The following is a 57,311-nucleotide window of genomic DNA, read 5'->3' as shown; positions in this document are numbered from 1 at the left end:
TGACTTCCGTTATTCAATTATCTTCACTCTCCTTGGCCTATTTCACATGTAAAACAACAAACCATATTATGTTACTTTTTTGTAAAGAAGCCTGTTTACTAACTATTTTAGCTGATTATAGCCTGTACACTCGGATATTCTTAGTTAAAAATAAATATTTATTGAGGGACTTTCATATTTTTGTAATTAGGAGTCAAAAAAGTACCCGAATGCCATTTTTTTATGGTAATCTAAGTATTTAACATTTGATTTATCTATATTAATCGCGCCTTATTCAAAAGTTCAATCCATATTTCCTTTCGGAGTCATTTGTGCACTTTTTCAAAAAAATAAACTGCTTTGATGTTCTTTTATTTCTCTAACAAACTCTTTCCGAAATTCTTCTCTTAGTAAAAGCGAATGCTCTTCAGAAAAATTCTGTGGGGTAGCTTATAACCAACGAAGTATGGGGAAACGATAAAACGTGGGAATAGCTTAACGATATACTTTCCTTCTTTCTCAAAGAAAAATAGATTATAACTTTCGCAGCCTTCCATCTGAAAAAAGCACGTCTATTACACACACAGTACCCACTAAAGACTGTTAAAACAGACTTGCTTCTTAGTTTTCAACCGATTAATTCAATTATAGCATGATTTGAGATAAGAAATGACAACAAATTCTTTAATCGAATAGGTCCGCAACTCAGATGAACTGCTGAAAAAAGGTGCCCAAAAGATCCTTACAGATCCCTTGAACACCTATAAATTATTTTTTCTTTTTAGATTATTCGTCGATTTGTTCGATGATTTTTTCCGCAGTCAAGCCAAATTCTTTCTGTAGAAAGGCTGGCGTTCCCACCTGTCCAAAACGTTCATCGACACCGATACGTTTCAGCGGAATAGCAAGGCCGTTATCTGCTAAAACTTCTGCTACCGCACTGCCTAGACCGCCAGTGATCGAGTGATTTTCAATGGTAATGACCATTTTCTTACCAATTAATCGCTCCAATAATAATTCCTTGTCTAGCGGCTTAATCGTAAACATATCGATCACATCTGCCGTAATACCTCTTTCTTCAAGATGCTCCGCCACATCCAAAGCCTCAGAAACTAGTTGTCCAGCCGCGACGATTAGATAATCTGAACCTTCTTTCAACAGGTTGCCCTTGCCTAATGTAAAGCTCGAGCCTTCTTCATAAACATCGCGAACGCATTTACGATTGCCACGAACATAATGCACACCAGTCAATTGACTAAATTCTTTAATGATCCACTCCATCTGAACAGCGTCAGCTGCATCACAGATAACCACATCAGGGATAGCACGTAATAATGCCACGTCCTCCCAAGTTGTATGGGTTCCGCCGTTATGCCCAGCTGCAAATCCAGGATCTGAACCAAAAATATTGATGGTATTTTTAGAATAGGCACCTGATAGAAAAACTTGATCCAATACACGTCTTGTTGCGAATGGCCCGAAGGTATGGACGAAAGGAATGTATCCAGTAAGATTTAATCCTGCAGCGACACCTACCATATTGGCTTCAGCAATTCCGACATTGATGAAACGATCGGGATTAGTCTTGATTAGATCCGTCCATTTGCTGGCAGCGCCTAAGTCGGCATCCAGAGCAATCACCTTCTCGTTGTTTTCCATCGTTTCTTTCAGAGCATCGACCACTGCAACACGAAGTTCTTTTCCAACTTCTCTAGTATCTGCTAATATAAACATCTAGCCACACTCCTTTATTCGTTCTCGCAAATCAGCCAGGATACTCTCTGTCTGTGCCAATGTTTTCTCATTGTCAAATTTTACTGAGTGATTAGCCGCCATTTCTTCAAAAAAAGGTACGCCTTGACCTTTGACAGAATCAAGAATGATACAAACCGCTTGATCTTTGATAGCTTTACACTCAGTGATCGCCTGATCAATGGCTGGTATGTCATCTCCTTTGGTCTTCACTGTTTTAAAACCAAATGCCCGCATCTTTTCCTCAATATTAAAAGGATTCAAAATTTCTTTTGTTGTTCCATCCAGCTGCTTTTTATTTTCATCAATGATTACGATGCAATTATTCAGCTTGAAATGAGCCAAATACTGAAAAGCCTCCCAGCATTGTCCTTCATTTAATTCGCCGTCACCAACAATTAAATAGACATAACTGTCTTTCTTCTGCAACTTCAATCCTGTCGCGATTCCTGCCGCAACCGAGGTTCCTTGACCTAAAAAGCCTGTCGTTGCATCTACTCCGGGTGTTTTTGTCCGATCTGGATGAGAAGGCAGTCTTGTACCGCCTTCATTCAAGGTCATCAGCCAGTTTTTCTCAAAGAAACCAACTTCTGCTAACGCACTATACCAAGCAGTTCCTGCATGTCCCTTGGATAAAACAACTCGATCACGTTCCTCCCACTGAGGATTCTTTGGATCATAGTTCAATTGTTTTCCGTAGAGCACTGCTAATAATTCCACAATGGATAACGAGCCGCCGATATGTCCGGCACCAACCTTTCTGATCGCCTCGATCGTATCGATGCGAATGTTCGTGGCTAAAACTTCTAACTTTTTAAGCGTTACTTCTTCCACACTATCTTCTCCCTTGAATTATTCAGAAACCGCACGTGATTTTTTTCCTTTGGTAACAGCTGTCAAAACGATCAAGATTCCTAATACTGCTAAAATTCCAATAATCGCAGCGACCTGTCCACCAAAATTGGCAAGATTTCCTAAGAAAATTCCGGTTACTCCATAATCTGTGTCAGAGAAGGTTGAACCCTGGAAGCCTAGTTCACCCATAACAGGCATTAAGAGAATCGGCATAAAGCTGATAATAACACCATGAACAAAAGATCCGACTACCGCTCCTCTCAGTCCGCCAGTCGCGTTTCCGTAAACACCGGCAGTTGCTCCACAGAAGAAATGAGGCACAACCCCTGGAATAATTACCGTCGTTCCGGTTAAGACCATGATCACCAAGCTCACAATTCCACCAACAAAGCTGGTTAAAAAGCCGATCAATACGGCATTGGGTGCATAAGGGAAAACGATTGGACAATCCAATGCTGGAATTGAATTTGGAACTAATTTCTCCGAGATTCCTTTAAATGCCGGAACAATTTCTGCTAAGATCAAACGAACACCTGCCAAGATAACAAATACCCCCGCCGCAAATGAGCCAGCCTGCTGCAGCGAATAAATAATATAGTTTGTGCCACCGCTTAAGTTTTCTGCTACAAAAGTATTTCCCGCAAATAAGGCAACAATCACATAAACGACTGCCATTGTAATCGTAATACTAACTGTGGAATCGCGTAGGAAGGACAAACCTTTCGGGAAGTTGATATCTTCAGTCGATTTTTCTTTATTTCCTACAAATTTACCGATCAGACCGCTCAGTGCATATCCAAAATTCCCTGTATGTCCTAAAGCAACCGTATCGTTCTTCGTAATTTGGCGAGTAAATGGCTGTGCGATAGCTGGGAAGATCGTGTTCGCCAAGCCCAAAGCCAAACCTCCAAATAATACCAATGGAACAGTTTCCATATCCGTCACACTCAAAATCACCGCGATCATACACGCCATGTAAAGTGTGGCATGTCCAGTTAAATAAATATATTTAAACCGAGTAATCCGCGCGATCAAAATATTAAAGGCCATTCCGACTAACATAATAAGTGCTGTGTACGTACCAAATTTATTAAGTGCCAAAGCAACAATCGCTTCATTATTCGGAACAACGCCCTGCATATTGAAGGCCGCTTGGAACATTTCTCCGAAAGGTGCCAATGAGCCTTCAATTACACCTGCTCCAGCTGTTACTACTAAGAAGCCCACAAATGTCTTGATTCCGCCTTTAACAATTGAAGCCGTATCTTTCTTTTGTAAGATATTTCCTAAAATAGCAATCAGAGCCACTAATAGCGCTGGCGTACTGGCAATATCAATTAATATGCTTAAAATACCGTTCATTTTTTGATCCTCCTACTTTTTCTTTCCTTCCAGACATCTCATCTTATAGCAGTCCTTGTTTCACACATTCTGCTTGAACCTTTTCCTTTAGCTCATCCATATCAATGATGCTATTTAACACAATTACATTGCCTAAATGCTGTGCGCTATCAGCTAAATCACCGCCGACAAAAAATGTGTCCGCTAATTCTGGGGCTGCACTGCCCATATCATAATGAGCAACCTCTACGCCTTCTACTCCTAAATCTTTAAGTACAGATTGAATATTCATTTCCACCATAAAGCTTGAACCCAAGCCTGATCCACATACCGCCGCAAATTTCATTATTCATCTTCTCCTTCAGTCATAATTTCTAAAATTTCTTCTTTTGTTGAAGCATTTAGTAAAGTATCTAATTTCTCTTTATTCGACAAAATTCTTGTTAAGCTCGCCAGCGCCTTTAAGTGCATTTCATTATCAATGGCTGCTAGACAAATAAAAATTTGAATCGGATGCTTTTCATCATCTGAAAGCAGCACAGGCGTATCCACCTTCAGCAGTGACATTCCTAACTCATTGACCCCATCTTGTGGACGTGCGTGAGGCAGTGCCACACCTTTACCAATATGGATAAATGGTCCATAATCCTTCACTTTGTTAATCATTGCTTCTATATAGGTTTGATTGATTTTTTCTTTCTTCTTTAACGGGTCAGCAGCTGTATTAATCGCTTCTTCCCAGCCCATCTTACGGTCTGTCAATTGAATCATGTCAGCTGTTAATAATTCTGATAACATCGGTCGATCATCTTCCCTTCTTTTCATTTCCTTGTTCATTTTTTTTTGCACAATGTTGTATAGCTTTTCTTTTGTAATACCATTCTTTAATTCAATATGAGGGATTAAAATATCTAGAATTTCATTCACCGATGGAATCAACACCTTCGGAAAGAGAAAATCTTCCTGAACTCTTCTCATTAATGCGTTCTTTTCTAGTTGTGTCATGATTGGATTGATCACATAGAGCTTCTTATCTGTCTTTACTGGAACACTAGAGAAAATAAGATCAAATGCACTATCCATACCTTGATGATGGAATTGTTCAAAGGAACTTGTTTCGGAAAAATCAATCTGCGGAAACAATTCCTGTAGCTCAGACTTCATAATCAAAGATGAACTAATACCGCTAGGACAAAGAATCAGCGCTCTTAACTGGGCATTTCTCTTCTTTTGTCGTTGATTGCTGATTTCGCCGCCGAAGAGAATCGTGAAGTAGCCAATCTCTTCGTCAGGAATATCCTTTTGAACGAGCTTCCTTAATGGAAATAACACTAATTTGGTCAATTCAAAAATCTCATGGTATTGCATTTTTATTTCGTCAATTAAGACATTGCTCAATTTAAAATCAAATTTGATTCGAAAATAAGCCGGAACCAAATGATAGAAAAGGTCCAGGAGTAGCTTGCGATAATTCTTGAATTCAATCGCAGAAAGGCGTTCTATTTCATGAATGATCTCACTGGAGCATTCCAACAAAAACTCTAGCGAGGTATCTTGAATTTCCCCTTGAAGAACCGTCATGAAAATAACTGTGAAGTAATAGGATTCTATGCTTCTGTTTTTAATTTTCGAAAAATGCGCTAAGAACTGATTGCTAGCCTTGTGTGCGATCAATGGCGCTAAAAGCGCTTGATCCTCTTGCAAAAAGTCAATCTCATAGTTTTCCGTTCGGCAAATCAAATAGGAAATGAAATACACCATTTCTTCAAAACGAGTAGGGACAAACACTAGATCAAATTCTTCAATCGTCATTGAAAAATTTAAGCGAACATCCGTATACAGGTTTGGGGATTTTAATGATAGTCCTTCATACAACAAACGATTGCCATTGGGGCTGGCAGCTAAAATACCTAGCAAATAAAAAGCGGCTCCGCGGATCGAAGCTTCAGCTCCATTTAGAAAAAAACCATTTTTTCTAGAATATTCGAGGGTTACTCCACGTTCAACCAGTGCTGCTCGAAGCTTTTTCAAATCCTTTAAAATCGTATTTTTACTGACGGACAGGAAGTCTTGGAAATAGTAGACAGATAGTTCCTCAAATTGTGCAAAAGTCAGCAAGAAAATCATTGCCTGACGTTCTTCTTCAAGAAAAACAACTTCCTCCCGCTTTTGATTAAAAAAGAGATCAATCCAATTCCGCGTAATCGTTTTAGGAATTTCAATTTCTGTCTCCGTTATTAAAATTTCTGTTTCAAATAAGTCAGACGCCATTTCATTGATCTTTTTAATTGCAAAAAGAAGATCTATTTTCCTCATTTTTGTCATTTCAGTTGCTTGATCAAGCAAATATTTTTCTTTTGAATCTCCAATAAGATAACTTAACCGATAATCTATCATATCCCTACCCCCACTTATACTATATATCCAGACCAAAGAAAGCGCTACGATTCTTCGGTACAATCTGTTTTCACTTTTTCTCAAACAGTGTACCGTTGTTTTTACCCTGCGAAAAAAGAGCATAAAACAACGATTTATTTTTCTAAGTAAAAAGCTTTTCAATACAGCCTCTAAACTCAGTTGCTAGACTTATGCATTCTTAATAAAAAAATAAGCAAACTTTTTATGTAATTGTTCCCTTCGTTATTTTTCCGGCTTTGAAAAAATCTTGAAATAAGAGTTGATTCCGTTCGATCCTCTTATAAATCATTATAGCAATATTCCATTCTCCATTGCCGATTGTTTCTAGATACGACTAAATCGAGTCCACAAAAAATACAAACACCTTTTTACTAATGCTCTATCAGAAACAAACGCAAATGACGATATCAGGATTTTGTTCTCAATCGCTTTTCATCGATACTTCGGAATAAAGACCATGTGATACTTACAATTTCATCTCGTATGTGTTAAACCTTTATTGCTAAAGCTATTTCGCCCACGCGTAGAAACACGCGTTTTTTGTTTCGTACGCCACAAGAACGAATCTGTCTAAAGCAAATAACAAAAAGACTTCTAGCAGTCTCAAACTAAAAGTCTTCTTATTGTGTTATTTAATATTTCTAGTCAAAAATAAATGATATTTTTATCTAATCTTATTCTAATCTAACTAATAAAATTTATACATTCCTTAAATATCTTTTAAGTTGATATACTTGCATAGAAATTATATGCTGATAAGCACAACAACTATCGCACTTCTACTTTTAAAAGTGACCCAAAAAAATATATAATTCCGTAAGTTTATTTATTAAAAAACTTACTTGTAAATCATTAAGATTAATGTTACCTTTTTTTAAATACTGTCTTAATCATTATTTTCCTTTTAGCTAAGTTTAAATAGTTTTTCAATTTCTACATTTATGTCTAAATTTTAGTTGCAGTGGATTTTTTTAGTTTTTCAGAGGATTTTGTGGATTTTAAGAAATGTTCTTTCATTTTTGGACATGCTAAAAATCCTTAGCAACATCAATTTTTCGCGCCAAGTATACCACTTTTTTATCTTTTTTCAATAGATTAAGCAAAAATGAAACTATTTATTTTAAACATCATATTTGTACCATTTTTCTACTCGACTTACTTGAATTTTTGACGGGAATTTCTCACGTACACCTTTTTTAAATACCGTCGGGTAGTTTCTAACTTCTCAATTCGGAGTTACTCCTCTCTCCACTTTCAAAAAAATAATTCTCTTAACTGATTTTGCTTGTATCAATAATCATTTTGCTCATTGTTTTTCCACCATCAAGAGACCAATACATTCCTCTCTTTTTCATACGATTGGCAATTTTTGATTGCTGAGATTCCATTACACCAATTCCTGATCCAGAAAAGCCGTATTGCTTCGGCGATTTCGTATAATAAAACCTTTCAATATTTTTCTACTAAAAACACCAAAACGAATTTGTTCTTCCTCTCCTTCAATCGTATCTAAAACTAATCGAGCTTCTTTTTTACTATGAACAGTCAATGCGTGAAAAAACGTTGGTATAAAACAGAATCATATCTTTTAAAAAACTCTTTGACCTTTTCATGTAAATGGTATTTATCCCAAAAATGTATATGCTTTTCTGAAAAAGAACCTGCAATTTCTTTAAAAACATACGGTGTGTATCCAGTCTCCATATCCGAATTCGTAATAATTAACGTATTTTTATCTATTTCATAGTGATTATAAATATAATCTACAACTTCTTCTCGAGCTTTTTTATTACTAGAAGAAATAATTTCGTGATTATCAATTAATTGATTTCTTCCGCGATATTCCTCTTTACAACCCTTGTGAATTAAAAAGTGAGCTAAATCAACACGACTTTCTTCTTTTCTATTGGTTTTAATACTGATTCCATCACCCTCAATATACAATACAGAAACTTTTTCTCTAGTCCCAGAATTCTTTTCAGATCGTAAACGATATTCTTCCTTCTCTTTATAGTATTTTCCAGCCAAATTTACAGCTTTCAATACCGTATCTTTTGTAATATGTATATCTTTTAAAAGTTCGTATGTTCTTGCTACTTCTCTATAAGGCATTTTTGTTGCTAATTCCGCAATTTGCAATAATAATTCCATCGAAAAACGAGTATACTGGGGTAAGCTTAATGTTTCATCTACTGGATATCGATATTCATGATTCCGTCAATAACACTTTCGTGAAAAAGTCATTTCACCAAAAGTGAAAATCACTGTTCGCTGAGCCGTTTTCACATATTTCCATCCTTGTGCCTGGACTTCCATACCTACTTTCTGTTCAATGACATGAAGATTTTCCAGAAACCGTTCAATTGCTTTTTCCCGGTATTCTCGTTCGAAATCTAATTCGTTAAACATACGCAAATTCTTTTACTCTATTTCTTTTTTCTTTCAGTATAGGAATCTTGTGTCTTTTCACCAAATCTTTTTTTGATCTGCTTCATCAGCAAAAAAACTTTTAAAAATCTTTTGATATAACCTCTATATTCAAATTTTTCTCAAAAGCAAAAATATTCATACTTTATTTTAACAACAAGCCCGAAGTAATTAACTCGATCCTTTTTATTTACTTGTGGCCTCCCTATTTATTGTTGCAAAATATTAAAACCTAAATCCTTTACATCATCATTAACATTTTAACCGTAAACAGTGGTAATTAATTCAAGTTTATCTTCAACTAAAAAAGCACTCTTTCCTTATTAATCTTATAGCATCATTACTATCTTTGAAAGAAAATTGAGAATCAAACAGCTACAAAAAAGAAATACGCAACTCGAGGAGGAAAATTTAATCCTAAAAAAAGCAATTGTCATATTCACGCCTCATTCGACGAACGATTAAAAGCTTTACACATTCTTCGATATGAACACAGTTTTATTACACTCTGTCGTGTACTCAAAGTCAATCGTTCCACTTATTACAAGCGTTTTTCTGGGAAAATAGCACCAAGAACAATAGAAAATCAACACCTAAGAAAAACGATCTTAGAAATTTATACTTCTTCTCAAAAACATCTTAGTGCTGCAAAGTTCCAACGGATCCAGACACACATTTTCATAATTCTTAAATAGATTCGTTGATATTCGAGGTCGTCCTCTGTATTCGTCATAATCTTCAAAGGAAGATTGGTCGTAATAATCGTTTGTTTTTGCTTCAAGTACCTTGCATTAATCACATGATAGACTTGTTCTTTTGCAAAAGAGGTCTCTCTCCATACCTAAATCATCAAGAATTAAAAATGGAACATTGGCAAGTTTTCCACTATATTCATTCTTATCGAGTTTAAGTTCTCTTACTTGAATATCGTTTAAAATTTCAGCAAAATTTTCATTAAGACTCTTGTCTGATATTCCTTGATGAGATAATTAGCATTCGAGCTTGCTAGATAAGATTTACCACTTCCGATACTACCATAGAAGAGAAGTCCGATATTATCCCTCACCATTTGTTTAAATTCTTTAGCAAAGTTTTTAGCGATGATATATGGTTTCGTCTTTGTTCCTTATGCTCCAAAATTCCATTTACAGGTTCTAACAGAGAAGTCTCCAAAGGATTTTCAAAATCATTTCCCATTAACTTACCTTCAGAACAGGATTTGCTGAAGAAAATTGAAAATTTTAGTACAAATGATTAAAATCTATTTTCAGTCAAAACTTGAGTTCCAGCAATTAAATCTCCTAAATGTGTTAGATCAACTTCATTTATTGTTCATTTGCCTAATAAATACTATATATTCAGAAGATTATAATACTAAGATTTTTTTCTTATTATATTCATAAACGCAGTTGAGTCTACAATGTAATCGAACTCCACTGCGTTTAAATAAATAAAAACACTTCCATAAATATACAATATATTAGTAATTCTGTATACAAATCATCTTGTTAAAAAATATATTTTTTATTGATACCATCTTACATAATCTACTTCCATTTCTTGTGGTAATCTATTATCATCAATTTTCCCAATCCATCCACCTAATCCATAACTTAAAATAAAAATTTCTGGCTGATTTGGAATATTTTCATTTTGTACGGCAACAACTTTACCGTCTAATAGAAACTTAATACTTTTTTCAGTCCATTCAATACCAAATTCATGCCATTCATATGGATTTAAAAGAGTAGGTTGAACATGAAACTTATCATGAAGATTATACAAATAGTTATCATAATGCATCGTAATCCAATATTTATCTTTTAAATTACTATATTCCTTAGCTCCATCAGGATGTGGTCTCTCTAAGATATCTATCTCAGCTCCAATACTCTCCTTATCCCCCCATAACCACTCAGTATTTAATTCATTTCTTTGAGGCATCATCCAAATCGCAGGGTTACTTCCCGCAACGTCAGGTATTCTCACTTTTGCCACAATATATCCATATTTACTCTCAAATTTTTCACGAGTATGGACAGTTCCAGATCTATATTGACTTTTTACTCCTTCAAACAAAGTCTCCTCTTTTGAAGCTAACAATCGTAACGTACCTTCACTTACTTTTACATTATTAGGATGAACAATCACTTCAGGAGAATTACCGTATCTAAAAAGATCTGATTCTTTTAAGTCTACATTCCAATTACTCCATTTACTCATATCTAAATGCTCTCCATCAAAATTATCTTCAAAAACTATTTTTTTACCAGGAATTTCAGGTGCCTTGTAATCAGAAACACTTATATCATACTTTTTTTTAATGCCATTGGCAGTTATACCAGTAATTGAAGCACTTCCCTCATTCTGTGCAAAAATTTTCCCGGCTTTATCAACTGTAATAACTGATGGATTACTAGACATCCATTGCGTAAATCTAACGTTTTCGGTATTTAAGGACAGCGTTTCACCTACTTTAATAGCTTTTGATATGACATTATTATCTATTGATTGACTCTCATAAATATTTAATTCTGCAATAGCAGCATGTGTTTGAGAAGTAGAATTTAGATAACTACCTTCTTCAATTTCTAGAATTAGTGATTGATAATAATCATTGCTAGAAATTTTTACAGATTTCATGGAATGGTTATTATCAAATCTACCATTAGATACTATTGTAGAAGTATTTCCATATTTATTTATTCCAAACAATTCATATTTTAAGATCATTCCATTAGGATTGTCATCTTGTCTCGGTAAATATTCAAGTTTAGATAGACGTTTAGGTGAGTTAAAGTCTATTTGAATTTTAATAGGTGTTTCGCCTAATCCCTTATCCCCTTCATACCAAGCAGAATCCCAATAGGTATTAATATCATTATCAAATGCTTTTTCTATTTCTGTACCATTATGTTCACTATTTACAGAAGTCATCATTAATTCATAATTAATCTTTTTTTCAATTGTTTCACCATGAACATAGTTGCCACCATACTTAATATCAACAATTAATAATCCAACTAATAATGATACCGGTATCAAAAATCTTTTTATTAAATTCATTGAATATCCTCCAATTGAGTGTAAATAAAATGGACATAAAAACTATTCTTTTAGCCTTAACATTAATTTAACTAACATTAACAAAAAAGGAACACACATATTATATCTTTTCCTTCTGAAAGATTTTTATTTAGTCTCTTCTACTTCAAATCGTTTTTCTATTAACCTAAAAAATGGGTAATAAAGTAAAATATCTATCATAATTAGAAGAGTTTGTAGTATTGCTCCGTTTATACTACCTGTTGTTAAAAAACCACTAATAATAGGGGGCATTGTCCATGAAGCCACATTTCGTGTTAAAGGAACAAGTCCACTACTCATTGCAAAAAACGCAACAATTGCATTTAACATCGGAGTTAAGAAGAATGGTACAAGTAAGAAGAAATTCAATACCACAGGAACACCAAACATCGTTGGCTCATTAATGTTAAACAAGCCCGGCACAACTGTTATTGGTGATAAAACCTTAGTGCGCTTACTCGCATTCTTTTTTCGAGAAAAATAAGCAATAGTTAAGACTAAACCAATTGTAGCACCACTACCACCAATATAAACGAAATTATCCATAAAAGGTTGAGTAATCACATGTTGGAGTTTTTCTCCTGATTGATAAGCTAATCTATTTGCATCAATATTTGCGATCCAAGCTGGCTGCATAAGATTATTAACAAGACCGCCATGAACACCTACAAACCACAATAAACTGTTTAATCCAACTATAATTAATGTGCCAAAAATATTACTTCCCAATAAATTTAAAGGTATTCCTAAAACAGCTGCAGCTATTTCGTGTAAATTAGGTAACGATAGTTTTTCCAATAAAGTAAAAATAATTAACCAAAATGTGATGATTACAGCACCAGGGATAATCGCACTAAAACTTTTCGATACAGCAGGAGGTACAGTTTCAGGCATTTTGATTTGAATATTATTATTAATAAACCATTGATAAATATATGCACTCAAGATACTCAAAATAATTGCAATAAAAAGGCCCTTTGAACCTAAATATTGGATTGGGAGTCCCGCACCATCCTCACCACTTAAAAATGGAGTAATCAGAATAAATGCTGATAATGATACGATACCAGCAGGTACACCATCAACTTTATGTTGATCAGCAAAACTATTCGCAATACCAAAACTTGCTATTAAGCCAACAAGACCAAAACTACTATCCACACCTTTCCACAAGTAACTGGAAATACCCACATCCCCAAGATAATCTTCCCATCCTGGTACTGGGAAACTTGCTATTACCATGAATATTGAACCAATAATTATCAAAGGCATTGCTAGAGTTATACCATCCCTAATTGCTATAAGTATACTACTTGAAGCTAATTTAGTAGCAATTGGAACTACTTTCGACTCCAAGAAAGCGCTTATTTTTTGTTTCATTGAATTACACTCCTATACTCATTATATTTTAGATATTACATTAATTGAAAAAAACTTATGCCTCTAACAAGTTTACTGCAGTATTCAATACTTTTTCACCATCCATACTCCCATAGTCTGCCATATCTATTACAGCTAATTTTGTAGACATATTCTTTAATTTTTCTTCAAACGAAGCTTTCTCAAAACGGATTTGTGGCCCCAACATAACTAAATCTACTTTTTCTTCAAAAATATATTTTTTTGCAGTAACTTCAGCCATCGCTTGTATCTTTGCTTCAATTCTTTGTTCTTCAGCAGCTTGCTTCATTTTAGTTACCAACAAACTAGTACTCATTCCCCCAGCACAAACTAATAAAATATTGTACTTTTTACTCATGTCTTTTCCTCATTTCTATAATTATTTGGATTGTCATCCATAATTTCTCGATTTAATTCCTAAAATCTACAACATTTCTATTATCAACTCAAAATTAATTGATAGAGTTAATGTATTATTTCCCTTCAATTTTAAATTAACTAATAAATATTCGCGAAATATCATATATACAATAAATATAAGTAATCACCATTTTTTCAAATAAGTTTTTCCAAAAGAATAGAAATACCATACATTTTTTGCTTCTATTTTATTTACTTTAATGACTGACACTGCAATATCACTACCTCATACGGAGATAAGTGTATTTCTGTTCCCACTTCTTTTTCAGTTAATAAATTTATACTGTTAGTTAAAACTGAAATATTTTTATCTTTTTCGGAAAAGTTCATAATAAAATGAAAGTTTTGATTTCTTCCCTGTCTAGTTTGTACAGAAACATCATCATCTCCAGAAATAATAAATTGATTAAACAATCCTAGCTTTCCACAAATCTGTTCATAAAAGAAATTTAAAAAGTCATAGTCTGTACGTGATCCAATAAAATATGTCTGCCCTTTACCAAAACTATTTTCTGTAATTGCAGGTTTCGCTTTATAAAAGTCATTTTTATAAACACCAATAGTCTTAGCAGTCAAAATATTCATAACTGTGTTATAGTCTTTCGTCTCAAAAATATTATCTCCTATCTCAATTGTATTATTTTGACTTGGGTAATATGTATCATATTCTAATACATCAATACCAAATAGCGCTTTCAATTCTTTTGGCCATCCATCTTGGAATGTAAGATCAGACTCATCTACTAATCCTGTAAGATAGGTAGAAACCAGATTCCCTCCAAATTCAACATAGTTAGTTAACTTATCTATGGTTTTACTTGAAAGTAAATAAAGCATAGGGGCAATAATTAACTTATAGATACTAAAATCTGCACTTGGAGTAATAACATCTACTTGTATATCCTTATTCCAAAAATAACGATAATGTTCTTGAATTGTCTTTGAATAGCACTTTGTTTTATCAGAAAATCCTTGCGAATCATTTAAAGCCCAATTATTCTCCCAATCAAAAATAATTGCTACATCTGAACGCTTAGTTGATAAACTAACTGCACTAATTTTTTCAAGAGCGTGACCAACTTCTCTTACATCACAAAAAACACGACTTTTATCACTATTATCATTTCCAACTACTGCACCATGAAATTTTTCTGAGGCTCCTCTTGACTTACGCCACTGAAAATACAAATTGCTGTTAGATCCATGAGCAATATGCTGTAAGGAAGATAAAAAATGCATCCCTGGTCTTTTTGATTTATTTACAGGGTGCCAATTTACATTACTTGGTGTTGATTCCATTAACAAAAAAGGCTTTTGCTTTAAACTTCTATACAAATCATCCATAAAACCTACTTTACTTGCAACATCTGCAGTACTTTCCTTATCATTGTGCCAAGCAGGATAACAATCCCAACTAACCACATCCACATACTTTGAAAATTTCTCATAGTTCAGTTCCTGATACGGTAATAAATCCAAATTGTCTGCCATAAAATTTGTAGTAATTGGAATTTGTGGAGTAATTTGTCGTATACTTTCAATTTCATGTTTATAGAAATCTATCGTCTGATCAGTAACAAAACGTTTCCAATCCAGATTCAAACCATGAACCAATGATTCACCTAAAGGAGAAGGAGACTCTATTTGATCCCAGTCAGTATATATATGGCTCCAAAAAGCTCCCCACCATGCATTATTCAAATTTGTAAGATTAGTATATTTCTTCTTCAGCCAAATACGGAACTTTTCTTGACATTGTTCACAATGGCACTCCCCACCGTATTCATTAGAAATATGCCACATTAATAGTGCAGGATGATTGCCATATCTTTCAGCAAGCATGCTATTCATAATTCCTATTTTTTGTCTATATATTTTTGATGAAAAGCAGTGATTATGACGACCGCCGTATAACATTTTCTGACGATAATTATTTGTTCTCAGAACCTCTGGGTATTTTTGAGCCATCCAAGCAGGTCTAGCTGCACTAGGACTTCCTAAGATTACGCTTACATTTATAGAATACATTTCGTCAAAAATTTTATCTAACCATTTAAAATTAAAGTTCCCCTCTTCGGGCTCAAGCATACTCCATGAAAACATACCTATTGTGACAGTATTTATTTGTGCTTCTTTCATTAATTCTATGTCTTTAGCTAATACCTCCGGATAATCTAACCACTGCTCAGGATTATAATCTCCACCATGTAAAAATAAATTTGCTAATTCATGTTTTATCATTTGAATCTAGATCCCTTCTGATTTCATATTTACATAATAATATAAAAACCAGAAAAAGTAAACTATTTTATTTATTAAAGTAAAATAATTTAATAAAACTAATAAATATAAAATTTAATTAGAAAAAACTTTACTCTTCGAATGCCTTAAGATAGTATTCTAATTAAAGTATTTCAGTACAATTACTCATTAGATTAGGAGGATAATCAATGGTTAGTATTAAAGATATTGCTAAAGAATCAGGATATTCCCCAGCAACAATTTCACGTTTATTTAAAGGAGACGAATCCTTTAATATAACAGATAAGACGAAGAAAGAAATAATTGCAGTGGCCTTACGATTAGGATATGAACGTACAAAAATTAAAACGACTTTTGAGAAAATAGCGATACTTTTTTTAGTTTCTGAAGAGCAACTTTCACAAGATATGTATTTTAGACAATTACGTGAGTCTTTAGAAAAACATGCAAGGCTAGCAAATATGGAACTAATTTTCTTAACAAAGCATGAAGAAGTGACTTCTTTTTCAGATGATGTGACTGGTTTTATTGCTTTGGGATCAATTACATTAGAAGAACTATTATCACTAAAAAAAAGAGGATATAAAGGTGTAGTTTTAGAAGTTAATCCTGCACCAAAATATTTTGATACAGTAAAACCCGATACTGATGCAATTACTAAAGAAGCAATTGATCTATTTATAAGTGAAGGATATAAAAAAATTGGCTTTATAGGTGGAGAAAAAAATGCTCTAGGAAACAGTGACAATAAAATAGATAGTCGTGAAATTATGTTTAGAAACTACTTATCTAGTAAAAATCTATTAGTAGAGGATTATATATTTACAGAAGGATCCTTTACAGGAGAACAAGGATATAAATTAGCAATGCAAATGATCAATAGATTAGGGAAAAATCTTCCACAAGCTTGTTTGATTGCTTCCGATTCTATAGCTGTTGGCTTTTTACAAGGATTATATGAAAAAGGTATTTTGATCCCTGATGATATGGCTATTATTAGTATTAATAATAATGAGATTTCTCAATATTTATCTCCGCCACTAACAACGTATAACATTGATACAAATGAACTTGCTAAGACAGCCATTAATCTATTATCAGAACAATTGATTCATCCGAGAAATATTTCCAAAACTGTTTTACTAGGTTCAGAACTAATTATTAGAAAAAGTTTTTTACCAACTAGCCATGATTCATTTCAATCATCTAAAGATAGGAGTTAGCATGTCATCAAACTTCTTAGACTGTAGACAAATCTCATTTTTGTATAAAGTTTGTCTACAGTCTAAAGATGACTTTGCATTTTTTTGTTGTTCGCCTAGATGGTGGGGACGATTGGAGTGTGGCAAGCAATAAAAATTTCTATTACTTTCTCACGGCTTACTTGCTAATTTCCATAATAAAAATGGATACACAAAGCTTATAGACAATAAGAAATTAACTAGAACAAAAACTACTCTCCGATGTTTATTTTCTAGATAACAACTAGCTATAATCCCCACAATTCCTATAGGAAAACTAAATAATAGTATTGTGACATCAATAGTTGTCATAGTGAAAAATAAAAGGTTGAGAATAATATTGATGATAATTGTACCTATAGATATATATTTCAAAGTTTTAATCATCTATATTTAATCTACCCCTTCCTGTTGCAACCTATACAAAGAAATCTGGATTTATAGCCACGGCTAAAAAATAAATAAAAACAATAAGAGTAATACTACTATTAGCAATAAGAAATAGCTTTCTCAGATGATTATTGGTGGGTAAAAACAAAGCCATGATTATTCCTAAAATACCAGTTACAGGAGTATACATAATCGGTGGAATACCTTTAGCTTGGTAAAAAAATAGCTGGCAAATAATTAGAGCAGCAGAAAAAAGCAACAAACAAATATTTATAGATATTAAATATTTTTTCATCATATTATTCACCCAAAAATAGCAAGTGCGCCTACCGCAACATTATATTTGTATGAGAATTTTTTTGCGCTTTTTATAACTGCACGCAATCTATCTGCAAATTTCCGATTACAATCTGTGTTATTCCCACCATGAACATAACAATAATCATGATACATACAAGCAGTATCTAGATCATCGATAGGCATTTTTCCTTTACCTTTATTTCCATACCCACAATAATTACCATAAACTAAAAACGTTGCTCTTTTAACGATTCTGACAGTTAAGTTATCATTTTTCTTTTCTTTTTCTGCTTCTAAGACAATATTATTCATCGTGTTGCCAATCTCTAATATTTCATCAGGTAAATTATTATCAATAGCTCTATTTAAATCGAATTCTCTTATACCATTCTCATTAATATATATATACTCATTCATAATATTTAAAATTTGATTTTCATCCATATCATAAACTGAATTTTCAACATCAAATGTCTTTTCATCAGTATATCCTTTTATAGAAATTCCGAATAATATGCTTATTGTAGCTACTAATCCAATTACCAAGTAAAGAAACTTTGAACATTGTGGTACTCGTAAATTCATACTATCGCCAACTTTCTATATTTTATTTTTTGTTATCTTTTACAATCAACAAGAAAAATTATCCCCACTAATTTGCCCTCCTTCCTTTTCTTGTGATAGCTTTTACAATTGAAGTATTCCATAAAAATCCTTTTAAAAACAGTCTTTTAATTTTATTTTTTTACTGTATAATTAAATTGATTGCAACATTTATTTTATTTTTATTTTAAAACTATTTAATTATATTAGTTATTTAAATTTATAGATAAAGAAACAGAAAACCAAGGTGGCGCTTCTTACTCCACCTTGGTCTCGTTTTTCTCTAAATTTTCTTTGATCCTATAAACAGTTGGTCGAAAGACACCTGCTCTTCTAGAAATTTCCGAAATCCCCATTCCTTGTTTTAGCATTTCGACAATTTGATAATAAATAATTTGTTTTTGTCGATTTCTACTTGTTGGAGAATAATCCGGCTTTCTCCCTCTAAACAGTCCTTTTTCATGCGCTAATGCGATTCCTTGTGCTTGTCTTCGTTTTATTTCCGCCCGTTCGTGTTCCACTACCATAATAAAATTTGCATGATCAAATCTTTAATAAATTTATCTAATTTCGTCACGCGTAGAAACGCGCGTTTTTTTGTTTTGTACGCTAGCTAACGAAACTGACTAAAGTCAATAATAATAACAGGGATCGAAGAGGGTACTTCGATCCCTGTTCATTCTCCTCTTATTTCTTTTTCTTGTATGAACTCTACTTCTAATTTCTCAAAAAAATTGGAAAGAATTCGATCAAAAAATATCCATTCATTTTCGGAAAATGGACTTCCATCTTTTTTAGTCATTGTCAATATCATTTTTCTTAGAGAAAGATTGATTGTATAGTTGATCCGATCATACGGGTTATACATATAGCCATGTAATTGAAACACAATATAATTTTTCAACGAGTATGCATCATATTTTTTCTCTTACTGCCTCTTTACTAATCAGAATTTTGTAAGAATAAACCATTCTATTTTTTACATTATCCATCGTAAACTTACCTTACATTTTATTACATCTTAAATATTCTTTTATTCGTTCATAAGAACACCCTGCATAGATCACACCTACAATTATCCCAAAAACTACTGCACCAATAAAATGATAAAGAAGAACTTCTTTTTCCACATAGTTTCGATAAAAATTTGTCATGACGATCATCATGAATCCACTATTACATACAGTATACATAAAAAATAATCGAAGAAAGAGAAGAGAAATTGTTCTCTTTCGAGCAATCCTTCTATAAAAAACATACATCCAATAGAAATAAATGAATAAAGAAAGCAACAATAAAAACAACTTTAGAATAAACCACCATGAAAAATGTGGATAGAACAAAAAATCAAGCAAACATAGGAATGGAACAAAAGCAAAAAATCGATAGGAGTGAGACAGATAATTCCAAAACGTTGCTTGTTTTAAGCGTTCCATTTGTTGGTAAAATTTTTTATCATCCATCATTTCCATCTTTTCTTACTCCTTTTCTTTTAATGACGCAGAAACTTGTACATCTTTTTAATGCTGGATATGGGTGAGCATAGGACTGTTTGCTTTTACAACCACGTGTACAACACCTTCTGATTTTCCTAGCACTAATTCTTTTTCTCTTTTTAATGGTTTTTTATTCGATCCTACATATTCATAATTTGTTTTATCAAGTAACTGAATACTTAATAAATAGGTCTTTTCTGGATCTGCATGTTCAGCTATCTAACATTTTTAATAAGTTTTTAAAAGTTCCTAAATAAAAGCGATATAACAATATTTTCGATATATATGTTTAACTAGATTATATCAAATAGAAGCTTGTTCTGGGTCAAAAAACTTCATCTAGTGTGGGGCATTACATAAAATTTTCTTACCTTATATACACAAAATACAATTGATTATTTTTTATAATATGTTATCTTATTTAATATAAAAAAGTGGCGGGTAAAGTAAGGAGACTTCCCCAAGCTTCCCAATCCCGCCCACTTTTATTATAAAGTGATGTTGCCAACACCTATCCATATTTTATGGTATATTTTTTTAAATTTCAAGAAATTAAACGTTCATTTTATTCCGGACCTTTAGCTCAGTTGGTTAGAGTAGACGGCTCATAACCGTCCGGTCGCAGGTTCAAATCCTGCAAGGTCCATTATTCTTTTTGAGGAGGTGATTTGAATGACAGATAAAGGAACAACAGATAAAATCAAAGGCAAAGCGAAAGAAGTTGCTGGTGATGTAACCAATGACAAAGAAACAAAAGCAGAAGGTCTTTTAGATCAAGCCATTGGTAAAGTTAAAGAAGTTGCTTCTGATGTAAAAGAAAAAACAGAAGAAGTAGTTGAAGACGTAAAAGATAAACTAGATAAAAAATAGTTTATAGCAGTTCTATTCTTAAGACTGTAACTTTCATTATCAATAACTGTGTTTAAACTAAATAAAGTATGACCACATTGAACCTCACGTGACTTTAATTACGTGAGGTTCAATAAAATGAATTTGACAAATACAATAGCTCATAATTCTCTTTAGATAAGTTTCATTATACATAACTTATCTATCTACAAAAATTAAAAATATTTATAAAATAAAAGACACAAAGAATAAGAGGTTACGATGGGATTATTTGATGGAATAATGGGAAATACAACCTAACTTCAGACAAATCAGTAGAAAAAATTGAAAGATGTACTGACTGCAGATGAAAGAATTGACTTATCATTTAAATTAGTTCGTGATTTGATAGTCTTTACCAATAAACGCTTAATTATAGTTGATAAACAAGGAGTATCTGGTAAAAAAGTAGAATACAAATCAATTCCTTACAAATCGATTTCCAGGTTTTCTATTGAAACTAGTGGACATTTTGATTTAGATACTGCATTAAAAATATGAATCTCTAGCGCAGAGCTCCCAGCATAAGCACTTCAATTCCGTAAAGATAAAAATATTATTGCCGTTCAAAAAGCATTAGCCTCTGTTGTGTTGCATTAATTAAACAACGCAGTTTTTCTCAATAAAATATTCTGGGAATACATCATAGCTAAAAAAGAACCCTCTCACTCGATCCTGAACAAGAGGGTTTTCATTATTTCAGTTGAAGATCTATTATTTCCTATCTATGCGTTATTGATTTGCTAGCCCCATTAACGTAATAAGTAGGAAGAAGCCAAAGCTAATAATTGATACGAGTACCATAACCCCAAAAATGATTTTTTGATAGTTACTCTTCACATTATAAAGACTATAATAACAACCAACTATTGATAAAACGGGAATTCCTAAAAAAAGAATTAATATTGACGCAGGATTGTTTTGTACAACCCGATCCATAAAATTAGATAGGGTCATAAAAGATTGATGAAACACAGATATTTTACCAAAGGTACCATAGCCTAGATGCAGCCAAATCAATAATAGAAAAGGAACTATTCCTACCATTTTTTTCATAGTTAATACCTCCCTATATAAGTTGGTTTATAACTATTCGAAAAGGTTGTTGGAAGATTTGCAGGTGGTATTACACCCCAAGGAATTGTTGGTTTCATTACAGGCAAGTCTCCAGTCCCGTAATAAAAAGCTTGATAGACCAATTTTGAACAATAATTTGGATTTTTATTTTTGAGAAGTGAATCAATCTTATAATCAATATGAATATCTTTTGTTGCAGTACCTTTTGAAGAGAAATAATGCGTATCAACATACCTAGCAACTTTTTTAGCTAATTTAGAATCTGATATTCTATATATGCTTGTCCAATCTTTAATATGATTTTTAATCCATGTCCTTTTTGAATATTGATGATTATTATCTGGAATTCCTTTTTCCCATCCTTTCCCGCCACTCATTTCCAGCACTGTATTATCAGAATTCATTATCGCAGCATGACCTATCACACCGGTTGGAAAATTGCCACTAACTATTAAAATATCACCAGCTTTAGCATCTTTACAAAATTTATTAATATTGTCTTGTGCAGACCGAGCCTGTCTTCTGTTAGAATTTTTATTTTGTAGCAAAGGCAGTTTTGTATCACTCATAACACCATAGTTATTCATTTCTAACCATTCGTTATAGCTTACAGAATCAAGTATATTGGATTTAAAAAAATCATAGTTTGGTCGCATGTACTTCTTCTCATCATCAAGCCAATCACTTTTAGGATAAAGTGTTGGATCAATAATATTCTCTTTTACGGCATTATCATATATTGTACTTACATCTGTAATCTCAGATGCATATGCTTTCACTCCGCCTACCAATAATAGTCCTAATAATACACTAAATATTGAACGCTTTATTTTTCTATACATTTAATCGACCTCCAATTCATAAACCATTCTCAAATGAAGAACATGTCTCAAAAGAAATAAAACATTGAACAACTTATATTTTTCTACTCTGAAGCTTATATTTCATTCTTTTACTCCTTTCCAACTGAGATAACTTCACAATTAAGTTATAGCACACTAATAAATACAAACAAATTGTTTTTTTATCTTTTTCATAAATATTAAAAATAGCATAATGAGTGTTTTTATTCTATGTACATCCCCGCCGAATCGGGCTATTTGCATATAAAAAATACCCACTCCGAAGAGTGGGCGATTTTGAAAGAAGAATAAATGAACACTTTTTAGATAATCATATTTTAAACCATAAAATAATTTTTTTCAATAGAAACTGGAATCGTTTTCTATAATTTTTTAATTTTATTGAAAGGGAATTCATAAAAACAAATCGTAGGCGTATACTAATAAAAAATATTTTAAAAGGAGTGATAAAATGTCACGATCAAAAAAGTATTATTGTTATTTGCTGCCGCATGTTTATTTTTAGGAAGTCTCATTATTCTTTTTTCCGCTAGCGCTGAAGAAACAAAAACTGATTTATCAGAAGATACAAGCATCTCATCTGTTGTTGAGTCACCAACCCCACAAGACAATATACAAAAACTATACGAACAAGGAATTGCTTTGGGAAAAATCAGTAGAGAAAACTATCTGTTGAATAAAGAGACTTATGAAGAAATGAAAGATCTATTTCCTAATTATTCTTCCTATGATAATTGGTTTGCGGAAATCTTAAATTACGCAGCTTTCCCTGATGGTGAAGGACACTCTCCTAGTGAAAGAAAAGCGAAATCAGAAGAACGCGCTTCAAAGCGAGAAAATGCGGATCGTTTTAAGCGTGATCTTCGTAAAGGAGATATTATATTAGTTAATGATGGAAAAGGATTTGGTCATGCTGCAATTGCCACCAGTAATAACTATATATTAGAAATGACTGGTGGAGCAAAAGGCCCCTTTTTCTCAAACTGGTTTGGTGGAGGAATTAAAGACAATAATCATCAATTCAATAAAGAAAATTGGTTATGGAGAAAAGAAGAGCAAGGATTTCAAAAAAAAGATGCAATGATCGATTCTTATTTACAAATCTGGCGTGTTCCTAACAAAGGAATGGCAGAAAAATGTGCAACTTATGCCGATCATACCTTTTGGAATTCTTCTGGAGGATACAAAAAGAATCGTCATATTGATTACTTATTACGATCAAGTACATTAACTACAAACCCTAATTATTGTTCTAAAATGGTTTTTCAAGCTTATTGGTATGGTAGTGGGAAAGCACCTGTCATACAAACTTATGCATCTGGTTTGACTATGATTGCTCCGAACGCCTAGCCTGATCTCTTTACAAGTAATTATAAACCTTATAAAGTAGGAAGTTATTAATTGTGAAATCTAGGAGGATATAAAATGAAAAATGAACAGCCAAATTTCCGAGGTCTTAAATGGCTCCTGTTATCTCCTTTTATTTTATTTTTTTGTTTTGTAATATATTTTGAAATATTAGGTTTTACAATTGAAACAAAAGGGAAAAATGAAATTACGCATTTCTTAAAATCTCAAAATATTCCAGATGACGCAATAATTATGTTGAATGGAGAGCAATACTCCATTGGAATTTTATCTATTACTGGTTATAGCGAAACTATTACAACGAAATCTGATTATAAAATATGGAAACAAAATATCGAAAATACCGGAAAATTTTATAATAGAAAAAAGGTTCCTAATGACTATATTCCTACTCCTAAAGATTGTGAATTAGTATATTCTTTTAATTACCATGCCTCTAGAAACAATCTTTCCTTTCGTTATGAAATACCTTCTGGGTATCCTACTGGAAATAAAAAAATAATCAAAGAAAATTTTGCGTATCCGGATATTCCTTTTGATTATCCAGAAGAATAAATAATGTTTAAGCCCGCCATATAGACGGGCTATTTCTTTCTGTTCTTAATAAAATCTTCCTCAGTAGTCAATACGTCTTCCGTTTTCTCTTGCTTTGCGTTCAGAATTTCGTCTGAAACCTCTACCACCATTATTCCCTTCCACTCGTACATGATTCACTTTATTCCTTATAATCATATTCGCATGAGCATTTTCGGTTATTTCCATAGGTTCTTTTGTATAAAGTACATCAATCAAATAGGCTTTGTGGTCAGAAGTTTCAGCTCAAACAGGTGATGATAAGTAATCTTCTCCTTTATCGGCTGTATCTGTATAATTCCAAACCTTAATGATATTGTCAGGTAATTTATCATATGTCTGAAACTTTTGGTAAAGCCGTCCTTTTTGGTCAATCGGTTCTTGCTGATAGTTCGCATTTGCGATTGCCGTCCCCATTGCCGCACGTTTCTTTTTGAAATCTTCATAAGATAAAATATCTGGGCAAAGCATTTCATGTGTTTCTTCGTTAAGAAGGGCTTTTTTTATAACGACGCGTAACTTATAACCCATCGCAGGCATCTCATCAATGATGCGTCCTGCCAGATCTTTCGAATGCCATCTAGTCATAATGACTATAATTTTCCCGCCTTTTTCAACACGAGAAAGCATTTGTTTTGTGAACCAGTCCCAATGCTTTTGTAGTTCATTTTCGTTAGTTGCTTCTACAATCCCTTTGATTACGTCATCAACTATGAGTAAATCAAATCCTTTACCAGTTGCGGCTCCTCCTGGTGATGTCGCCAGATAAGAAAGCTTGCTTCCTTGTAGCGCCCAACGTTTAGCTGCTGCTGATCCTTGTTTCAATTTTGCTTTTGGAAAGATATCCGTATAAACAATTTGATCATCTATTACTCTTTCTTCAGCGATGTTTTCCCTCACGTCTTTTGAAAAATCGGTTGCCATATCTTCGTTATATGAACCAATAGCAACTCTTAATTTGGGATTTCTGCCAAGTTCCCACTCAACAAAACGGCCAGCAGTCGTTGATTTCGCATGACGTGGTGGCAGATTGAGCAGCATGATGTCGTCATCAGACTTCATGAATTCCTCAAACTCCTGACAAAGATCTTTCAAATATTTCCTGTTACTCTTATAGAGGTCAGGTATCCGTAATTGACAATAAGAAAAGAAGTCATCACGCGCTTTGCGTAGCAACTTCTCTCGTTTTAATTGCTTCAATTCTTTCAGATACTGATATTTTTGTATTTTATTCATCATCATCACTTGCTATCCTTAGTTCTCTTTCTAGCTCAGCAATACGCTCTTCTAATTCTGAATCTGTTAAACCATCTGCATTAATATTTATGGTTGATTGAATTTCATGTACATCTACAGCTCTATAGCCAGCACGATCAAGCAAATCTTTCGCTGCAATAATCCGATCTGCATCTTTACTTTCCGGATTATTGACAATATCAGATAATGCTTTTCGAGCATCTATAGCATCAAAGAAAAACTCACGTTTCAATTCCTTTTCCAACTGCTTTTCCAACTGCTTTTCTCGTTTTCAAGATATTCTAAAACTATAGGATTTTGAAGGAGTTGATAAGCTTGTGAGCTTGCAGATGCAGGACTATAGCCAGCTTCAATGACGGCCTGCGTCTGGTTCTTTTTTCGGTTTTTAAGGTAATTATATCTACGAAAAGTTTCTGTTGTCTTGTAGGGCCTCTCATAACCATTTAAAATCACACTCCTTTCAATAAAAAAAGACACCTGAAATCAGATGCCTTTTCATATTATTTTTATTTTTTTGACTTTGATACAATTTGAAGTTGTATTAAAGTTACAATAACTAATCCTAGCAATCCTTCAAAACGAATATCCTTATTGACTAAATACTCAATTGATATTCCTAAAACACTACCAAGCACCACAGCAATCAAAATGCTGACAATTGGATGTTCTCGTGTATAAGAAACCCATTTTCTATACAATAGTCTTCACCTACTTGCTATTTGGTTTTATATTCTGTTGCCACATGCTTACCGTTAGCATTGTAACCTTTTCTCATATAGAAACCAACCCATTCGTTTTTGTTCGTATCCCATTTTTTGGCAATTTCTCTTCCTGGAGCTGAACCAAACTCTGTCCAACTTGTTACACCCAACAAGCCTGCAATTGCCCACCCAGGAATACCAAACATAGAGATAGCAGCCGCACCACCAGCATAAAAAGCAGCATTTATTGCATTAGCTAAAACACCTGTGGACACTGCAATATTCGTATATTTCCAACTACCCCATTTTGTTACACTTGTACTAGCTCTTACAAAAGTAGTGGGACTATTATAGTATTCATCTTCATATTTTCTAACAACTGTACTTCCATCTTCATCTTTGTACACTACAATATTTTCTAAGCCTTTGTCTTTATCGATAACTGTATTCTGTCCTTGGCTATCTATCTCCGTGGCAACTGCAACTCCACTTGATGAAATCGTTCCCCCTAATACTAAAACAATTAGCGATACAATAAACAACTTTTTCATACCAAGTCTTCTATATTTTTTTATCCTATAATTATTTTAACACCCCTAAAACATTATTTCAACATTACAACATTTTCGGACACGAAAAGACAGCACAGGCGAATTTTGAAAAGAGGAGTCACCTCCATTAAATTAACGTGCTGTCTTTCTATTCAAATTAAGAAGAATGAGCAATGAGGGATTAGCCCCAATTCGGTATTTGGATTAGTGTGAGTAGCCCGATCACCGTTTCTCTAATTCTTTCGACACTATCATAATACCATCTTAAACCGAACAATTTGCGCCAAATTTACGCCAAAAACGCCAAATTTGCGCCATTTACGCCAAAATTTTCATCGATAAGCAACGATTCCGAATACATCGGCAAACTCTAACAATGCCTCCGACTTCATGCGATTCAATGTGCGAGTCGCTACGCCTAAATTGTCTGCAATCTCATCATTTGTCATTACATCTCTTACACAATATGTATAATATAATACCTGTTTACTCATTAACCCCAACCGACTTAATGCATATTCAATTGCTTGGATTTTTTCTTTTATTTCGATGCTTTGGATCATTGCATCTTCAACCCTATTCTCGTATTTAGGTGCTTTAGGCATATCATTTAGAAAAGGAGAGCGAATATCGATCGGACTTCGTCCTGCCTTGCGTTCTAATCCACGATACTGTTTTAAAATATCCTTTGCATTTGCCTTTGTCTGTTTGATATCAGCTTCTTTAATCACTACAATCACTCCAAGATATGGTATAATGAAAAAAGATTTTTGATACCATTCAATATTCTATGTACAGGCAGCCAGTGGTCGGCTGTCTTTTTTATAAAAAAACATTGACAATTTTATTTTATATACTATTCTAAAAGAAAAGGCTAATTCTGGATCCTAAGTTCACTTTTTTCTGAACATTCATAGCTAAGATTTTGTTGCCTTTTTAGCCTTTTCGAATCCTTTGTAGTCCCTGAAACACCCAATCAACTATGGAGGGTTCGTTTTTTGATTGATAAAATAATATTGACAATTTTATTTTTTATATTATTCTAAAGAAAAAGGTTAAGAATTAATCCTATGTTACTTTTTTTTGGCTCTTAGTTAGCATGTTACCTTCTTAGCCTTTTCGAGTCCTTTGTTCTCACACCAGCACTGAAGCAGAGGATTCGTTTTTATTTTAATTATAAAATACTATTGATTTTTTTATAAAATCCTATATCCTAATAAAAAAGGTTAGTTTTAGGGTATCTAAAATCCTAATAATTTTCTTTTCTTAAGACAACAACGGCTATTTATACTAACCTTTTTCGAACCTTCTACTTCTTTGTTTTTTCAAAAAGCAACTCTCTCTTCAAGTAGAAGGTTCGTTTTTTTTATGCCGTTTCCCATAAATCCATTTGAGGATAATAGCCTTCTTCTTTCACAAATCATAAATAAACAGCCTTCCTTTTTGTGTCCACCTGGTACTCATCACAATTTTTATCGTTCCGTCCGTTTGAAGAATTTCGCTCGTGTGAGATTTTGTATATCCGCAATTCATATGCTTCTTGTAAAGTAAGCATTGACCGCCTACTTATCATTGTATACCTAATTGATGCAACAACTTATTCAATTTGACTGCTGACATTCCATAATCCGCTGCAATCTGTGAGGTAGTCACTGCATCTTTCGATACTAGAATTGTATCGAGATAAGTGATTCTCGGTTCATATTCTGCAACTTTCTGTTCAAGCATCTGTTTTTCTTCTTCCAAATCAGCTGCTAAACGCAAAGCTTCTGCAAATGAGCGAGGTACATTCATATAGGCACCTGTTTTTCTAATTTGTGGTAACACTTCGGTAGCAAGCCAATCCTGAAATTTTTCGGCTAAAGTGTTATTGGCTTTAAATGCAAGTTTATAAACCATTGGTTCACTTATAAAATCATTTTTCCAAACTTTTTGGGAAAGATATTTTCTCAAATATTTGTTAACTGTCTCCCATCGAATATATTCTTTACCATTTTTTTATTTGTGTAAAACCTAAACTTCTTGCTACTGTCTCGACATTAAATAGTGATTCACCGTTCAATGTTTTAACAACTAATTGAAACAAATTGTTTTCAAATTTTTGCGTTTCCATCTGTTTTCTTCTCCTTCTTCCAATATTTATTGTTCACAGTCCCATTCATTTGGGCTTTTTCTAACAGCTTCCGCTTCTTCTTTTTGATCTTTGATTTCGTCTTCCCCAATAAAATCATGCTCTTTTTTATCCAAACTCTTACCAACAATCACGCATACGGTAAATATTACCGTAAACGCACCAACTCCTAATTTCCTAATTTATGGAATTTATTGATGTGCACCAAAAGTTCTTTAAACTGATTTAAACTCATTGGTTTACGCATATTGCTCTCCTTAATTTTGTATTTCTGTCAATTACTGACTCACAGTAATCTTCATTATTTTGAACACACCCTGTGCAACCATTGCTTGTTGTTCAATTTCTGAGTAGCTGTAGCCGTGCAAATACATCACCGCATGGCGACCTTTCCAATCCACATAATCGACTCTGTATTGTCTCAGGCCCATCTACATCACCTCTAACAAATCACGAACGACGCCTTTCGTTAATCCGAGCGATTTCTTCCATCGAGCTAAAGCATATGCGGTGATATTGAAAATATACTTGATCTCACAGTCTAGATAGCCCTGTTTTTTTAGCTGTATATAACTATTTACACTCAGTTCCTCCATCGTGCAGATCGGTTGATCACTAGACAACTGTTTTTCTTGTGTTCCCACTCGTTCTAGTGCTTTGCTCAGCCGTTGGACTTTCTCCACAATCTCTGGATCATTGTCCCAACCTTCTAAGTAGGTCAATTCACTGATTTTTTGACGTAAAAACCGTTTTTGATAGGTGGATCGAGACGATTGAGTTTTCTTTGCTTGCTTCATCCGGTCTTCTCCTTTCTTGCCATCAGTCCTCGATATAGCAACTTTGCTTCTTGCCACATGGATTCAGTAGTTCCGGCAGTGAGAAATTCGCCATAGTGCATCTTTGATACTTTGCCCAAGCTAATTCGAGTATGGCGATACATCACCATGAAGATTCGAAAGCGGACCTCTTCTGGCTGATCACTATCAAGGATTCGCTTAACATTTTCCATCAAGTTCTTGTGACTAGGGTCTAATGCAGTGTAGATTTGCTTAATTACAGTGATTCGGTTTAATTGATCAATTTCCAAATGGATCGTCCCCCGCTTCTTTTCGTAATCGTTCCATGATTTCCGCTTCTTTCCGGGCGTTGTATCCTTCTGGATCATCTAGCCATTCTGGGATTGGTTCGGTGTGGATTGCTTGTTTGGTATAGCTACTCTGGTTTTCGTGGCGCACATCGTCAGCTTTTACCTGTGCCATGGTTTTGATATTCTTGGCTACCCACTTTTGCATAATCCCCTTCGCATAGCCGCATGATTTTTGCTTGAATGCTGCACGCTTCATTGCCTCGCAAACCATTTCTTTACCAAGGTCTTGCACCCAGTATTTGATTTCCTCAGCCGCTACACTGTTTAGCACACCAAACACTTCTTGGTAAAGCTGATACGGGTTTGGACCAACCACAGCCACAGTATCCTCACGCGCGCCATGCGCACTCTGTGCTGATGATGGTGATGGTTCTGTGTTGGTTATGTGTTGTGTTGGTTGCGATATCGTATCAATAACGTATCCATACCCTATCGATACGGTATTTTCTTTTGGTTTTTCTGTTGTGATAGGATATCCATACTCTTGACACTTCATGATGACTGTTTCCGCAAATTCAAGTGTCTTTATCTCCTTCAATTCCTTGTCAATCACTGCCGCCACTTTAGGAGATCTGGCGCTGTTGTATTTGAGCCAGTTGACGATCATCAACTCTTCCGACTTTTCATTAAAGGCAATCCGGCCTTCGCTGACGAGGAAGTCAATATTTGTTTTTATTTCTTCGGCAGTCATATCTAGTTCAAATTTCGCGTATCTTCGGTTAAATTCATACACGCCACACTGGGTAGTGTAATCATTGGTTAGTAAATACATGAAAAATAATTTTTGTTCTCTACTCCATTCGCCCACTCGCTTGTCTTTCCAAAACGTAGTATGGAGTTGTCTATATATAGCCATTCTTTAAACGACTCCTCCTAATCAGAGGGAGATAAACTCCCTCACTACATTAAAATGGCAAATCATCATCTGTAACTGTTGCACCATTAAAACCACCATTCGCAAAGCTTCTGGTATCAGCTAACGGATCGATACCAGGTAATGATTCTTGAATCCTGTTACTATGAGTTACTTGATTTGTCGCCTGATTAATCTCATTTGGCCGATTCTGATTCATTTGCTTTCCATTTGGTCGTTCCACACCATTGGGTTTACTTCCTTCTTGGTCGAATTTGTTATACCCTTTAACAGATAAGTTCCAACGATCATTGTATTCACTATGTTTCCAATCTACAGTGATGTTTAGTGTTTTCCCTTTTAATCCATTAACAAGCTGTTCGATACTCTCAATCCTTGTTCCATCAAGAATACCTACTGCAGCTAAAATTGTATTGAATCGTTTAACAGACAGTTCTATATCGTTGTTATCCCAGACAATGTTGTCATAGAGGATTTTCCCGCCTTTATATTTACCGTCCATCACTTCATAATTAAATACTGCCATATCACTTTGCGTTTCTTTTGTCTTTTTTTATTCTGAATCATGAAGGATAGTCACATTGTAACTCCCTGCTTCTCTCACTGATTTTCCTAATGTATTTTGTGAATCAACTACAAATAATGTCATTTTAAATCCTTTCTTTTTGATGATTATTGATTAGTTCATTCTCTTCGATAAGTTTTCTGTCGTCTATACAATTTTTAGCGTGATTACCATTTTCAGGGTCAAGATCGATCAAGTGCTTTCCACCCTCGATATAGATACGACCCACTAAATCAAACATATAGGTAAAGGCATTGAATGTCTTTTCATTCATGTCAGGACTAAAACGCCCTTTACCATCTAACCCGCTAGCCCCATTGTCTACTTGATGTGCTGTCTCATAGATCGTTTTATTGCTTTCTTTTAGCAACATTCCTAACTGCCTGAACCATAGTTGCAATTTTTGATAGTTCTGTCGTCCGTCTCTTGATGCACCATCGATATTTTCTAATACTAGGTTTTGTAATGCGGTAACATTATCTAAAATGATTACTTCATATTCTGTGCTACTGATCACCTTTCGAATCGCTTTTTCTACCAATCTTTGAATGATAGGTGCATCTTGTTCTTCTATTACAGTTATAGAAGTATCCTTGTCTGCTCGAATGGGATTGGTCGATTTATCAAAGGTAATCATCCACATATTGCCTTTAAATTACTTTGTCAAAGATGTTTTTCCTGTACCTCCATCACCGTAAACAAAATACATATTCGCTTGTTCAGGAATCGTGCCATTCGGATAGAATTTCATCTTTACGCCTCCTTCACGATAACTTTCTCACCTTGCGCAATAACTTTTATGGATTCAATCAGTTCTCCATCAGGGCTAATGACACGGCCATCTTCTAACACTCGAACTGCTTTTTTGAGTTCTGCTTTATTAATTGATTCTTTGATCGTGATAAATTCAGTTAGCTCTAGTTCTTTCAATGTATCCAATACATCTTCTCGATATTCCCATGAGTCCGGTTGTTTCCGTGTACTCACCGTTCCATGCGGTGTTTTAATTTTCGCTTTTGGATCATTTTTTCGAAGTTCGTGCAAGTAATCTGCTAATTTACTTTCAAAAAATGCAATACTTTCTTGATTAGTATATGTTTCCTTCTTTTCCCATTCAGCAATACGTTCACGCTCATTTTCCGCAAGTTGATGGATCTCATCATTCTTTTTCTTCAGAACAGCAATTTTACGTAAGGCCCAATTAGCACTTTTTAGACTATCAATCGTCCATGGAAATGTTTCTTCAGAAAAAGTGGTTCTTTCCAATTCTCTTAATTCATAAGCATCTAGAGCATTCAGCAAGATTCTCCCTCCTCTTTTGGAGTCGGCTGTCCCCAACCAGGTGTAGTCAAATACTGATCTAAGGCACTCTCAAATGAATCAATCATTTAAACTCACCTCGCAAAGCACGTGAAATAATATCAAGCACATCGTTTGGGTTGTCTATCACGAATGTATGCGTTTTTTTCGGAGTATTTTCCATTTCGATGCCGTATAATTCTTTTAACATACGGTGTTTCGGACAGTCGCAATCCAATTCGGTTAATTCTTCTTTTACATGGTTATATTGTTCAAGAGTAGCGATTGACACAAGTGATTCTGGACCTGCTTGCGCTAATGCCATTTCTCCTTCAGCATCAAGCACGGCTAAGGACAAGCCAACTTTTTCTTTGCGACATTCTTCTGCTAGTTCCTCAATTAATCTTTGAATTTTTTCGTTCATTTTGTTATACTTCCTTTGTATAGATTTTTTGTTGTAGTTTTGTTTGGCTCACACTAGCGGAAACTGGTGTGAGCACTTTTTTTCCTTAATAGTTCTTACGCAATAATGGTTACTACTTCTTCTTTAAGTAATTCATCTAATTCACTATTCAAAAATTCGTGAATATTCTCCATTGCCGTGTGTTTCCAGATACCACCATCTGCTTCAAACAAGGCACAGTTGCCGATTTTATCAATTCGAAATACAAAAGGACTTGAAGGCTGTTCGACTTCTAAAAAGGTGCGATACGGACGTAATTCAGCAGGACTAGGTACTTCTGCTTTTATTAAAGTCGCAGCTCCTTCTTTGACTGTAACGGTTTGAGAGATTCCGTTATCAACCAAATCGCCACCGCCTTCAATCCGAATCGAGCTCGCACAAGCCAGAATTGCTTCTGCATCAAGATCACGCTGAATAAGTGATTGAACATTGATAATAAAATCTTCTGAGTTCATAAAACGTCCATATGGAAAAACATCTAATAATGCATTTGTTTGAATCACACTTTCACGCTTGCGGTCTGTATCGAGTGAAGAATAGACAACTACCTTTGTTGGACTTTCTACGTGAACAAGTAGCTTCGTATCACTTTCAAGAGTACGAATGTTCGATTTTAAATACCCTACAAGCCCTGATAACGAATTAACTGTCAGCGTTTCTGCACGTTTGATTGGATCAAGTTCAGTTAAACGAGCTTTTGTCGTATCATAGAATACTTTTTGATCTTGCTCATAAACTACTTTTTGCCCTTCACGTAATTCCACTGCATATTCCAACGCATCTCTTAACTGTTCTGTCATTTTCATTCACTCCTAATTGGTTTTAAATTTTTTAATTTTATCTGTTTCTTCAATTTCTGAAACAGGAGTTCCTTTATCATCTTTCAATTCGGAATCTTCGGGGTCAAAATACATTTGCCCTCTTTGTCCGCTTTTCAACTCATTCGCAAGAGGTTTTCCTTTTTCGTCTTGACCGATGATGACTTTCGATGTCAGCGAATCTCTAGAGACTAGCTTAGATTTCACCTGATAATCAATGAGAATATCTTCTCGATATTCATCAGGAATAATCGTTAAATCAATAGTAATTTTTCTTTTTTTGTTGGGTCTGTGTTAGGATCATGAATGTTATTGATTACCTGAGCCAATTCAAAATCAAATCGTTCTTGTAACCTTCCATCGCTGATCCCGCTCAAAGGAACATTAATATTTTTAGCCATTTTGTTTTTTTCCTCCTAGCTGTGCTATAATTTTTTTACCTTTTTCATTTTTCATTTTTTGAGCTTACACTGGCGGAAAACGGTGTAGGCTCTTTTTGTTCTCTCAGTTCAAATAATGCCTCATCATAAATCATCATCAACCACATGGCAGCTGTTGGATAGCCGATTCTAACCCACATTGGTACTTGTCCTGTGATTAGTGCGCTAACGCAAAAATCGTTAAGATAAATGCGGTCCGCCGTACCCAGTAGATTTTTTTCATTCAAACTGCGCCTCCGTCAACTCGTAGTTTACTTTTTGTTGCGCTTGTTCAAATAACTTTTCTAAGTTATCTTCTGTCGCATACTGAATTATCTTTTCAGCATGTGGAAATACCGTTGTGATAAAATCTAGTTTTTCTTTTGACATTTACTCTCCTCCATCTATTAGTTTTTAATATTTACGTCCCAAAATTAACTTATTATAATTAATGGGGAGGTGATTCTATGAAACAAATTCCTGTAATTGCTTATGATGTTCTTGCGGTTGCTGAATCTTTTGCTCCTAGAGATCATCCAAAAGCTGACACTTTCTTCCAGCATCCATATTTATTTTCCTATTCTCGCGAAGAAATTGAGAACGCTTTATTGTTCTTAACTGCAAAAAAACTTATCGATAGTGAAGTTGGTTATTTGCCGAATGGTAGATTTTATTGTCTCTTCATAAGTGTTTTGCCCGATGGATATGAGATTTTAGAAAATAACTATTTCCAAAATTCATAGCTATTTTGTCGTATAATTTCCTTATCAGGGTGACAGACTGAAATATCTTATAGGGGGGTGAAAAATATGAGTATGACTGATAAGGAGATTTCTCTGGAACTGACCAAAGCGTATATTGAACACTTAAATAGACGTATTGATGTCAAAGCAAGCCACTCACAAATCGACATTGAACATGTTAGATGCTATTACAAGACTGTTTTTGATACAGTTTCGTCTGTTGATAAACCTGCTAAAGTAACCAAGTAGTTATTCTTATTGATGCTAAAGGCAATATCATATTTTTCACATAGAACTTCTAGGTCGGCTAGGAGTTCTTTTGCTTGCTCAAATGTTTCTACTACGGCATTTACTTCGAGTTCCATTTTTTTCATTCTCCTCACCTCATTTCCATTTGCTGATTCAATCGGTTTTGATAAAGTAGCTCTTGATACTGATAAGCTCTCTTCTAGCAATTTCAAGCTATCTATCACTTAACACGCTTTTCTTATCGTGCAAGAGTTGATGAATGTCTCTAACTTTTTCTTTGACAAGGTTACGAATAAGTAACTCTTGATTTAGTGTGTAAGACAATCAATTCCCCTCCTAATCCTTGCCCCACGCTAGGATAATTATTTTTTGTATTTTTCAAGAAACTCATCAGCATCTGATTGCCAAATTCGTTCATAACCTTCAATAATTACTACCGGTAAGCCTTTCTTTTTAATAAATACATACTTTAAGGTGTTGTAACTAGTATTCATGTATTTAGCAGCTTGCGTAAAATTCATATAACGAGGCATCGATAGTTTTTCTTTTAATGCCTCAATAGATGCTTCTGCTTGTTTTCTTCCTTCCTCAGCTGCTAATTTTTTAACTACTCCTTGCAACTTCGGGCTTAGATCTATTTCATTAATTTGCAAAATCGACAAGTCGTTCACCCCCTCCTATGATAGTTGTTTTGTTCCTCACCTCTTGATAAAATCATTTTGAAAGCGAGGTTAAATTTATGATTGATTATTTCGAGCTTTATAAAACTTGCCTAAAAGTTATTGCAGAAAAACATCCAGAACAAACACAAGATTTCATGAAACTGATAAATGATGAGCCACTCATCAAGAATAAACTAAAGAAGGGTGTTAGTAGTGATTTACTCGTTCGAGCGACTTTTGAAGTTCTTGATAACTTAACTGATGATGGACTAGTCAAAGCCATTAAACGTAAAACTAAGATGGAGGGTACCATCTACTTATTTAACGGTCTTTCCACAAATGGATATCAATATCTAGAAACTTTAAATGACCCGACATTCATAAAGAAATTGAAATCAACTCTTAAGGATGAAGGCATTCCGCTAACGCCAGCAACAATTACTAAATTCATAGCAAAACTCATTTTTTAAACTCGTGCGTTTCATCCGGAAGGTCAAGATTCGGTGTAGACTCTCCATAATACCGATTCCTTGTTTTTCACCTGATAACTCGCGCAAGTGATACGGCTTGATAATTTTCCAATTTCGCCGCAAATACGCTCTTAACTTTTTGACATGAGTTTCTTGTTCTTTGGTTTCTATATGCGATTCTAGTGTATCTAAGGCACATTGCAAATCTATAGTAGAATAATTATTGATTGCATTCTGAAAAACAGGAATTAATTCTGGTACAAAGACACGTTGCTCTAATTTCAATGAGATGTGATAACGATCTAAAAAGTGTTCATGTCTTTTTACTACTGGCAAAAGACTTTTAAACGTTTTTTGGCTATACCCTTTTCCACCGTCTGAATTGGTCACAATAACGGTGTTTTTCATATCATAGGTACGATACAAATAATTTTCTACATGATTCAATGTTTTCTGATGACCTAAACCGACAAATTGTTTGAGGTTTTTAGTCATTTTCCGTTGACCGTTTGTCTCTATTCCTTCGTGAACGATAAAATGTGCCAATTCTTTGTTTGTTCCATCTTTGCCACCTACAAACACACCATCACCTTCGATATAAAGATAGTCCACTTTACACTTTCCTTCTGTGCCATATTCTTCTAGATATGCTTCATGTTCTTTGTATTTTGTCTCGTATTCATGAACAACTTTCATGACGGTATCTTTTGAGGCTTGAACATTACCAACCACCTCAATCAATTCTGACGCCTTCCGGTAAGAAGTTACCATACTTAACTCTGCCAAGGCGTATTTTGTTCGTAAGGAATAGCGATCATATCTCTCTAAACCAAGCAAATTATCAATCGGGTAAATAATGTGTCCGTTTCTTTCAACCGATTTTCTTGTATACGTAAGCACGCCAAACAAGAACTGCACACTCCTACATAAAAATCAGCACAATCTATCTCAAATCGTTTTTTTAATACGTTTAAACAATAGTCTTGTCTTTTTTTCGACTGACGAATATTTAACTCTTGATACCCATATATGCCAGGGCAATTATTTTTGAACATTTGGCTTGCTAAGTATCTTTCACGCTTCAAAATAAACCGATAATCTTCTTCTGTGTATTCACTAGCTTTCAATAACCTGCTACTTTTTACATCATTTAAATAGTATTCAAGAAAATCTTGTTCTGAGATCACTCGTTCGTTTTCCTGAAACAACTCTGAACGATTGATTCTCCATTCTTCAAAATACTCTATCAACACATGATAGTCTGGTTTATGTTTGTGCTTGGCTACGTAACAATCATATTCTTGTACCGCAAGCAAATACTCATTATGCAAAAGATTCAAGGAGCGCCGACTCGTCAAATCACATTCAGGATATAGACGAGTCACACCTGTTTTAATGATTTCAATATAACGATCAACATACTCCTCCAATTCCATCATTTCACCTCTAGATAAAGACTTTTTTCTAAGAAAGGCATTCAAACTGCCTTGTGCCTCGTATTAATTGATACTTATTTTTACAGCTGGAATATTCCAAAATATAGGTTGGATAGAAATTCCCTCGATTTCTTCTTATTTGGTGTTCTGCCAACTCGGAACAATCACATTTTACATGGCTTGGCGGCCAATGATGGTGCTGATTGAACTGATTGACTGGAATCAAATATCTCCCATTAAAACACTCGCGATTTGAAAATTGATACATCTTTTTCCCTCATTTCTTCATAACATCTTCATACCGATCAAAAATATTGACTTTTTCGATCGGTAGTTTTCCAGTTTGTTTTTCAATCAGTTGAGGCAAGATTGTTTTTAACCATTTTTGATCTGGCACATAGTCCAGAAAATTGCCGATCGTAGTAAGCACTGTGTCATCTGTTCCAAAATTAACGAGCAAAATATTTTTGTAAGGTGGAATACTCGCGACATAATTAATGATATTTTCATTCGTTTGTACAAAAGATCCTAAATACTCCTGGGTATTTCGATCATAACAGTCAACAATAGGTTTTGTTTTTGACATTAGCTTTCTCTCTTATTCATAGATCATTTTCCCTTTCGGTTAAGGGGCTTACGCCCCTTAATAGTAGCTACTTTCATATACTGGTTGACCATTATAGCGATAGAAAGTGTCCCAACTGCGATTACCATATAACTCATTAGGATATAGCGCTGAATTGATTCGTTTTCTAATAATGCTATCTTTTGTTCTTGCGAGCGGATATTCGATAAATTCATTTGGTACTGGAATTGTTTCACCACTCATAGAAGTATATGTTTTGACGATCTGCTTTTTTACTGGTCGAAACCAAGCGGTTTTTTCTGTTAATTTCACAATCTGCCAAAAAGTAACATTGGTTTGTTCATAGCCCCAAGAGCTATAAAAGATGTCTCCGACTTGATATGGTGTGTTTTTTGTTTGTGTGATCATAGTTGATTCCTCCTAAAAATAAATTTTTTTGTTTTCTTTGGGATTTGAGCCTTTCCCCCAACCTTTTCGGCATTGCGTCGGGGGCGCAGGGGTTTTGGGGGTGCAATCCCCAAGGTCTTGATTCGGCTCGTTTTTAGACAAAGCCCTGCTTGTTTGATTTTGGTTTTCAGTTTTCAAAGATCAAAGTGGAATGCTTTTTAACGTCCCTTTTCGTATATCGGTCGTTCGGCATAACCGTCTCGAAACCATGTTCTGACGGTTGCCAAGGGCGCGCAGCGTGCATTTTACCCTTGGCAATTGGCAGGTTATGGTTTAGGTTATACTAGCCGAATGACTGATATACGATTAGAGTCGCTTGAACATTCACTTCTTTGGGAACTGAGAATCAAACAAGTTAGTACTTCCGAAAAACGAGCCGATTCTTCAGGCCCGGGTGCCTGAACACATGCGCTTGCGCATAAAAAAGACCGTGGCAAATGCCACGGTCTTTCTCTTTTCAGATAAAGCAAAAAACATCTAAAGTAGAAAAAGGATTCTACCTTAGATGTTCTTATCTCACTCTATCTTATTTGACAAAAAGTGCAGATAGTTAGATAGTTTAAAATATTTAATAAAAGCTATTATCTTTTCAAAATTTATCCAAACATTGTGTATAAATATAAATGATCATTCAAAAATATATAATTGATACAGTAAAGACTAAGTCCTCCTCAATTTATTTGCGGAAAATGGACTTCCATCTTTTTTACTTATCGTCAATGTCATTTTTCTTAGAGAAAGTTTGATTGTATAGTTGATCAGATCATACGGATTATACGTATAGCCATGTAATTGGAACATCATATGTTTTTTTACGAATACAACTCATATTTTTCTCTTACTGCCTCTCTACTAATCAAAACTTTGTAGGAATAAACCATTCGATTTTTTCATTATCCAACGCCCATTCACCTTACTTATTATTATATCTTAAATATTCTTTTATTCGTTCATAAGAACACCCTGCATAGACGATTCCCACAATCATTCCAAAAACAACTGCACCAATAAAATGATAAAGAAAAGTTACTTTTTCCCCATAGGTTCGATAGAAATTCGTCATGACAATCATCATGAATCCACTATTACATACGGCATACATAAAAAATAATCGAAGAAAGAGAAGAGAAATTGTTCTATAAAAAACATACATCCAATAGACATAAATGAATAAAGAAAACACCAATAAAAATAATTTTAGAATGAACCACCATGAAAAATGTGGATAAATTAAAAAATCAAGGAAGCATAGGAGTGGAACAAAAGCAAAAAAACGATAGGAATGAGACAAGTATTCCTAAAATGTTTCTTGTTTTAAACGTTCCATCTGTCGATAAAATTTCTTATCATCCATCATCTCCATCTTTTCTCACTCCTTCTCTTTTAAATCGCTTCTTTTTTCAACTTCAGTTCTTATACTCTTTACATAAATAGCTTTTTATTAGCAGCTTGATTAGTGAGCTTCTTTCTTACTAGCCAAGGCTTTACTATCCGACTCCAACCAGATAGTAAAGTGACTTTTTATTTTATACTATATATTTCTCTATAGTTCCTCAATTTCTCTTTAACAAATTCTTTTTCCTCTGGAAAGTCTATTAAATATGACTCACAAATAATTTCTAAATAGAAATAAAATTCTTTATAAGTGATTACTATCTCTTCTCCACTGTACAATCCAAATTCAACACCAACAAATCCATTTCCTTGTGCAATATCATAGGCGTCTAAATCATTTGGAAACAAGCAAGCACCAGCCTCTACTCCAAAACCTTCTCCGTTACATACCACCTTAATAACATCTAGAAAGCATTCGTTTTCTATTTCATTAAAAATAATTTTTACGGGAAAGTGACTTTCACTTATTAGTTGATTCTCTTTAATTCTTTCTTTCAACAGTTATCCACTCCTTAATTAATCTGGGAAAATTGTATCAATTTTACCGTCTTTAAAAAATCCTCTCCATGCTTTACCAGAACTATCTTTTCCTACCCATTCTCTAGGCATACTACCATTATTATTTTTTATAGCATCATTTGCTGCTTCTAAACCTCGTCTTATATACTCATCATCTGAAATAATAGACGGATCATATATTGATTTTTTGAAAATAGTTTTCTTGTAGTTACCAGTAGGTAATCCCTTTGCGTCTAGCTCTGGAATTTGATACTCTAGAACACTCACTCCTGGAACATCTGTTGATGTTTGTTTTATAACTTTAACATCATTTTTAAAGAATTCTTCACTGTTATGTGCTCCACCAATTCCTCGTTTTCTAGGAACACTAAAATCTGTATATTTTAAGTGCTTTTCAATTTCAGGAGTTCTCTTAAATATATCATCAACCCCACTGGCTTTCTCTGGGCTATAAATTAATTTTAGATGTAGAAAGAAAAAGAAGCGACAATATTGAATCACTTCTTTTTCCAATAATGAACTTTTGTACAATAAATACAGCTAGGTTTTGTTAGCTATTGGCAACTTGATTAGTGAGTTCATCCTTACTAGTCAAGGCTCTATCTTTTCGATTCCCGTCGAATGATAGAGTGCCTTTTTAATTTATCTAGTAATCTTTAATTACTGTCAAACACTTCTTTTTCTAAACTATATATATCAAATTTTCCTTCTTTAAAATAGAAAAGTCTTCCACAAACCCTGCATTCCCACATTGACCCTAAAGGCATATTATCCACAAGCTCTTCTACGGTTTTCGGATTTGACTCTAACACATCATAATACTCGTTCTCTGGAAAAATAATTAGAGGATTCGTTGTTTCCAAATTCTCATCATTAAGCACATTTCCACATAAACATTTTATTTTCACGATTAAATCACTCTCCTATTTTATAAATGTAATTCTATCAACTATATCCTTTCCATACTTACCAATTAATCTAGAAATTATTTCATCCATTTGTTGCGGTGTAAAGTTTGCTTTTGATATATCATAAACAATTTTACCTTTCCCATCTACTTGTTTTAATGCTTTACCTACTTTCGTAACTAATGTATTGATATTATTTCCATTAAGTGTTTTAATTTCAGTTTCTATTCCATTAACTAAAAGATCAGGAGTCTTACTTACATTCGGAGCTTCTGGAATAAGTTTAACATCTTTCCCTTGTTCCAAAAGTGATTCTACTACTTTTTTCTCATCCGCAGTAAGTGATTCAAAAGATTTCGATGATACATCTAATTTACCTTTAGCCCCACTGGCTTTCTCAACCAATACTTCTGATTCAGTCTTAGGAACGGTTGTGACCACAGGTTGTTCTTTTACTTTCGGTATTGTTGTAATTACTGGTTTCTCGTCCACTTTTGGTGTGGTAGTCACTCCAGGTTTTGATTCCACTTTTGGTGTCATCGTGATCGCTGGTTTGGCTTCTACTTTTGGGGTTGTCGTGATCGCAGGTTTTGCTGGTGTAGAAACAATTGTTTGAATCGTTAAGACTTGACCCGGATGGATCGTATAATTTTTGATCTTGTTCCATTTCACTAGATCATCCATACTCACGCCGTATCGATTGGCGATCAACCAAACAGAATCCCCTGCTTTTACGGTATAGCTGGTTCCGCTTTTTCCTGCAGGAGTTGAATGACTCGTGGTCGTACCTTTTTTGACGACTAATACTTGGCCGGGGTGAATCAAATCACCTTTGATGCCATTCTGTTTGCGTAATTCATCGACGGTCACACCATATTTACTACTAATCAGCCATAAAGATTCACCATAAGAGACTTTGTGGGTGACTGGATTTGTAGAAGCGGGTACTTTTGTCGTTGGTTTCCCTGATGAAACAGGTTGTTTGACTGTCAATTTTTGGCCTGGATGGATTGTATTATTCTTGATCTTATTCCAATTCACTAGATCATTCATACTGATCCCATGCATATTGGCAATCAACCAGACCGAATCCCCTGTTTTTACCGTATACGTCGTGTTAGTCGTAGGAGAAGTTTTTGGTGCTGGTTTTGATGCCGGTTTCGGTTCTTGTAAATGCATCACTTGTCCTGGATGAATGGTATTATTTTTGATCTTATTCCATTGGACAAATTTTGAAACGGGTAACCCATACTTCTCACAGATCCCCCAAACTGAGTCTCCTGCTTTTACTTTGTAAGTGGCTGGCGTACTTGGTTTTGCCGCTGGCTTTGATGTGCTTGCTGGTTGTTTGACGATAACTTGTTGGCCTGGATGGATCAGATTATTTTTGATTTTGTTCCATTTGATGAAGTCATTCATACTGATGCCATACTTATGGGAAATAGACCATACGGATTCTCCCGCACGTACTTGATGCATCGTATTTTTTGGGGTCGTCGTTGGCTTCAGTTTCGTTGGAGAAGTTGGTTTCGTTACTGGTTTGGCAACAGGTTTGGCAGGTGCTTTGGGTTGGGCTTTGATCACTGGTTTCGGACGAGTTACCGGAGGAACATAGGACGCATTTGACTTTCTTCGGGCACTTGCGGCCGCCTGTGCCCGAGCTCGAGCGGCGGATTGTTGTTTGGCCCAATTTTGTGCTTGTTTTCTCGCTTTTGCTGCGGCTTGGGCACGAGCTCGTTGTGTGGCTTGCGCTTTGGCGCGGGCTGCTGCTTGTAATTTGGCACGGGCAACGGCTTTGGCGCGGGCTTGTTGTGCGGCTTGATGCCGCTTTTGTGCTTGTTGTTCATGGTAACGCCAGCGTTCGACCATTCGTTTCTTTTCCGCACGTTGCGCTTCCATCGTCTTATAGAACTGATGACTTGAATAAGCAGCTACCCCCGCCCCGATTACCAACATCGCTCCTTTGACAAGCAATGGAATGGCTAGAGGTAACGCACGTTTTTTTCGTGATCCGCTTGCTTGACGATTTCGAGAAGCACTGATTTCAGAAATCACTTGTTCCAATGCTTGTTCATCTTTTGCCTCTAACATCCGATCGATTTCCTCATCGGTACTTGCCAGAAAGAAGGCACTAAATGCCGTTCCTTCTTCCAGTTTTTTCTCTCGTTCATTATAGTACTGCGTGAGCAGTTGTTCAAATGTCTCTAGCGACGTTTCATTTTCTAGTCGTTCAATCTCATCGGCAGTGAGAAACTTCTTCAGCTCATCAAGTTCTTCCACACCAAAAGACTCATCCAATTGATTTAACAAAAGATATTCTAAAGCATCGGTCATTTCTTTTTCATTGCTTGATTCTATGACCAAACCTAATTCCTCTTCTGTCGCATGATCAATGTATTGATCGATTGCAGCATCAAAGGCTTTTTCATCAAACGCGACCACCGATTCCTCTTCTGGCTGATTTGAAGAAACCGCAGAAAGATCTCGGCGGCTTCGCCGTGAAACAACTGCTCCTTCATTTGAAGAGATTGGTTCGGCTATTTTTTCGTTAGGTTTATCAATACTTGGAGAGATATGTTTACCGAATGATTCAGAAGATCGTGTTCCTTCAAAATCAATCGTTGATGAATCAACTGCTTCCTTCGTTTCTTCTTCATGAGAAATCGTTTGTTCCTGAGGATCCGAAGACTCTTCGGTAGACTCATCGACTTCTTCTGGCACAGTTTCTTCGCTGGACTGGGTAAGATCACTTGATTCATCTGAACTGCTCGATACCGTCGTTTGAGTAGTTTCTGTTTTCTGTACTTCAACCTTTCCAGTTTGTCCATCTGATATATCGTCCGAGCGTTCCGTAAGCTTCTCTTCCTCCTCACTATCAGATGCGATCCATTCTTGTATCACCACCGAATCGGCCACTGCAACCATACTTGGCACAAAAGTGGAAGATGTTACCAACCATATACTTATACATACCCCAAATCGTAACACTTTTTTCAACATATTTTTCTTCCTTTCTTCATTTACACCTAATTAAAATAACGATCATTATCATACTTAAAATTGTAGAAACAAATTTAAATAGGTGTTTAAAAAATAATATCATCATTTTTAATGGTGATAAATAACAGAGAAGAAAAAAATGACCTTTCATTTTTGTAATATGATCAAGCAACTATAAAGATGGAACAAAATAAACAAACCGACAAAAGTAGAACAGATATTCCCAAGACATGTCCGATTTCCGTCAGTCCGTTTTCTCTTTTAATGTCATAGACACTTGGATATCTTTTAACTTCTGAATATGAGTCAACATCGGTCTATTGGCTTTTACAACTACGTGTACGACACCTTTAGCTTTTCCTAGAATCAATTCTTTCTCTCTTTTCAATGGCTTTTTATCAGGCCCTACATATTCATGATTCGCTTTATCTATAAACCAAATCATTAGCACATACGGCTTTTCCGGATCCGCATATTCAAATGAAAGATCTCCTTGATAGAGCTCGTTTTCCGAAGGAATTGTCTCAGGTTTCTTTGTATCAAGAACTTCTGTCTCTAAAAATAACTCTGGTGGTATTTCTTTTGTCATGCTAGTAGGTGTTTGTTCTGTAGCTTCATTTTTAGAGAATAATGAACTTCCAATAAATAATCCACTGCCAATAATGGTTAACCCGACAATTAATAACGTTAAACTTTTTTTCATAGATATCCCTTCCTATATTCACTTATTATTCTTTCAAAATCTCTTTATCTTAACTTTTTTCTAAAGGCTTTGCTTGTACAACAACTTTATTCATATTCTACATTTCCATCGGTACTTAATATATAATAGCATTATCAAACTGTGTCTCCATCCCCCCTCAAAAGCTTCAACAACTATTTCAAAGTCAAATTGTCTTTTCTTTATTACATGTTTTACATCACTCAAATATTTTAATACTGAAATTAAGCGATAAAAATAGATAAAGAAACGATAAAATTAAGTAGTCTAGTATTATGTAAAAACTCTCTAAGAGTAAGTCCATTGAGTTCTATTGTGTTTGTAAATAAGATAAAACTATCTATAAGAAAATATTCTTGAACAGTTTTTATTTCTAACAGACTTTGTTGTTAAGTTTAGAACTTAAAAATGGTTTTCACTCCCAATTTATTATCTTAATTCTTCCATACATTAAAAAAGATAAATTAAATCAATTTTTGTAATATAAAGCAAATTTGTTGAGATAATATTCGGGTATTTTTTATAATAAGTTTAGGGATATCCCCATATCACTCTCTAGGGGTAACTCAGGGGAAGGAGTTGCCCCTAAAAAGGTATATTAGAATGATCAAAAAAATAAAAGCATGTTAACTTATTTTTTATAGTGTTGTAGAGAAAATATCGTGCAAACTTAAAATCAAGATGCTCATAAAAGTAATCTCAAGCTGGCAATCATTTTTTCTTTTGTATATCATATGTCTGAAAACTCTTTATTGAGTCAATAAAGAGTTTTCAGACATCTCCTTGCTATAATAATATTTTTTCTTTTGAGCATGAAACTCATTAAATTCAGCAAAAATATTACATAGGTAGAATGTATCTAACAATAATAATTCATAGCTTTTCTTTAAATTCATAGCTTCATAAAAATCTACGTATTTTCCTCGCTTATACCTTTCATGGTTCTCTATACTTTTTGCTAATTCATCAGAGGTTATTTCTCCAAACAATGTTTCCATATATAAATCAAAAATAGCATAATTAAAATCGTTTTCTTCCAACATATTCTTTACTCGTTTTTGAATCTGCGTATACATATCTGATAAATTTTTAGGCTTTATATAACTCCATAACTCCTTATTAACATAATTAATTGCATATATTTTTGCATTCTCATATACTTCTCGTTTCGAAGAAAATAACTCATAAAATGTTGCAACACTTATATGCGTTGATTGAGATATTTCATTTACTCTAGTTTTTTCATATCCTTTTTTACTAAACAGAAGGATAGAGTTCCTCAATATTTTTCTTTTTTCTTGCTCTTCGTTTTGATTCATGCTCTCCTCATCCTCGCAAAATAATTTTGTATAATACTTTTTATTAAAACAATTCTAAACTATAAAGTTTATTAAATAAGATATTCCTAAAGAAAATTTTACATTGTTTGATTTCCTAGAATTCAATATATAAAAATTTACTATTCATGTAGTTTTACCTACTTAAGAAAGCCAGTTTTCTGAAATCTCACTCTTACTAAAAGGCTAGTAATATATTATCCTACTAAATATAAATCTTTCTGCGTAAACAAATACAAAGAGTATCCTAAAAACAGAAAGAATAAACAATTGTCTTACCTATTAAAAAAATTCTGATCTAGTAGACATATTAGCAGATAACAAGCATCAACTTTATGCATTAACAAGAAGCATCGTAAGTAAATAAATAATAAATTACTATTGAAACAAATTCTGGAATAAAAAAAGATTTTAGTAAGTTTTAGTTCGATGTATTTTAAAACATTTTATCCTATAAAAATATTCTTAGTTTTCATTTTGTTTTCTGATCATTAATTTTTTCTTACAGGCCCATACGGGCGCACTCCGAAAGTCATTCGGTAACCATCTTAACTCATTTCGCCTAAAGCAACCTGTAATCCTAATTGATCACGAATAGCGCCTACTAAAAACTGTGCATCTGGTCTTTGTGTCGCAAAAAAACTCTCCCTCCACTTAACGCCCTTCAAAACAATTTGACGTAAATCATTCATAATCATATCTCTATCTTTTTTAGCAGGAATACTAGTTAACCACACGATATGTTCATCAATCACTGATTTTATGAACACCCTGTCCATACTTTAAATATAGAAACAATAGATTATTTATTCTAATTATCAAAAGTGTTAAAATAGTCAAAAAGAGTGATTAATTTGGATTTATATGGATTAGTAAAAACAAAATTGAATGCGCTTAAAATTAATTTGAAATAGTAGATCATCCACCGGAATTAACTACAGAAGAAGCAGATAGTTTTATAGAAGGTATTGAAGGTGTACGAACAAAATCAATGTTTTTGACCAATAAAAAGAAAATGGCATATTATTTGTTAATTATGGATGATCAAAAAAGATTAGATATGAATAAATTAAAAGAAATTACTGGAGAAAAAAGAATCAAATTGGCTTCTAAGGAAAGTTTAATGGAAAAAATGAAGTTACCTGCAGGTGTCGTTTCAATTTTTGGTCTTCTAAATAATGATGAAAAAGATATCCATGTATACTTTGATAAAGAAATTACTAAAGAGTCACGTATGAGTTTTCACCCTAATGTAAATACAAAAACTATCTTTCTCGATACTAACGATATTTTTAAATTCTTGGACAATATCGATTACAATTATTCTATTATTGATATTTAGTTTTTAAACAACTATAACAAGAATTACTAAGCTAAATAAAAAGAACTTCTGTTATTTGTTTGTAATTAATAATAGAAGTTCTTTTTAAGAAAAAATTGCCATTTAACAACAATTTGTTTTACCATTTGAAAAGAAAAATGACATATACTTAAAAATACAACGGATAAAACACGCCAAATCAACGTTCTGCGTCATTTCCGAACCCTCAAACCTTTATAATACCAATCAATATAACTCAAAAAAACTTTATTTTATCAATAACAAATACAAACAATCTAGACAAAAAAATTACTATTATGATAAAATTTAACTATAATTGTGAAAGGAGTAACATATGGAAAATTAAAAAAATATTATTGATTATGTCGCTTTGTCAATTGCTCCCATTGCTGGTTTCGTCATCTCTCTATTAACATATCTTAATTCGCAAAAAGAAAAAAAAATAAATAATCAAGTAAAAAAACAAATACACATGGAAAATACAAACGGAAATAACTATTATTATGAGGATAATCGTAAAATAGAAGTTTCAGAAAAAATTTCATATTTAAGAGAATCTCAACAACGCTTATCAACAAAGCAACAAAATATTGATTATATTAGTAATGGTTTATCTAGGTTTTCTTTCGTTTTTCTTATTTTGATTTATGCAAATAACTTATGGACCTATATTTATCCCTTACCAAATTTGCCTTTTGCAAACTTTGATAATGTCCAAGAATCAATTGTATCATTTGTCGCAATATCTTCATATCAAGCAATAATACCAACGATTAAAAATATTCTTATATTAATTGCTTTAATGTGTCTAGTATTAATTATTAAAAATTTGTTTAAAAAAATTAATTTCGCTTCAATATTTAACGCCATCATATACCTAATTATTTCAATAGTATATTTTTTATGCGAAAAAGTTGTGGGAAGAATTGATGTTACTAGAATTGATTTTTCGTTCTCCCAAATACAAGATTTTTTTAGCTATTTAAAAAGTCTTACCCCGTTTATCATTGTTCTTGTATTAATCTTTTTATGGACAATAGCAACTGTGTTGATTAAAATTGTTTTTGAAACAGAATACACAAAACCAGACTACAAGCTGCTTAAAGTTGCAATACCAAGAATAGTTTTTTTACTATTTTTAGCAATCTTCCCTATTGCTATAATATTCCTTTTAAATTATATATAAGGAAACATCAGTAATTATTTTTAAAAATATACGGAGAACGAACTACATTACATTTATTGATTTTGCAAAATAAATAAAGAGACACAGTTTATCTAACAAAGTCAATTTAACGTATAAACATAGAATTGTTTTTAAAGTCACAGGCAATTTAATTCCTCCAATTAATAAAAGGCTTCTCTCTACAAATACTAACTATGGTAGATAGAGCCTTTTTTATTTTTTCGTTGCCTTATTTTATTTCTGTAGCATCAATAATTTGTTCATTTTCATCAGCTTTTCTATCTGCTGGTATCATGGGCTCAATTTGTACCTCAGTAAAACGATCATTAATGCTACCATATGAACACATTTGCTCAGATTGATTTTCATAAGAATTTGCGCTTGCTTCGTTATCATCTGTCACTGAAAATGCTTTAGGTGCATCTAAAATAGAATTACTTTTTGTACGCTGAAAGAAAGTCTGTGCCACTTCATCAGGCACTTGTCCGCCTTCTTGCGCTTGTACAACGACAGGCATTATCATACCTACTAAAATTGTAATAGTTGCTAATCCTTGAATAATCGTTGTTTTTTCATTAGTTTTTCCCCTCTTTTATTTATTCATCATCATCTGGATAAGGATAATTACACGTATCACATGAAAAACCATATTCATTATCTATACCCAACTCTATAATTGAAACGCCATACCGCGGACAATCATATTTAACAGTTTTTTCTTGTTCTTTTTCCATATCGAAACCTCCTATTTCTCTACCTATTTTGACAAAAAAATAGGCGAGCCACGAATACCAATCATTTCTCCACCTCCACATTTTATTAGACTTCTATTTCCTATTTGTTTACTTTAGCTTTATTTTTTTCTGTTTCTTTGTCTATTCTTTGAACTTCATCATAAATTCCTTTCTAAAAATTAGTTACCTATTTTTAACTACTAAAAATTTCTTCCACCAGTTTCCATAGATATTTTTGTGCTAAAAATATAATTTGCAGTCCTATATCTGATAACTTGTTTTCTGAATCCATGTAAATGGTCTTTAAAACATAGGGATAACAACGTACATCATAACAAATTTGATGTTCGAAAATATCTACTGCAATCTCTTCACCGCCACTACAAAATAGCACTTCACATTTAAACACACTTTCCATTTCTCTTTTTGTTCTTATTAATTCATTTTTATCCATATACTCTTCCCCTATTATTTTTAACAGTGCGAGGTGGAATCGAACCATTATTATAGAACCATCATGCAAAAATTAAAAAGCAGGGTAGTCCTATGTATTTAAAATACAAGCATTCGATACATTTTTACCCTAAACATGAAAAGACCTTCTTTCCCCCGCCTTTTAATTATAGAAATCAATACCTTACCCAATTTAAATAGCTAATTATTGAATTTAAATTACTTGATTAAAGAATATTCTTTAACAAATAATTTTTTGAGCCTGTCGTTTACCATGCAGTCACACTACCTCTTGCAAACAGCTTGGTTCCCGCCTAAGCTAAAACGACAGTTATAAGCTTTGATAAAGGGTATACTACTTTAAAGCTTGGTTATCGAATCCAGTAGTATTGACTCAACCCTACACATATTTAAAATATCTCTTTTCTACCCAATTTTAGGTAAAGAGCAAGAATGAACACTTTTTAGAAACTGATTAAATTCACAACGAGGAATCGTATAACGTCTTCAAATTTGTTCATCAATCAGAAATTTTCGCAAATCAAAATAGCCTTGTACTGTCAGTGGATTTGTATTTCAGTTACAATATTCTTCGTATTCTCTCAATTTCCAGAAAGGACTGTTTAAAATGTTTGAAATAGCCTTCCGTGGTCTAATGCTTTCTTTTAGTCTTACAAAGCGTTGATATTTACTCAATCTATAAGATTTCTTTAATTCAATCCAACAAGTATTTATTCACTCGTAGTCATGGTTATCCTTTTCAATTCTTCTTTCGTTTTCAATTTTACAATGTCAAACGCTACTTTTTTTGAATTAGAAATTGCTTCAATTGTAAAAGAATATCCACAATACGAATAATCAGGCTTACAAACAATAGTTTCAACTACCCATTCACAAACTATCATTAAACACCTTCCAAATAAAAAAAACTGTAAATTACAAAAGATAATTAAATAATTATCACCTTTTGTAATTTACAGTATAATCTGCCATACAAACCAATTATTGAAATTTGGGGACAAGAGGAGAAAAATAACTAAAAGAAAGGACTAAGCTATGAAACAACAAGATTATGAATTCATTGAAGAAGATTACTCAGTTTGCCAAAATCCAGACAATGAACTTGCTGGTTTTGGTATAAATATCTCGTTAATTGCAAAGAAAACAAAATGTAGCTATAACCTCCAAAAAAAAAGATACAATTAACTAGAAAAGAAAGACGAAAATTAGATCAAATCATACAGAATTGGCAAAAAGAAATAGATAAAAATCCTCATTCCAACTTATGTCATTTATCCACTCAATTAAAAAATTAGAAAAAATATTAACAGATACTTATTCAGTATCAAGTGAGATCATACTCTACACAATCGAACTTGAAGGAAGCTATTATTCCTACTTTGATGAAGAAATATCTGACACTTACTGGCCTACCATATCTAAGTCTTTTCCCTAATAAAGAAAGGTCTCTATTTTCAATGAATGTATTTTGAAACAGAGACCTTCTTTATTCCGATTCTACAATAGCTCTACTTATTTTCTAAAAAACTTATCAATACAGCTACCATTGAAGCAATGAATGCTATTGCAATGCAATCACCAATATTTGCTAAAAATTGGTGATTTTTTATGCTATACCAAATTAATGTTGATAGAAAAACACTAATAAACGAATAAATAAATATAACTATTTTTTTATTTTTTAGAATTCTAAAAACCACATGTACCACCTCAAAAATCAAAGAAGCGACATCATAAGCAAATAATAAACCTTCAGATACACAATCATTTTATAATTTGAATAACAACTATTTTTTCAACAATATTTTACCTGTTAGAAATATCAATATTAAAATATTTATCTAAGTAATACCAAAGTGCTTCAGATAATCCTAAAGTTATAGCGAATAGAACAATACAGCCAAATGTAAAAATCACAGCATACTTCCATTTTTTAGATAATAGAAAACAGAGTTCTGCCAATACATATAAAAAGAAAAGAAAATTGAAACGCACTAATTTAATACCAAATGATTCTAAAACTAGGCCAGAAAATGGAATAACAACAAAAACAAGTCCCGCAATAGCTAGTCCAACTTTCGTCAGTAAATCACTATTTTTCCAATTACTAATCATTAACTACTCTCCTATGGTAAAAATGGTGCCAATTCAGGAAATTGTTGTTTTAACAATGCTGTTCCTCCTACTTTTCCTGCAAACAATACTATTGCAGCAACGGCATAGGTTCTAGCATGCCAACCGATTTTATTTATAGCACCAAAGTTTTTTGCAATATTCCAAACTAACTGTTTATCACATTCAGAATTCCATTGCCCATTAGATTCATAACACTTATCATGTTTTTTACATTGTTCATCTAATACATCTATAGGTTTTTTACCATTATTTCCTTTACCGCACCAATTTCCATAATGAGACAAACCATTAATTATAGCACGTTTTTTTCTGTTAATATTCCCTATGTTTCCTTGACGTTCGTCATTAAGCATATCATTATAAGCTTCTCCAATAGCAATCACATCTTGACTTTCATTGTTGGCAAGAGCATTCTCAACATTAAAAAATTTATCTCCATCGAAGTCTATATATTTTTCTACATCGCTTAACAACAATTTCAATTGTGATTGATCTTCACTTGTTGTAGTAACATCAGACTCAAATAGTAACTGATCTTCTAAATCAGAGGCATACACACTTGCTCCGGCACTAACAAAAGTACTTAAACTTATTAACAAAACACCTAAAACACCCAATATTTTAACTATTCTTTTCATAATTTCTCCTCCTCTAAATAGTTTTAAGTTACTTTTGAGAAATCTCAATTATGTTACATTGAAATAATTATCACATTATACCTAACAACATAGAAAGCCCTACTCTATCTCCTTGTCTTCCTTTAATAACAGCTTCTTTTAACAACTCCCAACTCTTACTTTGTTCTTCCGATAAACGTAATCCTTCAAAAGCAAATGCCAAGTTTACTTTATTTGTAAATTCAGATAATCGAATAGGTAAAGTAATTCCCTCGTAATTATTTACTTTAAGGTCTTGCAATGTTAGATCTAACTCTTGAATAACCTTTTTTATAGGTTCTTGATCCTTAGAAACAATCAAACATTTTTTAAACTTTTCTAATAGTGAAATAGCAATTTCTTTGTCCATTGACTTATCCTTTCATAGTATTAGTGTTTGTTTCCATACATACCGTTAATTGCTGCATCAGTCATATTTCCAATGGTATCATTTACTACACCGTCCCAACGAACACGACATTTTCCATTTTTTAGATTTGTCGGACCATAAGGATAGCCTTTTTGACATTCAATGTTCGAATTATACCAAATAGGATTATACCATTCAGCCGCAGAAGCAGATTCAGTTGATAAAAACAGTCCCACACCGACAAAACCAATACACATCACACTATAGCCAATTAGTTTTTTCATCTCGTATCCATCTCCTAAAAAATAGAATAGTTCTTGTAGTTATTCATAAGACATATTTTTTCCGTTTTTGTTTTATCCTTTCTGTCCTATAACAACTTTTTTCAAGTAAAGATTGACATACTTCTTCTAAAAAAAACAGTCTGTTTTTTTCTATTTTTTCGGTGTATAATAAACATGAATGTTCATTTTTTATTCTAATTCATATTCTAAAATATACATTCATAAAATTATATTATTTAGAAGTTTATGATTCGTTACTTTTATATTATGGCAAATATCTTTACAATAATCATTGGACAATAATATTTGGATAATGAACTTTCATCCATTGAATTATAAAAGAAAGGAAAATAAGTTATGAGAAAATCTTTTTATTTTCAATTAATTAGAATTTTTGTTTATCTCATTTATCTAACTAATACAACATTCCATTTCATTAAAAATATCCCATTTACACAATTTCTTTTTATTATTACACTTTCTTGTTTCCTGATAGATATAATAAGTACTATTCATTATATAAAAAAAGAGTATAAATAATGTAAATAACTACTAGAGAGTACATATAATTTCTTATTCAATAAACTATATGTACTCTAGTAAATTCCCAACAAAATTTATAATCTTATACTTCTTATTAAATTAACTTGCCTCGGTTGCACCACAAGTAAGTAAAAATGCTGCAGCTGCTGCAACACCTAAAATTTTTCCTCCAAGAGAAGTAGCTAATTTTGCAGCTGCAGCTTCAAATTTACCAGCTTTTAACAAATTAACAATTCCTTTTATAGTAACTAAACTAATTGCTCCTTTCCAAGCTTCTTGAATACACTTTGTAATTGTATCCCATGCAGAGCGTTCAGAAAACATATTAGCAGGTAACAATTTATTTATATCATTCCCATCCAAAATATAATTAGATTCATCAATAGCTGATGAAAGAAGAGTTGTAGCAGAAACTATAGAACTTTCTTTTTTCTTATTATTCAATGCGTCTTTCAAATAGTAAATTCCTTGAATTTCCTTATCAGTTTTATATATTGATGCAACAAGGGAATCATTAACTACATATCTCTCAAGGGAACTATCGTATCGAATTAACTTAGTATAAATGTCATGTACTTCGTTTTTCAATTTATTCACATAAGTTACATTATCATTATTTTCTTCTGAAGCATAAACACTAGTTCCAGCACCGACTAATATACTTAATCCAATCAACATTACACCTAATAATGAAAAAAATTTAAAAAAACGACTCATTTTTATCCCTCCTGAAAAGTATTATTGTTTATCAATTTTTATCCTTTTAAGCTGTTCAATAAGACGTTTTTTTCCGTTTTTGTTTTACCCTTTCTGTCCTATAACAACTTTTTCAAGTAAAGAATGACATACTTCTTCTTAAAAAAACAGTCTGTTTTTCTCTATTTTTTCGGTGTATAATAAATATGAATGTTCATTTTCTATTTTAATATGCACTCCGTACATAATAAATCTTGATCGCATCAATCTTTTGTGATTCTTGATCCACTTTTAATTGAAGTAATACAAATCGAGTGACCTCATTCGTTGTTTCTTCTCCAAATAACAAATATTGATCCGGATTCTCTACATCTTGTGTCACCTGATAAAGTTTCCCAGTTGTATTGATTTGTACATGTGGGTCTATATCAATACTATTGTCTTTAATACAACGATCTGTCATATAGTCCCTTACAGCTTGATTGCGTTTATAAACATCTGTGAAATTACTCCATTTTCTAGCAAAATCTTTTAAGAAATTTTTTGTCATTTCATCTATTTGTTGCGCTGTCTCGTCTTCTAATGAACCAATTTGACTATTACTTTCAGTACTTTGAAAAGTTTCGCTTATTTCTTTTACTGCTTCGATTGTATCTTCTGTCGTTGTCAATTGTGTTTTTTGTTTTTCAGAAGAAAACCAATGACAACCAGTAAAACCTATCAAACATAACCAACTAAATACTAAAATTATCCCTTTTTTCACACTTCTAGTCACTACCTTTCTTATTTCACCTTACGAACCAGACTACGAATTTTTGTTTGATTGTACGTGCGTTGATACCGAGCCATAATCCGTCCTTGCTCGGCATTCTGTTCTACAGTGGAGAAACTTTGTCCATTATTTGAGACATCTGTTATGATACCAGTATGACCATAAATTCCAGGGGATAGTGCACCACCTGCTTGCCAATTGACCACATCTCCTGCTTGTAAATCACTTGGTTTTGGATTCATGATTACTTGCCAGCCATAGGTTGCCCAGTTATAATCTTCCCCTATTAACATCGCAAACATATGCCCAGACCCCATTAATTGTGGACCTCCTAATTGGGAGACATACCACGCCGTGCCACCGTAGCACTCCCCATTATTTACAGATCGTCCAATGATTCGGTCTAAAATTTTCGCATTGCCTTTACTTTTTCCTGCAATAAGCGAAGATTTTTTTGTTGGTAGGGTATTCCAATGTTTGATCGCAAAGTCATCATATTCCGTTAAGTTATAGGACTTTATGATACTCATTGCGCCTTGATAATACGGACTGCCTTCGGTAATACCTGCTGCCGCATAGCCTCCACGACCTAGAATCAATAAACAACTTCCAGGATCTTTATTGCCCACACATTGATTAAAGTTACTTTGGCTCGCCACCATAAATCCATAATAGTCAT

Annotated in this window: 69 protein-coding genes, 1 tRNA gene and 6 pseudogenes; 12 read left to right on the top strand and 64 right to left on the bottom strand. The window is 33.5% G+C overall.

Going from position 1 to position 57,311, the window contains the following annotated elements; all coding sequences use genetic code 11:
• Positions 1–386: 386 nt before the first annotated feature.
• The 12 genes and pseudogenes from EG2_RS18430 to EG2_RS10550 all read right to left on the bottom strand — a co-directional run bounded on the left by EG2_RS18430 (position 387) and on the right by EG2_RS10550 (position 15,921).
• Positions 387–536 carry a DUF4931 domain-containing protein gene (locus EG2_RS18430; protein ID WP_169793133.1) on the bottom strand — a complete coding sequence of 50 codons (150 nt, stop codon included), beginning with the start codon at positions 534–536 and terminating at the stop codon, positions 387–389.
• A gap of 229 nt (positions 537–765) precedes the next feature.
• A complete protein-coding gene (locus EG2_RS10600) occupies positions 766–1,713 on the bottom strand; it encodes a transketolase family protein (RefSeq protein WP_060814726.1) in 948 nt (315 codons plus the stop codon).
• A complete protein-coding gene (locus EG2_RS10595; RefSeq protein WP_060814725.1) occupies positions 1,714–2,565 on the bottom strand; it encodes a transketolase in 852 nt (283 codons plus the stop codon).
• An 18-nt stretch (positions 2,566–2,583) separates the two neighbouring features.
• Positions 2,584–3,948, bottom strand: a complete 1,365-nt coding sequence (locus tag EG2_RS10590; RefSeq protein ID WP_060814724.1) for a PTS ascorbate transporter subunit IIC — start codon at positions 3,946–3,948, stop codon at positions 2,584–2,586.
• A 43-nt stretch (positions 3,949–3,991) separates the two neighbouring features.
• A complete protein-coding gene (locus tag EG2_RS10585; protein ID WP_016178675.1) occupies positions 3,992–4,273 on the bottom strand; it encodes a PTS sugar transporter subunit IIB in 282 nt (93 codons plus the stop codon).
• Entirely contained in the window at positions 4,273–6,324 is a 2,052-nt protein-coding gene (locus EG2_RS10580) for a BglG family transcription antiterminator (protein ID WP_060814723.1), read from the bottom strand. Before EG2_RS10580 ends, EG2_RS10585 begins: the two co-directional genes overlap by 1 nt.
• 1,566 nt (positions 6,325–7,890) lie before the next feature.
• A pseudogene (locus tag EG2_RS10575) lies at positions 7,891–8,544 on the bottom strand (UPF0236 family transposase-like protein); the annotation flags it as partial.
• 18 nt (positions 8,545–8,562) lie between these two features.
• Positions 8,563–8,754, bottom strand: coding sequence for a hypothetical protein (locus EG2_RS10570; RefSeq protein ID WP_060814721.1), 192 nt, complete (start codon positions 8,752–8,754; stop codon positions 8,563–8,565).
• A 1,542-nt stretch (positions 8,755–10,296) separates the two neighbouring features.
• Positions 10,297–11,838: a family 16 glycosylhydrolase gene (locus EG2_RS10565; RefSeq protein ID WP_060814720.1), complete on the bottom strand. Its 1,542-nt coding sequence runs from the start codon at positions 11,836–11,838 to the stop codon at positions 10,297–10,299.
• A gap of 126 nt (positions 11,839–11,964) precedes the next feature.
• The gene (locus EG2_RS10560) at positions 11,965–13,227 is read right to left on the bottom strand and encodes a PTS sugar transporter subunit IIC (protein WP_172461426.1); all 1,263 of its coding nucleotides are present in this window, start codon (positions 13,225–13,227) and stop codon (positions 11,965–11,967) included.
• Positions 13,228–13,294: 67 nt separating this feature from the next.
• Positions 13,295–13,618, bottom strand: coding sequence for a PTS sugar transporter subunit IIB (locus tag EG2_RS10555; protein WP_060814718.1), 324 nt, complete (start codon positions 13,616–13,618; stop codon positions 13,295–13,297).
• 254 nt (positions 13,619–13,872) lie between these two features.
• Positions 13,873–15,921 carry a beta-galactosidase gene (locus EG2_RS10550; RefSeq protein ID WP_060814717.1) on the bottom strand — a complete coding sequence of 683 codons (2,049 nt, stop codon included), beginning with the start codon at positions 15,919–15,921 and terminating at the stop codon, positions 13,873–13,875.
• 209 nt (positions 15,922–16,130) lie between these two features.
• Between EG2_RS10550 and EG2_RS10545 the strand changes: the two genes are divergently transcribed.
• Positions 16,131–17,165, top strand: coding sequence for a LacI family DNA-binding transcriptional regulator (locus EG2_RS10545; protein ID WP_060814716.1), 1,035 nt, complete (start codon positions 16,131–16,133; stop codon positions 17,163–17,165).
• A gap of 436 nt (positions 17,166–17,601) precedes the next feature.
• On the opposite strand, the gene EG2_RS10540 is transcribed toward EG2_RS10545, so the two are convergent.
• From EG2_RS10540 to EG2_RS10520, 4 genes are all read right to left on the bottom strand, one after another.
• Positions 17,602–17,868, bottom strand: coding sequence for a hypothetical protein (locus tag EG2_RS10540; RefSeq protein WP_060814715.1), 267 nt, complete (start codon positions 17,866–17,868; stop codon positions 17,602–17,604).
• 8 nt (positions 17,869–17,876) lie between these two features.
• A complete protein-coding gene (locus EG2_RS10535; RefSeq protein WP_060814714.1) occupies positions 17,877–18,458 on the bottom strand; it encodes a phospholipase A2 family protein in 582 nt (193 codons plus the stop codon).
• A gap of 275 nt (positions 18,459–18,733) precedes the next feature.
• Positions 18,734–19,003 carry a helix-turn-helix domain-containing protein gene (locus EG2_RS10530; protein WP_060814713.1) on the bottom strand — a complete coding sequence of 90 codons (270 nt, stop codon included), beginning with the start codon at positions 19,001–19,003 and terminating at the stop codon, positions 18,734–18,736.
• 477 nt (positions 19,004–19,480) lie between these two features.
• On the bottom strand, positions 19,481–19,948 hold the full coding sequence (locus EG2_RS10520) for a hypothetical protein (protein ID WP_060814711.1): 468 nt from the start codon (positions 19,946–19,948) through the stop codon (positions 19,481–19,483).
• Between the two features lie 596 nt (positions 19,949–20,544).
• Between EG2_RS10520 and EG2_RS10515 the strand changes: the two genes are divergently transcribed.
• The 3 genes and pseudogenes from EG2_RS10515 to EG2_RS18420 all read left to right on the top strand — a co-directional run bounded on the left by EG2_RS10515 (position 20,545) and on the right by EG2_RS18420 (position 21,460).
• Positions 20,545–20,618: transfer RNA gene (locus tag EG2_RS10515), tRNA-Ile, on the top strand.
• Between the two features lie 26 nt (positions 20,619–20,644).
• Entirely contained in the window at positions 20,645–20,842 is a 198-nt protein-coding gene (locus EG2_RS10510) for a CsbD family protein (protein WP_060814710.1), read from the top strand.
• Between the two features lie 240 nt (positions 20,843–21,082).
• Positions 21,083–21,460: pseudogene (locus tag EG2_RS18420) on the top strand (PH domain-containing protein).
• A gap of 132 nt (positions 21,461–21,592) precedes the next feature.
• Here EG2_RS18420 and EG2_RS10505 read toward each other — a convergent pair.
• Entirely contained in the window at positions 21,593–21,916 is a 324-nt protein-coding gene (locus EG2_RS10505) for a hypothetical protein (RefSeq protein ID WP_060814709.1), read from the bottom strand.
• 2 nt (positions 21,917–21,918) lie between these two features.
• The gene (locus tag EG2_RS10500; RefSeq protein ID WP_060814708.1) at positions 21,919–22,779 is read right to left on the bottom strand and encodes a hypothetical protein; all 861 of its coding nucleotides are present in this window, start codon (positions 22,777–22,779) and stop codon (positions 21,919–21,921) included.
• 495 nt (positions 22,780–23,274) lie between these two features.
• On the opposite strand from EG2_RS10500, the gene EG2_RS10495 reads away from it, so the two are divergent.
• Positions 23,275–24,150, top strand: coding sequence for a hypothetical protein (locus EG2_RS10495; protein WP_071870168.1), 876 nt, complete (start codon positions 23,275–23,277; stop codon positions 24,148–24,150).
• Between the two features lie 75 nt (positions 24,151–24,225).
• Positions 24,226–24,723, top strand: coding sequence for a hypothetical protein (locus EG2_RS10490; protein ID WP_060814707.1), 498 nt, complete (start codon positions 24,226–24,228; stop codon positions 24,721–24,723).
• 264 nt (positions 24,724–24,987) lie between these two features.
• On the opposite strand, the gene EG2_RS10485 is transcribed toward EG2_RS10490, so the two are convergent.
• The 21 genes and pseudogenes from EG2_RS10485 to EG2_RS19170 form a co-directional block, all read right to left on the bottom strand.
• Positions 24,988–25,983 (bottom strand): hypothetical protein, encoded by a 996-nt coding sequence (locus EG2_RS10485; RefSeq protein WP_060814706.1) that lies wholly within the window; start codon positions 25,981–25,983, stop codon positions 24,988–24,990.
• Positions 25,970–26,254 carry a hypothetical protein gene (locus EG2_RS10480; protein ID WP_060814705.1) on the bottom strand — a complete coding sequence of 95 codons (285 nt, stop codon included), beginning with the start codon at positions 26,252–26,254 and terminating at the stop codon, positions 25,970–25,972. Before EG2_RS10480 ends, EG2_RS10485 begins: the two co-directional genes overlap by 14 nt.
• Positions 26,227–26,451 (bottom strand): terminase small subunit, encoded by a 225-nt coding sequence (locus EG2_RS19955; RefSeq protein WP_071870170.1) that lies wholly within the window; start codon positions 26,449–26,451, stop codon positions 26,227–26,229. The genes EG2_RS10480 and EG2_RS19955 overlap by 28 nt, the downstream gene beginning before the upstream one ends.
• A gap of 53 nt (positions 26,452–26,504) precedes the next feature.
• Positions 26,505–26,696, bottom strand: a complete 192-nt coding sequence (locus EG2_RS10475; RefSeq protein ID WP_060814704.1) for a hypothetical protein — start codon at positions 26,694–26,696, stop codon at positions 26,505–26,507.
• Between the two features lie 17 nt (positions 26,697–26,713).
• Positions 26,714–27,250: a hypothetical protein gene (locus EG2_RS10470; RefSeq protein ID WP_060814703.1), complete on the bottom strand. Its 537-nt coding sequence runs from the start codon at positions 27,248–27,250 to the stop codon at positions 26,714–26,716.
• 332 nt (positions 27,251–27,582) lie between these two features.
• Entirely contained in the window at positions 27,583–27,987 is a 405-nt protein-coding gene (locus EG2_RS10465; protein ID WP_071870171.1) for an ArpU family phage packaging/lysis transcriptional regulator, read from the bottom strand.
• A 629-nt stretch (positions 27,988–28,616) separates the two neighbouring features.
• Positions 28,617–29,161 (bottom strand): annotated as a pseudogene (locus EG2_RS19385) (phage antirepressor KilAC domain-containing protein); the annotation flags it as partial.
• A 76-nt stretch (positions 29,162–29,237) separates the two neighbouring features.
• The gene (locus EG2_RS19630) at positions 29,238–29,363 is read right to left on the bottom strand and encodes a hypothetical protein (RefSeq protein WP_255210082.1); all 126 of its coding nucleotides are present in this window, start codon (positions 29,361–29,363) and stop codon (positions 29,238–29,240) included.
• A gap of 296 nt (positions 29,364–29,659) precedes the next feature.
• Positions 29,660–29,812 carry a hypothetical protein gene (locus EG2_RS18835; RefSeq protein ID WP_156424237.1) on the bottom strand — a complete coding sequence of 51 codons (153 nt, stop codon included), beginning with the start codon at positions 29,810–29,812 and terminating at the stop codon, positions 29,660–29,662.
• Positions 29,813–30,178 carry a hypothetical protein gene (locus EG2_RS10455; protein WP_060814701.1) on the bottom strand — a complete coding sequence of 122 codons (366 nt, stop codon included), beginning with the start codon at positions 30,176–30,178 and terminating at the stop codon, positions 29,813–29,815.
• Complete coding sequence (locus tag EG2_RS10450; protein WP_225585851.1) at positions 30,175–30,468, bottom strand: hypothetical protein; 294 nt, start codon at positions 30,466–30,468, stop codon at positions 30,175–30,177. The genes EG2_RS10455 and EG2_RS10450 overlap by 4 nt, the downstream gene beginning before the upstream one ends.
• Entirely contained in the window at positions 30,458–31,384 is a 927-nt protein-coding gene (locus tag EG2_RS10445) for a DnaD domain-containing protein (RefSeq protein WP_060814700.1), read from the bottom strand. The genes EG2_RS10450 and EG2_RS10445 overlap by 11 nt, the downstream gene beginning before the upstream one ends.
• Before the next feature lie 49 nt (positions 31,385–31,433).
• Positions 31,434–31,943, bottom strand: a pseudogene (locus EG2_RS10440) (DUF669 domain-containing protein); the annotation flags it as partial.
• Between the two features lie 109 nt (positions 31,944–32,052).
• Positions 32,053–32,718, bottom strand: a pseudogene (locus EG2_RS10435) (AAA family ATPase).
• Between the two features lie 2 nt (positions 32,719–32,720).
• Positions 32,721–33,269: a host-nuclease inhibitor Gam family protein gene (locus EG2_RS10430; RefSeq protein WP_255210081.1), complete on the bottom strand. Its 549-nt coding sequence runs from the start codon at positions 33,267–33,269 to the stop codon at positions 32,721–32,723.
• Between the two features lie 82 nt (positions 33,270–33,351).
• On the bottom strand, positions 33,352–33,690 hold the full coding sequence (locus EG2_RS10425) for a hypothetical protein (protein ID WP_060814699.1): 339 nt from the start codon (positions 33,688–33,690) through the stop codon (positions 33,352–33,354).
• Positions 33,691–33,785: 95 nt separating this feature from the next.
• Complete coding sequence (locus EG2_RS10420; RefSeq protein ID WP_060814698.1) at positions 33,786–34,529, bottom strand: hypothetical protein; 744 nt, start codon at positions 34,527–34,529, stop codon at positions 33,786–33,788.
• A gap of 12 nt (positions 34,530–34,541) precedes the next feature.
• Positions 34,542–34,754 carry a hypothetical protein gene (locus EG2_RS19625; protein ID WP_249024328.1) on the bottom strand — a complete coding sequence of 71 codons (213 nt, stop codon included), beginning with the start codon at positions 34,752–34,754 and terminating at the stop codon, positions 34,542–34,544.
• Between the two features lie 47 nt (positions 34,755–34,801).
• On the bottom strand, positions 34,802–34,948 hold the full coding sequence (locus EG2_RS19620) for a hypothetical protein (RefSeq protein WP_249024329.1): 147 nt from the start codon (positions 34,946–34,948) through the stop codon (positions 34,802–34,804).
• 44 nt (positions 34,949–34,992) lie between these two features.
• Entirely contained in the window at positions 34,993–35,214 is a 222-nt protein-coding gene (locus EG2_RS10410) for a hypothetical protein (protein ID WP_060814697.1), read from the bottom strand.
• Positions 35,207–35,356 carry a hypothetical protein gene (locus tag EG2_RS19170; protein ID WP_169793132.1) on the bottom strand — a complete coding sequence of 50 codons (150 nt, stop codon included), beginning with the start codon at positions 35,354–35,356 and terminating at the stop codon, positions 35,207–35,209. Before EG2_RS19170 ends, EG2_RS10410 begins: the two co-directional genes overlap by 8 nt.
• Before the next feature lie 77 nt (positions 35,357–35,433).
• Between EG2_RS19170 and EG2_RS10405 the strand changes: the two genes are divergently transcribed.
• On the top strand, positions 35,434–35,709 hold the full coding sequence (locus tag EG2_RS10405) for a hypothetical protein (protein ID WP_060814696.1): 276 nt from the start codon (positions 35,434–35,436) through the stop codon (positions 35,707–35,709).
• Positions 35,710–35,897: 188 nt separating this feature from the next.
• On the opposite strand, the gene EG2_RS10400 is transcribed toward EG2_RS10405, so the two are convergent.
• Entirely contained in the window at positions 35,898–36,074 is a 177-nt protein-coding gene (locus EG2_RS10400; protein WP_156424236.1) for a hypothetical protein, read from the bottom strand.
• 246 nt (positions 36,075–36,320) lie between these two features.
• Positions 36,321–36,629, bottom strand: coding sequence for a DNA-binding protein (locus EG2_RS10390; protein WP_255210080.1), 309 nt, complete (start codon positions 36,627–36,629; stop codon positions 36,321–36,323).
• Positions 36,630–36,697: 68 nt separating this feature from the next.
• On the opposite strand from EG2_RS10390, the gene EG2_RS10385 reads away from it, so the two are divergent.
• Positions 36,698–37,090 (top strand): DUF2513 domain-containing protein, encoded by a 393-nt coding sequence (locus tag EG2_RS10385; protein WP_060814693.1) that lies wholly within the window; start codon positions 36,698–36,700, stop codon positions 37,088–37,090.
• Here EG2_RS10385 and EG2_RS10380 read toward each other — a convergent pair.
• The 6 genes from EG2_RS10380 to EG2_RS19615 all read right to left on the bottom strand — a co-directional run bounded on the left by EG2_RS10380 (position 37,043) and on the right by EG2_RS19615 (position 40,622).
• Positions 37,043–37,990 carry an ISLre2 family transposase gene (locus EG2_RS10380; protein WP_255210083.1) on the bottom strand — a complete coding sequence of 316 codons (948 nt, stop codon included), beginning with the start codon at positions 37,988–37,990 and terminating at the stop codon, positions 37,043–37,045. The two genes, EG2_RS10385 and EG2_RS10380, sit on opposite strands and share 48 nt — an antisense overlap.
• Positions 37,915–38,529: a hypothetical protein gene (locus EG2_RS10375; RefSeq protein ID WP_255210079.1), complete on the bottom strand. Its 615-nt coding sequence runs from the start codon at positions 38,527–38,529 to the stop codon at positions 37,915–37,917. The genes EG2_RS10380 and EG2_RS10375 overlap by 76 nt, the downstream gene beginning before the upstream one ends.
• 25 nt (positions 38,530–38,554) lie before the next feature.
• On the bottom strand, positions 38,555–38,794 hold the full coding sequence (locus EG2_RS18410) for a hypothetical protein (RefSeq protein ID WP_082709555.1): 240 nt from the start codon (positions 38,792–38,794) through the stop codon (positions 38,555–38,557).
• A gap of 9 nt (positions 38,795–38,803) precedes the next feature.
• On the bottom strand, positions 38,804–39,112 hold the full coding sequence (locus tag EG2_RS10370) for a hypothetical protein (protein ID WP_060814692.1): 309 nt from the start codon (positions 39,110–39,112) through the stop codon (positions 38,804–38,806).
• A 57-nt stretch (positions 39,113–39,169) separates the two neighbouring features.
• Positions 39,170–39,520, bottom strand: a complete 351-nt coding sequence (locus EG2_RS19165; RefSeq protein ID WP_060814691.1) for a hypothetical protein — start codon at positions 39,518–39,520, stop codon at positions 39,170–39,172.
• 952 nt (positions 39,521–40,472) lie between these two features.
• The gene (locus tag EG2_RS19615; RefSeq protein WP_255210078.1) at positions 40,473–40,622 is read right to left on the bottom strand and encodes a hypothetical protein; all 150 of its coding nucleotides are present in this window, start codon (positions 40,620–40,622) and stop codon (positions 40,473–40,475) included.
• Between the two features lie 149 nt (positions 40,623–40,771).
• Between EG2_RS19615 and EG2_RS19610 the strand changes: the two genes are divergently transcribed.
• A complete protein-coding gene (locus EG2_RS19610; RefSeq protein ID WP_169824157.1) occupies positions 40,772–40,993 on the top strand; it encodes a hypothetical protein in 222 nt (73 codons plus the stop codon).
• 87 nt (positions 40,994–41,080) lie between these two features.
• On the opposite strand, the gene cdiI is transcribed toward EG2_RS19610, so the two are convergent.
• The 7 genes from cdiI to EG2_RS10325 form a co-directional block, all read right to left on the bottom strand.
• Entirely contained in the window at positions 41,081–41,452 is a 372-nt protein-coding gene (gene cdiI, locus EG2_RS10355) for a ribonuclease toxin immunity protein CdiI (protein ID WP_197709213.1), read from the bottom strand.
• Positions 41,453–41,470: 18 nt separating this feature from the next.
• On the bottom strand, positions 41,471–41,986 hold the full coding sequence (locus EG2_RS10350; protein ID WP_060814689.1) for a CdiA family toxin C-terminal domain-containing protein: 516 nt from the start codon (positions 41,984–41,986) through the stop codon (positions 41,471–41,473).
• Between the two features lie 143 nt (positions 41,987–42,129).
• Positions 42,130–42,381, bottom strand: a complete 252-nt coding sequence (locus tag EG2_RS10345; RefSeq protein ID WP_060814688.1) for a hypothetical protein — start codon at positions 42,379–42,381, stop codon at positions 42,130–42,132.
• Between the two features lie 15 nt (positions 42,382–42,396).
• On the bottom strand, positions 42,397–45,381 hold the full coding sequence (locus tag EG2_RS10340; protein WP_060814687.1) for a LysM peptidoglycan-binding domain-containing protein: 2,985 nt from the start codon (positions 45,379–45,381) through the stop codon (positions 42,397–42,399).
• Positions 45,382–45,625: 244 nt separating this feature from the next.
• Positions 45,626–46,084 carry a hypothetical protein gene (locus EG2_RS10335; RefSeq protein ID WP_060814686.1) on the bottom strand — a complete coding sequence of 153 codons (459 nt, stop codon included), beginning with the start codon at positions 46,082–46,084 and terminating at the stop codon, positions 45,626–45,628.
• A gap of 767 nt (positions 46,085–46,851) precedes the next feature.
• A complete protein-coding gene (locus EG2_RS10330; RefSeq protein WP_010817972.1) occupies positions 46,852–47,421 on the bottom strand; it encodes a TetR/AcrR family transcriptional regulator in 570 nt (189 codons plus the stop codon).
• A gap of 566 nt (positions 47,422–47,987) precedes the next feature.
• Positions 47,988–48,194, bottom strand: a complete 207-nt coding sequence (locus EG2_RS10325) for a hypothetical protein (protein WP_060814685.1) — start codon at positions 48,192–48,194, stop codon at positions 47,988–47,990.
• A gap of 99 nt (positions 48,195–48,293) precedes the next feature.
• On the opposite strand from EG2_RS10325, the pseudogene EG2_RS10320 reads away from it, so the two are divergent.
• Together EG2_RS10320 and EG2_RS10315 are read left to right on the top strand one after the other, a co-directional pair.
• Positions 48,294–48,781 (top strand): annotated as a pseudogene (locus EG2_RS10320) (prolyl-tRNA synthetase associated domain-containing protein).
• A gap of 370 nt (positions 48,782–49,151) precedes the next feature.
• Entirely contained in the window at positions 49,152–49,967 is an 816-nt protein-coding gene (locus EG2_RS10315) for a hypothetical protein (RefSeq protein ID WP_060814684.1), read from the top strand.
• Between the two features lie 229 nt (positions 49,968–50,196).
• On the opposite strand, the gene EG2_RS10310 is transcribed toward EG2_RS10315, so the two are convergent.
• The 3 genes from EG2_RS10310 to EG2_RS10305 form a co-directional block, all read right to left on the bottom strand.
• Entirely contained in the window at positions 50,197–50,484 is a 288-nt protein-coding gene (locus tag EG2_RS10310; RefSeq protein WP_060814683.1) for a hypothetical protein, read from the bottom strand.
• Between the two features lie 79 nt (positions 50,485–50,563).
• Positions 50,564–50,701, bottom strand: a complete 138-nt coding sequence (locus EG2_RS19160; RefSeq protein WP_010817999.1) for a hypothetical protein — start codon at positions 50,699–50,701, stop codon at positions 50,564–50,566.
• 193 nt (positions 50,702–50,894) lie between these two features.
• Entirely contained in the window at positions 50,895–51,155 is a 261-nt protein-coding gene (locus EG2_RS10305; RefSeq protein WP_060814682.1) for a hypothetical protein, read from the bottom strand.
• 1,055 nt (positions 51,156–52,210) lie between these two features.
• Here EG2_RS10305 and EG2_RS19155 point away from each other — a divergent pair.
• Positions 52,211–52,360 carry a hypothetical protein gene (locus EG2_RS19155; protein WP_159111535.1) on the top strand — a complete coding sequence of 50 codons (150 nt, stop codon included), beginning with the start codon at positions 52,211–52,213 and terminating at the stop codon, positions 52,358–52,360.
• A 621-nt stretch (positions 52,361–52,981) separates the two neighbouring features.
• On the opposite strand, the gene EG2_RS10295 is transcribed toward EG2_RS19155, so the two are convergent.
• The 7 genes from EG2_RS10295 to EG2_RS10265 all read right to left on the bottom strand — a co-directional run.
• A complete protein-coding gene (locus EG2_RS10295) occupies positions 52,982–53,290 on the bottom strand; it encodes a hypothetical protein (protein ID WP_060814681.1) in 309 nt (102 codons plus the stop codon).
• An 11-nt stretch (positions 53,291–53,301) separates the two neighbouring features.
• Positions 53,302–53,949: a phospholipase A2 family protein gene (locus tag EG2_RS10290; protein ID WP_071870229.1), complete on the bottom strand. Its 648-nt coding sequence runs from the start codon at positions 53,947–53,949 to the stop codon at positions 53,302–53,304.
• A gap of 70 nt (positions 53,950–54,019) precedes the next feature.
• Positions 54,020–54,337, bottom strand: coding sequence for a hypothetical protein (locus tag EG2_RS10285; protein WP_060814680.1), 318 nt, complete (start codon positions 54,335–54,337; stop codon positions 54,020–54,022).
• 20 nt (positions 54,338–54,357) lie between these two features.
• A complete protein-coding gene (locus EG2_RS10280) occupies positions 54,358–54,621 on the bottom strand; it encodes a hypothetical protein (RefSeq protein WP_010818006.1) in 264 nt (87 codons plus the stop codon).
• Between the two features lie 642 nt (positions 54,622–55,263).
• The gene (locus EG2_RS10275; protein WP_060814679.1) at positions 55,264–55,881 is read right to left on the bottom strand and encodes a hypothetical protein; all 618 of its coding nucleotides are present in this window, start codon (positions 55,879–55,881) and stop codon (positions 55,264–55,266) included.
• 205 nt (positions 55,882–56,086) lie between these two features.
• Positions 56,087–56,623 (bottom strand): EF0163 family protein, encoded by a 537-nt coding sequence (locus tag EG2_RS18405; RefSeq protein ID WP_082709553.1) that lies wholly within the window; start codon positions 56,621–56,623, stop codon positions 56,087–56,089.
• Positions 56,624–56,643: 20 nt separating this feature from the next.
• On the bottom strand, positions 56,644–57,311 hold a 668-nt coding region (locus EG2_RS10265; protein ID WP_156424235.1), incomplete at its 5' end, for a CHAP domain-containing protein.

It is taken from the genome of Enterococcus gallinarum NBRC 100675, from assembly GCF_001544275.1.
GTDB classification, from domain to species: domain Bacteria; phylum Bacillota; class Bacilli; order Lactobacillales; family Enterococcaceae; genus Enterococcus_D; species Enterococcus_D gallinarum.
The sequence above is the reverse complement of the archived record's forward strand: the minus strand, read 5'-3'. Positions and strand labels throughout refer to the sequence as shown.

What these genes read in the sequence shown, in the direction of transcription:
- EG2_RS19610 (WP_169824157.1), top strand. Translation starts at nt 40,772, where the DNA reads ATGAAAAATGTGGATAAATTAAAAAATCAAGGAAGCATAGGAGTGGAA.
- EG2_RS19615 (WP_255210078.1), bottom strand. Translation starts at nt 40,622, where the DNA reads ATGACGAATTTCTATCGAACCTATGGGGAAAAAGTAACTTTTCTTTAT.
- EG2_RS10510 (WP_060814710.1), top strand. Translation starts at nt 20,645, where the DNA reads ATGACAGATAAAGGAACAACAGATAAAATCAAAGGCAAAGCGAAAGAA.
- EG2_RS10425 (WP_060814699.1), bottom strand. Translation starts at nt 33,690, where the DNA reads ATGAACGAAAAAATTCAAAGATTAATTGAGGAACTAGCAGAAGAATGT.
- EG2_RS10400 (WP_156424236.1), bottom strand. Translation starts at nt 36,074, where the DNA reads ATGGAACTCGAAGTAAATGCCGTAGTAGAAACATTTGAGCAAGCAAAA.
- EG2_RS18410 (WP_082709555.1), bottom strand. Translation starts at nt 38,794, where the DNA reads ATGTATCAATTTTCAAATCGCGAGTGTTTTAATGGGAGATATTTGATT.
- EG2_RS10600 (WP_060814726.1), bottom strand. Translation starts at nt 1,713, where the DNA reads ATGTTTATATTAGCAGATACTAGAGAAGTTGGAAAAGAACTTCGTGTT.
- EG2_RS10490 (WP_060814707.1), top strand. Translation starts at nt 24,226, where the DNA reads ATGAAAAATGAACAGCCAAATTTCCGAGGTCTTAAATGGCTCCTGTTA.
- EG2_RS10590 (WP_060814724.1), bottom strand. Translation starts at nt 3,948, where the DNA reads ATGAACGGTATTTTAAGCATATTAATTGATATTGCCAGTACGCCAGCG.
- EG2_RS10335 (WP_060814686.1), bottom strand. Translation starts at nt 46,084, where the DNA reads ATGAAAAAAAGTTTAACGTTATTAATTGTCGGGTTAACCATTATTGGC.
- EG2_RS19165 (WP_060814691.1), bottom strand. Translation starts at nt 39,520, where the DNA reads ATGATCACACAAACAAAAAACACACCATATCAAGTCGGAGACATCTTT.
- EG2_RS10385 (WP_060814693.1), top strand. Translation starts at nt 36,698, where the DNA reads ATGATTGATTATTTCGAGCTTTATAAAACTTGCCTAAAAGTTATTGCA.
- EG2_RS19620 (WP_249024329.1), bottom strand. Translation starts at nt 34,948, where the DNA reads ATGGCTAAAAATATTAATGTTCCTTTGAGCGGGATCAGCGATGGAAGG.
- EG2_RS10540 (WP_060814715.1), bottom strand. Translation starts at nt 17,868, where the DNA reads ATGAAAAAATATTTAATATCTATAAATATTTGTTTGTTGCTTTTTTCT.
- EG2_RS10520 (WP_060814711.1), bottom strand. Translation starts at nt 19,948, where the DNA reads ATGGAAATGATGGATGATAAAAAATTTTACCAACAAATGGAACGCTTA.
- EG2_RS19160 (WP_010817999.1), bottom strand. Translation starts at nt 50,701, where the DNA reads ATGGAAAAAGAACAAGAAAAAACTGTTAAATATGATTGTCCGCGGTAT.
- EG2_RS10470 (WP_060814703.1), bottom strand. Translation starts at nt 27,250, where the DNA reads ATGAAAAAGTTGTTTATTGTATCGCTAATTGTTTTAGTATTAGGGGGA.
- EG2_RS10535 (WP_060814714.1), bottom strand. Translation starts at nt 18,458, where the DNA reads ATGAATTTACGAGTACCACAATGTTCAAAGTTTCTTTACTTGGTAATT.
- EG2_RS10505 (WP_060814709.1), bottom strand. Translation starts at nt 21,916, where the DNA reads ATGAAAAAAATGGTAGGAATAGTTCCTTTTCTATTATTGATTTGGCTG.
- EG2_RS19170 (WP_169793132.1), bottom strand. Translation starts at nt 35,356, where the DNA reads ATGTCAAAAGAAAAACTAGATTTTATCACAACGGTATTTCCACATGCT.
- EG2_RS19155 (WP_159111535.1), top strand. Translation starts at nt 52,211, where the DNA reads ATGAAACAACAAGATTATGAATTCATTGAAGAAGATTACTCAGTTTGC.
- EG2_RS10550 (WP_060814717.1), bottom strand. Translation starts at nt 15,921, where the DNA reads ATGATAAAACATGAATTAGCAAATTTATTTTTACATGGTGGAGATTAT.
- EG2_RS10555 (WP_060814718.1), bottom strand. Translation starts at nt 13,618, where the DNA reads ATGAGTAAAAAGTACAATATTTTATTAGTTTGTGCTGGGGGAATGAGT.
- EG2_RS18430 (WP_169793133.1), bottom strand. Translation starts at nt 536, where the DNA reads ATGGAAGGCTGCGAAAGTTATAATCTATTTTTCTTTGAGAAAGAAGGA.
- EG2_RS10485 (WP_060814706.1), bottom strand. Translation starts at nt 25,983, where the DNA reads ATGATGATGAATAAAATACAAAAATATCAGTATCTGAAAGAATTGAAG.
- EG2_RS19630 (WP_255210082.1), bottom strand. Translation starts at nt 29,363, where the DNA reads ATGGAAACGCAAAAATTTGAAAACAATTTGTTTCAATTAGTTGTTAAA.
- EG2_RS18835 (WP_156424237.1), bottom strand. Translation starts at nt 29,812, where the DNA reads ATGGGCCTGAGACAATACAGAGTCGATTATGTGGATTGGAAAGGTCGC.
- EG2_RS10500 (WP_060814708.1), bottom strand. Translation starts at nt 22,779, where the DNA reads ATGTATAGAAAAATAAAGCGTTCAATATTTAGTGTATTATTAGGACTA.
- EG2_RS10280 (WP_010818006.1), bottom strand. Translation starts at nt 54,621, where the DNA reads ATGAAAAAACTAATTGGCTATAGTGTGATGTGTATTGGTTTTGTCGGT.
- EG2_RS10330 (WP_010817972.1), bottom strand. Translation starts at nt 47,421, where the DNA reads ATGAATCAAAACGAAGAGCAAGAAAAAAGAAAAATATTGAGGAACTCT.
- EG2_RS10295 (WP_060814681.1), bottom strand. Translation starts at nt 53,290, where the DNA reads ATGATTAGTAATTGGAAAAATAGTGATTTACTGACGAAAGTTGGACTA.
- EG2_RS10305 (WP_060814682.1), bottom strand. Translation starts at nt 51,155, where the DNA reads ATGGATAAAAATGAATTAATAAGAACAAAAAGAGAAATGGAAAGTGTG.
- EG2_RS10405 (WP_060814696.1), top strand. Translation starts at nt 35,434, where the DNA reads ATGAAACAAATTCCTGTAATTGCTTATGATGTTCTTGCGGTTGCTGAA.
- EG2_RS10370 (WP_060814692.1), bottom strand. Translation starts at nt 39,112, where the DNA reads ATGTCAAAAACAAAACCTATTGTTGACTGTTATGATCGAAATACCCAG.
- EG2_RS10455 (WP_060814701.1), bottom strand. Translation starts at nt 30,178, where the DNA reads ATGAAGCAAGCAAAGAAAACTCAATCGTCTCGATCCACCTATCAAAAA.
- EG2_RS10340 (WP_060814687.1), bottom strand. Translation starts at nt 45,381, where the DNA reads ATGTTGAAAAAAGTGTTACGATTTGGGGTATGTATAAGTATATGGTTG.
- EG2_RS10285 (WP_060814680.1), bottom strand. Translation starts at nt 54,337, where the DNA reads ATGGACAAAGAAATTGCTATTTCACTATTAGAAAAGTTTAAAAAATGT.
- EG2_RS10290 (WP_071870229.1), bottom strand. Translation starts at nt 53,949, where the DNA reads ATGAAAAGAATAGTTAAAATATTGGGTGTTTTAGGTGTTTTGTTAATA.
- EG2_RS10420 (WP_060814698.1), bottom strand. Translation starts at nt 34,529, where the DNA reads ATGACAGAACAGTTAAGAGATGCGTTGGAATATGCAGTGGAATTACGT.
- EG2_RS10530 (WP_060814713.1), bottom strand. Translation starts at nt 19,003, where the DNA reads ATGGTAGTGGAACACGAACGGGCGGAAATAAAACGAAGACAAGCACAA.
- EG2_RS10445 (WP_060814700.1), bottom strand. Translation starts at nt 31,384, where the DNA reads ATGGCTATATATAGACAACTCCATACTACGTTTTGGAAAGACAAGCGA.
- EG2_RS10310 (WP_060814683.1), bottom strand. Translation starts at nt 50,484, where the DNA reads ATGCCTGTCGTTGTACAAGCGCAAGAAGGCGGACAAGTGCCTGATGAA.
- EG2_RS10545 (WP_060814716.1), top strand. Translation starts at nt 16,131, where the DNA reads ATGGTTAGTATTAAAGATATTGCTAAAGAATCAGGATATTCCCCAGCA.
- EG2_RS10580 (WP_060814723.1), bottom strand. Translation starts at nt 6,324, where the DNA reads ATGATAGATTATCGGTTAAGTTATCTTATTGGAGATTCAAAAGAAAAA.
- EG2_RS10570 (WP_060814721.1), bottom strand. Translation starts at nt 8,754, where the DNA reads ATGTTTAACGAATTAGATTTCGAACGAGAATACCGGGAAAAAGCAATT.
- EG2_RS10565 (WP_060814720.1), bottom strand. Translation starts at nt 11,838, where the DNA reads ATGAATTTAATAAAAAGATTTTTGATACCGGTATCATTATTAGTTGGA.
- EG2_RS10585 (WP_016178675.1), bottom strand. Translation starts at nt 4,273, where the DNA reads ATGAAATTTGCGGCGGTATGTGGATCAGGCTTGGGTTCAAGCTTTATG.
- EG2_RS10275 (WP_060814679.1), bottom strand. Translation starts at nt 55,881, where the DNA reads ATGAGTCGTTTTTTTAAATTTTTTTCATTATTAGGTGTAATGTTGATT.
- EG2_RS10375 (WP_255210079.1), bottom strand. Translation starts at nt 38,529, where the DNA reads ATGATGGAATTGGAGGAGTATGTTGATCGTTATATTGAAATCATTAAA.